The following is a 56691-nucleotide window of genomic DNA, read 5'->3' as shown; positions in this document are numbered from 1 at the left end:
CTTGCTCTAGGATTAACTCGGCCGCGTTGGCGACAACGTCTTCGATAGTGGTATCAATGCTCACCAATAGAGTGCGAGGCTCGCCATCGGGGCGTTCAAGTGTTTCAAACTGGCTATTGACCATGTTCTCTTTCATGAAGTGGCCTTGACGCTGGCGCATGCGCTCAAGAATGAGTGACTTGTCGCCATCGAGGAACAAGAAGGTGACATTGTTGTTGCCGTCGCGGATTTGATCGCGGTAGCTCTTTTTCAGCGCTGAGCAGACGATAATGCCGTGCTCATTTTTGCTTTCAAGGCTATACGCCGCATCACGAATACGCTCCAGCCACGGCTTGCGGTCGTCATCGTTCAGTGGCTGGCCAGAGGCCATTTTCTGAATGTTGGCGCGTGGATGGAGATCGTCACCATCAATGAATTTACGCCCCAGTTTTTCTGCCAACAGCTCACCAATTGTGGTCTTTCCGCTTGCGCAGACACCCATCACAATGACACTACTACCCGCCATAACTTGTCCTCATAACTAAACTTGCGCGTGATCTCAAATTTGAAATTCACTTTGAAATATGGGTTTATCTTATTCATGTTATCGGTAACATGTTACCGGTAACGTAAATAAATGTGAACCACAACACAAACAATAATTCGAAAGGTGAACTTATGGAGCAATTAGCCCACACCCCTGATCCTACTTATCTTTTAACCATAGCTGCGTTGGCGATTGCCGCGTTGTTAGTGCTGATCATCAAACTCAAAGTGCATGCCTTTGCCTCACTGACCATTGTCAGTTTAGGTACCGCCATTGCCACAGGCGTGACCTCGGACAAAGTGGTGCCCACCATGATGGGGGGCTTTGGCGGCACGCTCGCTTCTGTCGCGTTGTTGGTTGGCCTTGGTGCCATGATTGGGAAAATTTTGGAAGTGACTGGCGGGGCCAAAGTGCTGGCCGACACGCTGATTGGTCGCTTTGGTAAAGATCGCGCTCCGTTCGCATTGGGTATTGCGTCACTGCTGTTTGGTTTCCCTATCTTTTTTGATGCAGGCCTAGTGGTGATGATGCCCATCATCTTTAGCGTGGCAAAACGCTTTGGTGGATCGCCAATCAAATACGCCTTACCGTCTGCGGGTGCGTTTGCGGTGATGCACGCCTTTGTTCCTCCACATCCAGGCCCAGTGGCGGCGGCGGAATTTTTAGGTGCTAACATCGGTTTGCTGCTGGTTGTGGGTATCCTAGTTGCGATTCCAACTTGGTATCTTGGCGCGTACCTATTTGGTTTGTACGCAGGTAAGAAATTCGACATTCCACTTTCTAAAGCATTTTTTAACAGCGATGCGATTGTCGATGAAAGCAAATTGCCAAAATTTGCCACGGTAATGACCATCTTAGTGCTGCCCGTATTACTGATCTGCTTGGATACCGGCTTAAACACGCTGGCAGTGGCGGGGGTGATTGATGGTAAAACACCGTTGGTGGAATTCCTTCGCATGCTAGGTAAAACGCCTGTCGCGCTTCTTATTACCTTGATCGTGTGTTTGGCAGTGTTTGCCAAAGATTACGGCATGGCTAAACTTGAAAAATTGTGTGGCGACTCACTGGCACCAATCTGTGGCGTTATCCTTGTCACCGGTGCGGGTGGCATGTTTGGTGGCGTATTGCGTGCCAGCGGCATTGGTCATGCTTTGGCTGATGTATTAACTGACACAGGCATGCCAGTGATTGTGGCAGCGTTTGTGATTTCAACCTGTTTGCGTGTGGCGCAAGGTTCTGCCACCGTGGCACTGACGACCACCGCTGCGCTGATTGCCCCGGTTGTGGCGGCAACCACAGGTTTGAGTGAGTTAGACCTCTGTTTTATCGTGATTGCTATTGCGGGCGGTGCAACGGTACTTTCTCACTTTAACGATTCTGGTTTCTGGCTGGTCTCTCGTCTGCTTGAGATGGATGAGAAAACCACGCTGAAAACTTGGACGGTAATGGAAACCTTGCTTGGTGGTATTGCTTTCCTTATCGTCGCTGTATTGAGCTTTATTCTTTAGAGGTTATCTATGACAACACTTGAACAACGATTAAGAGAGATCAAAATCGTCCCAGTTATCGCTATCAACGATGTAGCACACGCCTTGCCATTGGCAAAAGTGTTGGTAGAAAACGGTTTACCCTGTGCGGAAGTGACATTCCGCACGGAAGCGGCGGCGGAATCCATTCGCATCATGCGCGAAGCCTACCCTGATTTGTTGATTGGTGCGGGTACGGTATTAACCACAGAACAAGTGGACATCGCCATCGAAGCGGGCGTGGATTTCATTGTCAGCCCAGGCTTTAACCCAACCACAGTGAAATACTGTCAGCAACGCGGCGTGACCATTGTACCGGGTGTGAACAACCCAAGCCTTGTGGAACAAGCGATGGAAATGGGTTTGCGCACCCTGAAGTTCTTCCCTGCTGAGCCATCAGGCGGCGTCAACATGCTTAAAGCGCTGACGGCGGTTTACCCAGTGGAATTCATGCCAACAGGTGGTGTGAGCCCATCTAACGTGGAAGAGTACCTGGCGCTGAAATCGGTTGTCGCGTGTGGCGGCACTTGGATGGTACCAACCGCCATGATGGACAGCGGTGATTGGGAAGGTATTGCGGAACTGGTTCGTGCGGTGAAGTAAAACACGATTTTTGCACAGCAATAAGGCTATAAATTAAATTGATAGCCTTATTGTTTGATTTTTAAGTGGTTATCCGTTCAAGCTTTATATTTGTTATTGTTAATAAAGCACTATTTACATAAGTATCATGACTGTTTTTATATTTTTTGAAACCTGCATCTTCGAGTTGAGCGGGTATAGAAAGCCAATCTGTTTCTATCCTAACTAATGCTTCTTTTCCATTGGAACAAGTGCCAACAGAGAGCTATACCGTTGCTCCTAGAAGTTTTGGTTCTAATCGAGGTGCTAGGAAGCATGCTGGCTGTGACTTGTACGCTAAAGAGGGTAGTCGAGTCTTTGCAATGGCGGATGGTGAGATTATGAAGTTCTATGAGTTTTATGAGTTTTATGAGTTTTATGGTGGCACCTATGCGTTGGAAGTTAAGCACGGAAAGGCTGTAGTGCGTTATGGTGAGATATCTGGTCGATTGGCTGATGGAGTATCTATTGGAGCCAAGATTCAACAAGGACAACATATTGCCTATGTTGGGAAAGTGGTTTTAAAAAGCGGGTGGACAGGTGAAATGCTGCATTTAGAGATCTATGATGGAAGTGCTACCGGTATTTTAAGAGCTCCTTTATCAGAAAGCCCTTACCAAAGAAGGAAAGATCTCATAAACCCAACGGATATTTTGAATATGGCTCAAAAAAGGTTACCAAGCTAATGAAGTTAGTATTTTTTCTGTGTGGTTTTGCGTTGTGTTTTAGCCAAGCATCTTTTTCTAAAGATAACTTTCAGAGAAATGAATACAACTTGGGTGGGATATTAGACGTAACTAAAATTGATGCAAATAATGATTCGATCGAGGATTTTATTTTAGCAGCAAACCAAATCACGGTTGAGAACAGTGATCAGACGTATGTCATTGCTTCAAATCTAGATGAGATACAATGCAAAGCTCATGTTAACTCTGACCCAAAAGAAACTAAGTTGCTGATTTTACATGGCCAGTCAAGAGAAGTGCATCATCTTTCCCAGGCTCATTTGATCCTGCCATGTGTGGGCGATTTTCATGGCGCAAAATATGGCATGTCATTTATTTCTCAACAGGCGTTATCGAAAAGCTTAGGGTATGATTTGGTTTCTGACCCCAACCAGATGCTCGTGGTAATACCAACAGAAGCTGGAATCGATACATACTTATATTGGACAGGGGAACGCTATCAGCTCTTTTATCCCCCAGAAGAACCCTAAAAGAAGGCCATCGTTTGATGGCCTTCTTTTATACTAGTTAACCCTTCGTTTTACCCGACAGTGTCAGCAGCACAGTGGCACTTGCTCACATCGATCGAACTGCTTTCGTCTGGTCTGTGTGTCACCGATGTGGCGTATTGGCTGGAGTTTGCCTCACACAGTGCCTTTATCGCCTTTTTCAAAAGCAGACTGGCTACCCGTCGTTGCACTTTATGAAAATGGATCTCCGTGTTTCATTTTAGCCGTCCCAATAAAAAATGGCCGCCGAAAAGGCCGCCATCTTACTTTGATTGTAACTGTACTTCGCGCCTTAGCGCATGGTAACGAACTCTTCAGAGCCGGTTGGGTGGATAGCCACAACTGAGTCGAAATCGGCTTTGGTTGCGCCCATCTTCATCGCGACACCGAAACCTTGAATCATTTCGTCCACGGCGAAACCGATGCCGTGCAGACCAACCACTTTCTCATCTTCACCCGCACATACGAGCTTCATTTTGCATGGCTGACGGTGTTGAGTCACCGCGGTGTACATCGCAGTAAAGCCTGAGGTGTACACTTTCACGTTCTCTTTGCCATATTTCGCGATTGCTTCTGGCTCAGAAAGACCAATGGTGCCGATAGGTGGGTGGCTGAACACCACGGTTGGGACCAAGTCATAGTCCATCTTCGCGTTAGGCTTGTTGTTGAACAGACGCTCAGAAAGCTGACGACCCGCTTTCACCGCAACGGGTGTAAGCTCGATACCGCCTTCCATAATGTCGCCAACACAGTAGATGCCAGCAACGTTGGTGGCTTGGAACTCATCGACTTTGATGTAGCCGCGCTCGTTGGTTGCTACGCCGGTTGCGCTCAGGTTGATGGCGTCAGTCGCTGGGTGACGACCGATTGCCCAGATAAGCTGATCAACGTTTTGGCTTTCACCGTTTTCTAGATGAAGCGTTAGGCTGCCATCGGCTTCTTTGATCACTTCTTTTGGTACCGAGTGGGTGTGTAGTGTTGGGCCTTCTGCCGCCATCACTTCCACTAAGGTGTCGATGATCATTGGATCAAAGCTGCGCAGTGGCGACTCTTTACGACAAAACAGATGGGTTTCTGTGCCAAGCGCGTTGAGTACGCCAGCGATTTCAACCGCAATGTAACCCGCGCCGACGACAGCAACACGTTTTGGTTGCTCAGCAAGGTCGAAGAAGCCGTTTGAATCGATGCCGTATTCTGCGCCTGGGACGTTTGGAATGGTCGGGCGGCCACCCACAGCGATCAGGATGTGATCGGCGGTGTAGTGCTCACCGTTTACTTCCACGGTTTTCTCATCGACAAACTTAGCAAAGCCTTTAATCACGTTGACTTTGTTGTTGCCTAGCACGCGATCGTAAGATTGGTGAATGCGGCCAATGTACGCTTGGCGGCTCTCAACCAGTTTGCTCCATTCGAAGCCTTTCATTTCCACATCAAAGCCGTAGTCAGGAGCGTAGAGGCTCATCGCTTCAGCGATCTGCGCGCCATGCCACATCACTTTTTTCGGTACACAACCAACGTTCACACACGTGCCGCCGAGATCTTTTGCTTCGATCAGCGCCACTTTCGCGCCATACATCGCCGCACGGTTTGCTGAAGCGATGCCGCCACTGCCGCCGCCGATACAGATATAGTCAAAATGCGTTGCCATTACTTTCTCCTGTCTGGCAGGGGCGATTTACTCGCGTGCTCCCTGCGTATTTTTCAATCATTTCATTTTTATATGGAGGACAGATTGGTTGAACTCAATCTGTCGTACGGAAATTCTTTGGGTGCTGCGTCTCTATTTTATTCTGGGACGATTACTCAGGCACGATCCACTCTACCTTCCAATGACCGGTTGCCGGCGCAATTGCTTCCTTAAGGAAAGGCAAAATTTCTTGCATCTGGCTTTCTAGTTTCCAAGGTGGGTTAATCACAATCATGCCTGAAGCGGTCATGCCGCGCTCATTGGTATCCGGTGAGACACCCAACTCAATTTGCAGAATCTTGCGAATGCCGAGTCCTTCCAGCCCTTCTAACATGTCATCGATATCGCAGCGGTTGACCACGGGGTACCAAATCGCGTAGATGCCAGTTGCCCAGCGTTTGTGGCTTTGGTAAATCGCTTGCACCACATCACGGTACTCTTTGGCCAACTCGTAAGGTGGGTCAATCAGCACTAGGCCACGGCGTTCTTGCGGTGGCAAGCTGGCTTTGAGACGTTGAAAGCCATCTTCCTTGTAGATGCTGACTTGGCGATCACGGTGAAACTCTTGTTCCAAGAGTGGGTAATCGCTTGGGTGGAGCTCCGTCAGAACCATGCGGTCTTGATCGCGCAATTGAGCACGGGCGACGCGTGGTGAGCCAGGGTAGTAACGCAGCTTATCGCCATTGTTGAGGGCTTTGATCGAACCGATATAGCTGGCGATGTCGGCAGGCAGATCGCTGCGATCCCAAATACGCGCCACACCTTGTTTGTACTCGCTCGTTTTTTCTGACCATTCGTGGGTCAAATCGTAGCGACCAACGCCAGAATGGGTGTCGTGGTAGACGAAGGGTTTGTCTTTTTGTTTTAGCGAGTCCAGAATCAGACTCTGAACAATGTGTTTTACCACGTCGGCATGGTTGCCGGCATGAAAGCTATGACGATAACTCAGCAAAATTCACTCTCGTAACACTCTGAGTAGAGTGTGGTCAGGGATTAATAGGGCGATTATATACCCAACTGACGCTGATGTTCAGGATTCTCTCTGAGTCACAAAAAAGTTAATCGTCTATTCGTATTGAAATGTGAACCTTTAACCCTCATTTAGTATCAAAATGTAAGACCAATTGGCGGTTGTCGGTGGATATCGCGTATTATTATAAGCGTGTCATCGATGGACAGTTGGCCACGATACTGAAGAGTCAAACAAAAGGAATTTATATGTCTAATCCACTCCTTACTTTTACGGATCTGCCTCCGTTTTCTCAAATCAAGCCAGAGCATGTGTTTCCTGCGGTGGAACAGGCGATAGCCGATTGCCGCGCCAAGATTGAGCAGGTGCTTGAAGGCAACAATACCCCTAGCTGGGAAACGGTGATTGCGCCGATCGAGGAAGTGGATGATCGTCTCAGCCGTATTTGGTCACCAGTGAGTCACATGAACTCTGTCGTCAACAGCGACGAGCTGCGCGACGCGTATGAAAGTTGCCTGCCAATGTTGTCGGAATACGGCACTTGGGTGGGCCAGCACAAAGGTCTGTTTGAAGCGTACAAAGCGATCAAAGCCAGCGAAGCGTTTGCCAAGCTGACCATTGCACAACAGAAAACCATTACCGATGCTTTGCGTGATTTTGAGCTATCGGGCATTGGCCTGCCTGCGGATGAGCAAAAGCGCTACGGCGAAATCAGCAAGCGTATGTCAGAGCTAAGCTCTAAGTTTTCCAACAACACGCTAGACGCCACCATGGGCTGGACCAAGCACATCACCGATGAGAAAGAGTTAGCAGGCATGCCGGAATCGGCGTTGGCGGCCGCGAAAGCCGCGGCTGAAGCCAAAGAGCTCGACGGTTATTTGATCACGCTGGACGTGCCGTCTTACCTGCCAGTGATGACTTACTGTGACAACCAAGCGCTGCGCCGTGAAGTGTACGAAGCGTACGTGACTCGCGCGTCGGATCGCGGTCCAAACGCCGGTAAGTGGGACAACACCGAGATCATCAATGAGCAGTTGAAACTGCGTCATGAAATTGCTCGCATGCTTGGCTTTAACACCTACAGCGAAAAGTCGTTGGCGACCAAAATGGCGGAAAACCCAGCGCAAGTGCTGGGCTTCCTCAATGATCTCGCCACCAAAGCCAAACCACAAGGTGAGCGTGAAGTGGCAGAGCTGCGTCAGTTTGCTGAGCAAGAGTTTGGCGTGTCTGAACTCAATGTGTGGGATATCGCTTACTACAGCGAAAAACAAAAGCAGCACCTGTTCCAAATTTCGGATGAAGAACTGCGTCCGTACTTCCCTGAGTCGAAAGCCGTCAGCGGTTTGTTTGAAGTGCTCAAACGTGTGTTTGGCATGAGCGTGAAAGAGCGCGAAGGCATTGACGTTTGGCACAACTCAGTGCGTTTCTTCGATATTTTCGATGCGCAGGGCGCGCTGCGTGGCAGCTTCTACCTTGATCTCTATGCGCGTGAACACAAACGTGGCGGCGCTTGGATGGATGAATGCCGCGTGCGCCGTATTAACGCACAAGGCGAGCTGCAAACCCCAGTGGCGTACCTAACGTGTAACTTCAACCGCCCAATCGGCGACAAACCAGCGCTGTTTACGCACGATGAAGTGGTCACCTTGTTCCACGAATTCGGCCACGGTATTCACCATATGCTGACTCAAGTCACCACGGGTGCGGTGTCTGGTATCAATGGTGTGCCTTGGGATGCGGTGGAACTGCCAAGTCAGTTCCTGGAAAACTGGTGTTGGGAAGAAGACGCGTTGGCGTTTATCTCTGGCCACTACGAAACGGGTGAGCCGCTGCCAAAAACGATGCTAGAGAAAATGTTGGCGGCGAAGAACTTCCAATCGGCAATGGGCATTTTGCGCCAGCTTGAGTTTGGTCTGTTTGATTTCACGCTGCACACCGAGTTTGACCCTGAGATTGGCCCGCGTGTGCTCGAAACCTTGGCGCAAGTGAAGCAGAAAGTTGCGGTACTTCCTGCGGTCGAGTGGGCGCGTTTCTCACACAGCTTTGGCCACATCTTTGCGGGCGGTTACTGTGCGGGTTACTACAGCTACCTATGGGCAGAAGTGCTCTCTTCTGACGCGTTCTCGCGTTTTGAGGAAGAAGGCATTTTTAACGCCGAGACCGGTCAGAGCTTCCTCAACCATATTCTTGAGATGGGCGGCAGCGAAGAGCCAATGGAGCTATTCAAACGCTTCCGTGGCCGTGAACCACAAATCGATGCTTTGCTGCGCCATTCCGGTATTGCGGCTTAACTCGATTAAGTAAACGAAGCATCACAAGGTCAGCCCAACGGCTGGCCTTGTTTTTTTGCGGTACGCTAAGTTTGTTGCGAGCTAAGGATTGACGTTGCGATTGATCGGGTTTTGCAGCGAAATCAGCGTTTCGGTCGATTGTACTTCGTCGATCGCTTGCAGTTTGTCGATCAGCACAAATTGCAGCTCTTCAATCGACTTACACATCAGTTTGACGAAGATGTTGTACGCGCCCGTGGTGTAATACGCCTCCACCACTTCATCCAATGCGTTGAGTTTTTCCAGCGCGGAATGGTAGTCGCGCGCTGCATTGAGGTTGATGCCGATAAAACAGCACACGTCGTAGCCGAGTTTTTTGGTGTTGACCACCACTTCGGTACCTTCAATGATCTCCGCCGCTTTCATCTTTTCGATGCGCACGTGAATGGTGGCCGGGCTGACGTTGAACTGCTTAGCCATCTCTGCATAAGGCGTTTTCGCGTCCGCCATCAGCGTTTTCAATATAGCGCGATCCAAATCATCAATCTTGGCATTGGCAGAATGCATTGTTTGTCCCTTTTATAATCAGCATATGGGTATAATACTAACAAGGGCAGCTTATCTTTCACAATCAAGGTTTTTTGCTCATAGATCGGGTTAGAGGAAGGTGAGCAAGTGCGATTTTGTTTTTCCATGTTGATAATGCTATGCAGCTTTTGGGCAAGTGCCCATGAGAAAAATATTTTAGTGGTGCACTCTTACCACCAAGGTTTCTTTTGGACTGACTCCTTCCAACTTGGCCTTGCACAAACACTCGGTGAGCGCGATATCGCTCTGCGTGTGCTTTACCTCGATACCAAGCGTAATCAAAGCGCCAGCTTTCTCAATCAGCTTTACTTTCTCTACAAAACCAAAGTGGAACAAGAGCGCTTTGACGCCATTGTGGTGAGCGATAACGTAGCACTGCAGTTGATGCAGCGTTTGGCGGAGCCACTGTCGGGCACACCGGTGATTTTTGGTGGCATTAATAATTACACGCCAGAAATGCATGCGGGTTTGAATGCCACTGGCGTGATTGAAGATATTGATCTGCTGTCGAACGTGTCGCTGATTGAGCGTTTGCAGCCCCAAGCGCAGAAAATTTTTGTGGTAACGGACCATTCGATTACGGGGGTCGCGTTGCGCGCGCAGGTGGACAAGTTTTTGTCCCGCTATCCTGAGTATCAGCAAAAAGTGCAACATTTAGTGCCGAATACGGTGGCCGAGCTGATTGAGCGAGTGCAAATGCTCGACTTAAACAGCGCGGTGCTGTTTTGGGCTTATTACCGCGATGCTGATGGTACTTTGAGTGATGATGACGATTGGCAGGAGCTCAATCGCGTCAGCAGAGCACCTATCTACATGGTGCACGATCTTGGTCTTGGTCATGGTGCGGTTGGTGGTGTGATTCAAAGTGGCTACAAGCAAGGTTTTGCTACGGGTAAAGTGTTGAACCAAGTGCTGGACTCACCCGCCGCACCCTTACCGAAAGTGAAGGTGGTGGAGCCTGATATCAAACTGGATTATCAAGCCGTGGCGCGCTGGAAGTTAGGGGTGGAAGGTGAACCCGCTTCCGTGTTGGTCAATAAACCCGAGCCATTTTCGGTGCGTTACGCGCAAGAGATCCGCCTCTACAGCGCGGTATTTGTGATGTTGGTGCTGGTGATTGTGCTGTTAGTTTATTACTTGCGCCGCATTCAACAGAGCGAGACGTTAGCGCGTGAGAGTCAATCGATGCTCGAGTCAATTTTCGACCAGAGTTTGCAATACATCGGTATTTTAGATCGAAACGGCTGCTTGGTTTCCAGCAATGCTCAGCTGCAAGATCTGCTGTTTTTCCAAGGGGTTCCGCTAGATCGCCCTTTATGGCAACACCAACATTGGGAAGACGCATCTGCCTCTCGTTTGGCTGACTATTTTTCTGCGACGGAAGCGCAACTGAGCACCTTTGAAGCGGAGATTTGGAGTCGTAATCTCGGCGCGATGATGCTTGAAGTGTCTCTCAAACCACTGCATAGCGTGGGAGAGCAGCGAGGAGAATACTTGTTTGAAGCGCGAGACATCACCTCACGAAAGTTGATGGAAGAGAAGCTCTACAAACGTGAGTCCAACTTACGCAATTACTATGAGCAGCAGCCCGTGATGATGGTGACGCTGGATAAAAACAATCGCATTCAGCAGGTAAACCGTTTTGCTCAGCAGCTACTGGGCTATCAACCCTTAGAAATGCTCGGCCATCTGCTGCAAGAGTTCTATTGTGATACTCAAGCCATGACCCCAAGGCAAATGCTGCTGCAACCAACACCAGCGCTGCAAGGGGTTTGGCGTCGAGAGATTGAGTATCGTCACCAAGACGGCAGCGCGGTGTGGATACGCGAAAACATTCGTCCATTGACCGAGTCAGGACAAATTTTGATTGTTGGCGAAGACATCTCCCACAACAAACAGCTGGCTCGTCAGTTGGAATACCAAGCCAAATACGATTTGTTGACCGATACCTTTAATCGTAACCAATTTGATATTGAACTCAAACGCGCGCTGCGCGAGGTGGAAAGCCATCGCCGTGTGCATGCGATGCTCTATATCGATTTGGATCAGCTTAAAGTGCTCAACGATACCGCAGGGCATGACGCGGGGGATGGGGCAATTCAATTTTGCGCCAGCATGTTGGAAGAGGTGTTGCCGCATACCGCGATTTTGGCGCGCTTAGGGGGCGATGAGTTTGCTGTCTTACTCAAAGACAGCAATGAACACACCGCCATCGGTGTGGCGAAAACCATCATTGCCACCTTGAGCAGCCAGCCTTTCATCTGGGAAAAAGTGCAGATAAACCTAACCTGCTCGATCGGCATTCGTATGATTGACCATACGGCCGAATCGCCACAAATGGTGCATGCGCAGGCAGACACTGCCTGTCATGCGGCCAAAGAGCAGGGGCGTAATCGCTTCAAATTGTTTAGCTTGGACAGCGAAGAGTTACAACGCCGTCAGCAGGAGATGGAGAGTGTAAACCTAGTCCATGATGCGCTTGCTAACGACCGTCTAGAACTCTTCGCTCAACGCATTATTCCACTTAGAAAAGAGTGCGACAAAATGCACTTTGAGATCCTAACGCGCATTCGTGATAAACAGGGGGAGTATCTCTCGCCTGCGATCTTTATGCCGGCATCCGAGCGCTACAACATTGCCCACCTGATTGATGAACAAGTGGTGACCAAAACCCTCGACTGGCTTGAGGCGCGCCCAGATGCGCTGCACCAGCTCGGTCGATGTTCGATAAACCTTTCGGGTCACTCGATGGGCAATCCAGAGTTTATGGCGTTTTTGCTTGACCGATTGGCCAACAGCGTGATTCCTTGCCATAAAATCTGTCTGGAAATCACCGAAACCGCAGCGATGAAAAACATCAGCTTGGCGATGGACTTCTTCGCTCAAGTGAAAGCGCTGGGCTGCTTGATTGCGCTGGATGATTTTGGTTCTGGGCTGTCATCGTTTGGCTATCTCAAGCAATTGCCTGTCGATGTAGTGAAAATCGACGGCATTTTTGTGCAGGACATGCATCGCAATGAGAGCGATCACATCATGGTGCGAGCCATCAATGAACTGGCGCAGCAAATGGGCAAGCAAACGGTGGCTGAGTTTGTCGAAAACAGTGAAATTGTTGCATTACTGACAGAACTCGGTGTGGATTACGCCCAAGGTTACGTGATTGGTTATCCAACGCCATTGGCAGAGCTGGTGGCACAATGGCAGGACGAGTTTACATCGCGAAGTGGGTCTTGATTGAATGCATCGCCCAGCTTAGGGCCGATGGAATCACTACAGTTCCAGCCTTGCTTGCGGTAAACTCGCCAGCCAGTTCCTCATCCATGACGATTTTTCGGAGCACCCTGTGCAACTACAACTGATTTGTGAAGATGCGGCTTTACAGCCTTATCTCGACGCTATTGCCAGCAAATGGCAACTGACCCACGACGCACACAGCCATTTCGCTCTTGTGCTGACGTTCGAGCGTTTGGAGTTGCGTAAGCTTGATGAACCTAAGCTTGGGGCGATTTATGTTGATTTAGCAGGCGGTGCGGTTGCGCATCGACGCAAGTTTGGTGGCGGCAAAGGTCAGGCGATTGCCAAAGCAGCGGGGCTCAACAAAGGGGCAACACCGACGGTTTTGGATGGCACGGCAGGGCTTGGGCGTGATGCGTTTGTCTTAGCCTCGCTTGGGTGCAAGGTGCAGATGGTGGAGCGCAACCCCGTTGTGGCCGCTTTGCTCGACGATGGCTTAACCAGAGCCAAACAAGATGATGAAATCGGTGCTTGGGTGAGTGAGCGTATGTCACTGCTGCACGCGTCAAGCCACGATGCGCTCGCGGCGTTAGCCAGCGATGCCGAATTTGTTCGTCCCGATGTGGTCTATCTGGACCCCATGTACCCGCATCCTGAAAACAAAAAGAAAACCGCCTTAGTGAAAAAAGAGATGCGCGTGTTTCAATCTTTGGTTGGGGCAGATACCGATGCCGATGCGCTGCTCACGCCTGCGTTAGCATTGGCGACTAAGCGTGTGGTGGTGAAGCGCCCTGACTATGCCGAGTGGCTCAATGGCGTTAAACCCAGCATGGCGATTGAGACCAAAAAGAACCGTTTTGACGTCTATGTCAACGCGTCGATGAGTTAAGCGTATTTCCTTCGATCTCTTCCTTTCTTTTCTATTGCGCAGAAAGACTCACATTTCTGCGCTTGCCAATTTGCCGTACTCGCTGTATATCTAACTAAGAATTATTATTATTCAAATTATCGGTAATGTGCAGGCATATTTGTGTTGGAGTCGTCGCATGACAAAACGCTTTTGTAAGATGGATAGAAGAGAGATCGCCAGTCAATTGGGTGAAATTCACCAGTTGGTTGCGGCGCCCAAATACCTTTGTCGCTCTTGTGCGCGTGCATCTTCATCGAAAAGTTCGCTGTGTAAGCCACAAGCCATTCCAAGCCTAAAATCAAAAACCAAACCCTTGGCGGTGAAGGTTGCCGCGTTGCCCGAGCAAACGTCGATAGCGGAGAATCAACGTCCGCAAACATTGCTGATGGCGGAGTCGGTGAGTGCGTTTGACATTAATTTGCCATCACTGGGTAAAAAACAACTTAAGCAAGCCAAAAAGGCGCTGAAAAAACAGCGCAAATACCATAAGAAACTGGCGAAGTTGGCCAAGAAGAAAGTCAAACAGCTGCAAAAGCGTGAGAAGTTGGAAGGAAAACTCAACAAATACAGCGGCATTTTACGAGTTTTAAGCCACAAACAAGTATTGCAAGGCAGTGCAGAGCAAGTGCACTAAGCGTGCTTAAGTAAGAATAATGACTCAGCCCACCGAAATGGTGGGCTGAGTGCATGTGGGTCATTGAAACGGGTCGCTATGCGAGACAAGGGCTAGGCTTGTGATGCTTTGCGAGCAAAGTCGCGCTCAACTTTGGCTTTGACCCAGGTTTCGTTCAGCCACAGCGAAAACAGAATGACCCCGCCGCCCAATGTTAGGCGCAGCAAATCGACATCGCGATTCCAAATCAAGATGTTGACGATAAGCCCAGCAGGCACCAAAGCGTTGTTCATTACCGCCAAGGCTCCAGCATTTACCAACGTTGCCCCTTTGTTCCAGGCAAAATAGCCCAAGCCAGATGCAATCAGGCCTAAGTAAATCAAAATGCCCCATTGCAGCTCGGTGGTAGGCAGCTTGCTCGGATTACCCATTAAAGCAAACGCCACTAAGGCCACACACAGCGCGCCAAGGTAGAAGTAGCCAAATACCGTGTGTTGTGGCAACTCAAGTTGCTCTTTCTCCATGATGTATTTGTAGCCCACTTGGCCAATGGCAAAACAGAGGTTGGCCCCTTGCACCACCAAAAAGCCCAGCAAGAAGTTCGGATTGATGGTGGCAAACTTGATAAAGACGGCGCCTAATACGGCGATGATGGCCGTCACCAAATACCAAGGAGAGAAACGCCCGTGCAGCAAATCGTAGATCAGCGTGACGTAGATCGGCGTAAAGACGGTGAACAGCAACACTTCAGGGACAGACAGCAGCAGAAACGATTGGTAATAGAAGCAGTACATCAAGCCGAGCTGGAAGCCGCCGACCACCATTAATTTACCGATAAGACGCTTGCTGACCCCTTTGAATTTGAGGAAAGGAACGAACACGACGCTGGCGAGTGCCACGCGCATCAGCACCGAAAACCAAGAATCTACCTGACCGGCGAGGTAAACGCCAATCAAGCTAAATGAAAATGCCCATAACAGGGTGACTGCGGAGAGATAAAACATAGTGATAACGAGTAAATAACAAATGTCCGCAGTCTACCGATTTGCCGAGAAGGGCAAAAGCAAAATCACTCTTTAAGTGGTACAACCAACATATCAACCGGAGAGCAGTTGATCAGTTGACGAGTCGAAGAGAGCAGTTTACTCCAAAAATCTTGGTGATGGCCGCACACGAGCAAATCCACTTGGTACTCACCAATGGTGTCACACAGTTCATTGCTTAAATCGCCGCTGCCGACCAAGGTATGAGTGATCGGGTAGTTGGCGTAATCCGCGAGATTGCCTAATTGAGTGCGAGACGCTTCCATCGCCTGATGCTGTGCTTCGGCCATGTTGATGTCGATAAGGCCGGTGTACAGCTCGGCATAATTCACATCGATATGGATAAAGGATACTTTCGCTTCTAAAGCTTTTGCTAAAGAAACGGCTTTATCGATCAATAGCTTGCTGTCGTCAGAAAGATCAACAGCGACTAATATGTGTTGATAACTCATGGTGTGCTCTCCTTTATCATTTTCCCTCGTGGGTATAGTTAAAACATAGCACTTAGGTGAATAGTTTTTTGCCAAAGGGATCTCAGATCCAATTCCATGTAACAAAGAGTTATCGAAATTTTCGTGGTATAGTAGCTCAAAACGGATACAAACAATCAGGAGTCCTCATGCTGTCTCAGACTATGGTCGAACAATTGAATGCGCAAATTAATCTGGAATTTTTCTCATCCAATCTATACTTACAAATGAGTGCTTGGTGTGAAGATAAAGGATTTGATGGCGCAGCACAGTTTTTAAGAGTGCACGCTGTGGAAGAGATGCAACACATGCAACGCCTGTTCACTTACGTCAGCGAGACGGGTGCATTACCGATTTTAGGCGCGATTGCAGCACCAAAACATGATTTTGCAAGCTTGGGTGAAGTGTTCCGCGAAACATATGAACATGAACAAATGATCACTCAGCAGATTAATAAGCTCGCTCATGGCGCGTTTACTAGCCAGGATTATTCAACGTTTAACTTCCTGCAGTGGTATGTCGCAGAGCAGCACGAAGAAGAAAAATTGTTCAAAGGGATTTTGGACAAAATTGAACTTGTTGGTGAAGATGGTAAAGCTTTGTTCTTCATCGATAAAGATCTGGCACAAATGGCGAAAGAAGGTTCATCTTCAATCATGGATGCTCCAGCTGCTTAACGGAACAGCCAGTTTCCGCTAGCGGGTTAGAAAGACGTTGGTCGTCTTTTTCTCTTGAGCATTGATGAAGATGTAGGGAGGAAAAGATGATTAATGGAGATATTATCCTGTTTGCGCTTATGGTGGTGACGGGGGTTAACCTCGCTCGTTATCTCACAGCTCTTCGTTCACTGATTTACATTATGCGTGAAGCGCATCCGCTGTTATATCAACAAGTGGATGGTAATGGATTTTTTACCACTCATGGCAATGTCACCAAACAGGTGCGACTCTACCACTATCTGAAAAGCAAAGAGTATCACCATCATCACGATGAAGTTTTTACTGGGAAATGCGATCGGGTAAGAGAGTTATTCGTACTGAGTGTAAGCTTGACCGGTGTGACTTTGTTGGCTGCATTTCTTCTGTAGCCAGTGCTTGGAAAATAACCCACTTTGCCGTTAGAATAGCGGCGAAAAAGTAAGGATGTGCCAACTGCACATCCTTTTTTATTGTCAGAGAGATTTTCCAGCATGAGTAACAAGTTTGATGTGGTGGTAATAGGTGCCGGTGCAGCGGGGTTAATGTGTGCGGCCGAGGCGGGCCGTCGTGGCCGCAAAGTGTTGGTGCTTGACCACGCGAAAAAGCCAGGACGCAAAATTCTCATCTCCGGTGGTGGCCGTTGTAATTTCACCAACCATGATGTCTCGGCGAAAAACTACTTGTGCCGCAACCCTCACTTCGTCAAGTCCGCCTTATCTCAGTACAGCAACTGGGACTTCATTTCGATGATCTACAAGTATGGCATCGAGTTTGAAGAGCGTGATCATGGCCAGTTGTTCTGTCTCGATTCTGCCAAAGATATCGTCAATATGTTGCTGAGTGAGTGCGACCAACCGAATATCGCTCAGCGTTATCAAGTGCAGCTCACCGAGATTGAGAAAACAGAGCAAGGCTTTGTTCTGCGTGCTGGTGCAGAGGTATTTGAATGCCAATCTCTCGTTGTCGCAACGGGGGGCTTATCGATGCCAAAACTGGGTGCGACCCCTTATGGCTATAAAATCGCTGAGCAGTTTGGTATTCCGGTGGTACCGACCACCGCAGGTTTAGTGCCATTTACGCTGCACAAGCAAGATAAAGAAGACTTTGCAGAGCTCTCGGGAATTGCCATTCCGGCGGAGATCACCGCAGAAGACGGTACGTTGTTTAAAGAAGCGCTGCTGTTTACCCATCGCGGTTTATCTGGCCCTTCAGTACTGCAAATTTCGTCTTACTGGAAGGCAGGTCAAGCGGTGAGCATTAATCTGGTGCCTGAGGTGGATGTGCTGGAGCTGCTGCAACGCAATTTGGAAAAACACCCAAATCAGACTTTGAAAAACACCCTAGCGAAAGTGCTGCCAAAACGCTTAGTTGAAGTGCTTATTGAGCGTAAAGAGTTAACGGATAAGCCACTTAAGCAATTCAATGCCAAAGAGCTACAAGACGTTGTCGAGCATCTGCAGCAGTGGAAAATTGCGCCCAACGGCACCGAAGGCTACCGCACTGCGGAAGTTACGTTGGGCGGTGTGGACACCGATTACCTGTCCTCAAAAACCATGGAGTGCAAAACCGTTCCAGGGCTGTACTTTATTGGTGAAGTGATGGATGTGACAGGTTGGCTTGGCGGCTACAATTTCCAGTGGTGCTGGTCGAGCGGCTTTGTCGCGGGGCAGTGGGTGTAAGCTCAAGGAAACACCAATAAAAAAAACAGAGGGACGGTTCAACCGTCCCTCTGTTTTTACAGGTTGTTTCTTCCATTAGTGACTTTGTATCAGCGTCAACGCTTTACGCGACACTTCGTGTGCCGCCTTATTGAGGTTTTGCTTCTCAAGCGCATCGGCTAAGAAAGCGTAGTCGGAAACGCTTGAGCGTACTTTCAATGCTGTTTCAAAGTGCGACTGTGCTTGCGGCCATTTGCCTTCTCGGAAATACAACTGCGCCAGTGCGCTGTGCGCTTCGGCATTTTGGCTGTCATTTTTCACGTTCTGCTCTAGCATCACGACCACTGGGTGAACATCACCTAAATTGAGTTGTGGTAGAAGGGCATACAGCTCTGGCGATGGCGATTTTTTCAGTGCTTCTTTGATCACCGTGAGTGCTTCGTGGTCAGCTTTACGGCTAATCAACTGTTTGGCAAAGCAAGCCACCAAATGTGGGTCTTGTTTGACTTTGCGTGGCAGTGTATTCCAGTGTTTGATTAATCCCTCACTGCCTTGCTGCCCAGCAACGTCGGCCAGTAAACCGCACTGAGCTCGTTGGTGCATCTGTTCGGCGTCTTCCGGGGAGAGCAATGCTTGCTTGTTGAGTGTTGGCAAGAGGTCAATCAGAGGTTGCCATAACTTGAGCTCGAGGTAAGTGGTTTTGAGCAAGTTCAGAACAATCGGATTATTGGGGTAGCGACCTTTGAGAGACTGCAAACTATCAAACGCTTGAGCAAACTCACCCTCTCGTACCAACTGTTTTGAGCGGGTTAGTTCTACCGCCAAGTAGGCGTTTTCTTGCTCGGCGGCCAATGCTAAGTAGTGATCGCGCTTGGCTTTGTCTCCTTGGCCATCCGCTGCTTCTGAGGCCACTAAGTAACAAAGCAGTGGCATGTCATGATGGCTTGCCCAGCGTGTCACTTTCTTCTCTGCGCCTTTCCAATCGCCTTCCAGCAACTTGATGATGCCTTCGTTGGTGTAACGACGAGAGCGGCGCATTTTGCGTACGCTAAACCAGTTCCACGTGGTGAAACCGGTATAGAGTACTTTTTTAACTAAGTATTCTAAGCCAAATAAACCGGCCAAAGCCGCTACAATGAAAATCACCAAGGTGGTGACACTCATTTCAATCGTGGTGTTGGCAATCGAGATCAGCACATAACCCTGCTGGCCAGAAAACTGGGTACCGACAAACAGCCCGGCACCAAGCACGACAAAGAGAAAAATCAGACGAATCATTGCTGCGCCTCCGTGCTGGTCATGCTAGTGACTTCACGGCGTAGACGTTCACGAATCACATCCGCCAATTGATTTTGCGTTTGCAGTTTTACAGGGTATTGCACCTGAATTTTTTGCTCGCTGAGCTGTTTCAACGACTGAGTAAACTCTTTCACCGTGTTGTTATCTTGGTTAAAGAACGCTTGCGACCACGCTTCTGCCGTGGTGAGTGAGGTGGTGTAAACTTCCCCTTGTTCTTGATAGACCGCTTTGATGGCGGTTTCGATTTTCGCTTTGATGTTCTCTTTTAGATAGAAATGCTGCTCTGGGGACAACAATGGAATGACGTTGCCATCGCGAGTACGGAAGGTAATAAAGTTCTCTGAGAAGGCTTTGAGTGACGCCATTAAGTTGTTTTGCCAGTTGTTGATGTCGTCAGAGACTTGTTGTTTCTCGACGGTTTTCGCTTCCGGCAGTATGGCGTTTGCCAATGGCAGTTGGTCGACCTGTTGTTGCAGAGCGGTCAAACGCAGCACTAAGCCATCGCGGTCAATCAGCGGGATGGTTTTCAGATCGGTAATGTCTTTGGCCATCGCTTTGCGCAGAGGCACGAGGCTTGGATCGTTGAGTGCTGCGATGCGTTGGTCGGCACTTTCCATCAAGCTGGTTGCGCTCACTACGTCATGCTCAAGGAACAGTTTTCGCCCCGCCAGTTTGACGAGGTAGTCGGCTTCTGCCAATAACCAATCGTTCGGGCGACGGCCTTTTACGTCTGCCATCGCGAGCTGAAGGCTTTCGATGCTTTTCTGCTGCTGAGCTAGCACCACTTCTGCTTTGTGAGTGACTTCGGTCGCTTTGGCGACGGTCTCTTGTTTCACTTGGTTAAGCTCATTGCTCATCGCACTTTGCGTTTGTTGCAACTGATTTTGCAGCGCAGCGATTTGTGCCTGATATTGGCTGTTTTGCTGTTGAAGCTGGAACGCCACACCACCAGTGCCCAACAAGGCAATGATGATGGCAAGGATACTGAGTTTTTGACTTGGTTTTTTCTGCTCATCCTTGGTTGTCGCAGGTGGCGTTTGGGGTGCCACTGTTGGCTCAGGTTGTGAAACGGACGCATTCGTTTCGACTGAGGAAGTCTCGGGAGTGGAGACTTCAGTGGTTACTGGATCAGAAGTTGTTTCTTCAGGCTTATTTGGCTCGTTATTTTTTTTACTTGTCATGAGTTTGTCCTGTGTTACTTAGGCTGGAGAGCAGCCAGTAAATCTTGATTCGAGGCACTTCCAACATTACAGACCCGCGTAAAGCCAAGTTGGGTCGCAATGGCAGCAATACGTTCACTGGGAACCAGCAAGCGTTGTTGATATAACCAAAATTTACCCTCATCACTCATTTGAGTGTGAAGGTAGTCGAGTTGTTCTGCACTGGTGACAATCAGAGTGTCGACGCCCTGATTGCGCCATAAGGTGAGAGAGCTTACCGCATCAAAGGGGATCAATTCTCTCTGGTAGGTCTCACAATACCGGACGTCAGCTCCTCGTTGGCTCAATGCTTGGTGTATCAGTTCTCGTCCGCCGTTGCCGCGCAGAATCAGTACGCGTTTTCCGGCTATCCGATTGAACTCTGGGAGTTGTAGGAGGTGCTCGCTATCACTGACCGTCGGGTAGTTTACGTCTTGGTGGGTAACTTTGCTCAAATAGTGTGCGGTTTTTTGACCAACGGCAAGGTAAAGCGCGTTTTGCGGCCAGTTTTGTTGCTGTGCATTGAGGATGTGTTCGGCGCATTGCACCGCATGTTGACTCACCGCGATGATCACATCGCTTTGCTTCAGGTCGTTGGCGAGGGTGCTGAGTGAACTATTCGCAACAATATCAATAAGAGGGTGCTGGAGTGCAGGGACTCCAGCTTGTTGAAGCAGTTGGCAAAGCGCTTGGCCTTGCTCGGCTGGCCTTGTTACCAGTACCGCCATATCATTCGTGGTCTTGGTAGAGTTTGGTGAGGATTTCTCTTGCGCCTTCATTCAGCAGTTGATTGGCCAATTGCACACCCAACTGCTCGGCTTGAGCGCGAGGGCCACGAATTTCGCCACGGACGATTTCGCTGCCGTCAGGTTCACCCACCAAAGCACGTAGCCAGATCTCGTCACCCTCAAGCAGCGCATAGCTACCGATTGGCACTTGGCAGCCACCTTCTAAGGTGAGGTTCATGGCGCGTTCGCATTTGACGCGATCGGCTGTATCGGCGTGGTTTAGTGGCTCGAGAAGCTTGAGAATACGCTCATCGTTAGTACGACATTCAATGCCCACGGCACCTTGGCCGACGGCTGGGAGCGATTGTTCTGGCTCAATAAAGCTGCGGATGCGCTCTTCTAGCTCAAGACGTTTCAAGCCAGCGGCTGCGAGAATGATCGCGTCGTATTCACCCGCATCGAGTTTGCTTAAACGAGTGCCGACGTTGCCGCGCAGTTCTTTAATGACCAAATCTGGGCGGTAGGCTTTCAATTGACATTGACGACGCAAGCTGCAAGTGCCAACAACCGCACCTTGAGGCAGTTCATCAACATGATGGTAGGTGTTTGAGACAAAGGCATCGCGAGGATCTTCACGCTCACAAATCGTCACCAACCCCAAACCTTCTGGGAAATCCACTGGCACGTCTTTCATCGAGTGAACCGCGAGGTCAGCACGCCCTTCCAGCATCGCCACTTCGAGCTCTTTGACAAAAAGGCCTTTGCCACCCACTTTGGCAAGAGGGGTATCAAGAATCACATCGCCTTTGGTTACCATGGTCACCAGCTCGACTTCCAAGCCCGGATGGGCTTTCTGTAGCGCATCTTTTACGTAGTAGGCTTGCCATAGAGCGAGGGGGCTTTTGCGTGTTGCGATTCGGATTGGCGTTGAGTGTGTCATTGTCTTCCCAATATCTTGAACGTTCTGATTTGGGCTAATCCTACCACTCTCACTGCTAAAGTCTTACTGTTAGTTGGTGTAACTGATGCTAGGGTTAACGAAATGGTACGTGAGACTGAAATAGTGTGATTGGATTCTCATTTGGCGGATGGACTATTATTAGTTATAAAGATTACAAGCGACACTTAGCCGCCGAGTTTGAGGCCGTGTTCTGCCTATCACCAATGCGATTTGTTGTGGTGAAGAATGCAGCGCATTTGTCTTTACCAACACGGATGGAAGTGTTAAATTGATCACGTTTTTTAGCCAGGATGGCTCAAAACTTATGCAGACGTGTCTCAATATTGAAACCAAGGATATCCCTTGCAGGCTTATACCGAAAAATTAATCCAGCGATTAGATACCCTCAACCGGCAACGCATCGAGCGTGCGCTGGCGCTTATGGATTTGCAAAGTCAGCAAGTATTCCACCTCATCCCGGTTTTACTGCACTTTAATCACCCAGCTATCCCCGGCTATTTTGACGCTGATGTTCCCTTTGGGGTGCATGGGCTCAAGCTCAATGATATTCAACAGCAGTTTGTTGATGACACGGAGTTAACCCTAGGTCAGTCCTTACCTCGCGCGCCGCATGCGCAAATTCTTGGTCTCTATACCATGGGCAGTACCTCGTCCATTGGCCAAAGTACCTCCAGTGATCTCGATATTTGGGTCTGCATTCCTACACAAATGGGCCATGACGAAAGAGAGAGCCTCGCCAATAAATGCTTACTGATCACCGATTGGGCGCAGATGCATGGCGTAGAAGCCAACTTTTTCTTGATGGATGAAGATCGGTTCCGCAGCAACCGCTCGGAAGAGATGACGGGTGACAACTGTGGTTCGTCACAGCATATGTTGCTACTGGATGAGTTTTATCGTTCAGCGGTACGTCTTGCTGGGCAGCGCTTGTTGTGGCAAATCGTGCCGCCTGAGATGGAAGAGTGCTACGAGCAATACGTGGCTGAGCTGTGCAATGGTGGCCACATCAATTGCCATGAGTGGATCGATTTTGGTCAACTGAGTCGCATTCCTGCTGAAGAGTACTTTGGTTCGAACTTGTGGCAGCTCTACAAGAGTATCGACTCACCATACAAGTCGGTATTGAAGGCGATTTTGCTCGAAGCGTATTCGTGGGAATACCCACACACGCAACTGCTGAGTATCGACAGTAAGCGCCGTTTCTTTGCTCATGAGCCAGATCTCTATGGGATGGATGCGTACTATCTGATGCTGGAGAAAGTGACTCGCTATCTCGAACGCATTAATGACCACACACGTTTGGATTTGGTGCGTCGCTGCTTCTATCTCAAAACCCATGAAAAACTATCGCGCGAACCGGGTGTCGGTTCCGTGGCGTGGCGCCGCGAAGCGTTGCGCGAGTTGACCAGCCAATGGCAATGGTCGCAGGCAGTGATTGTTGAGTTAGACAACCGACGTAACTGGAAAGTGGAACAGGTCAAAGTGGTGCATCATGCCTTGCTTGATGCCTTGATGCAGAGTTACCGTAACCTGATTCAGTTTGCTCGTCGTAATGACATTACCTCAGCGATCAGCCCGCAGGACATCAGTATTCTTGCACGTAAGCTTTATGCCGCGTTTGAAGTGTTGCCGGGTAAGGTAACGCTGCTCAACCCACAAATTTCGCCAGATTTGCACGAACCCGATTTGAGTTTTATTGAAGTGCGCGAAGGGCGCATCAATAAGTCCGGCTGGTATCTGTATAAACAACCGCTGATTGCGCACCGTATTTTGGGTCAACCTTATCTTGAGCATCATGAATACTTAAGTAAGTTGGTGGCGTGGGCCTTCTTCAACGGTTTGATCACCGAATCCACTCGCTTGCATGCCGTGGTCAAAGAAGCGCAACTGGACATCGACAAGTTCTATCAAATGGTCAGTGATCTGCGTAATACCTTCTCGCTGCGTAAACGCCGTCCGACCATGCAAGCGTTAGCCAGCCCATGTGAAATCAGCCAATTGGCGATGTTCATCAATTTTGAAAACGATCCAACCGCTGAGCTGTCTGGGCGCTCATTAAAAGTCGATCTCAAGAACGCCGACATTTTCAGTTTTGGGACGGAACAGAAATGTTTGATTGGCAGCGTTGATCTGGTTTATCGCAACTCTTGGCATGAAGTGCGGACTCTGCATTTCCGTGGTGAAACCGCGATGTTGGATGCACTGAAAACCGTGTTGGGCAAAATGCACCAAGACGCGATTCCGCCAGAGTCGGTGGATGTGTTCTGCTACAGCAAGAACTTACGTGGCGTGATGCGCAATATGGTCTATCAACTGTTGGCTGAGTGCATTGATTTGCGCCTGAAGCCGGTGGAGCAAGAAAAGCGTCGCCGTTTTAAAGCGATTCGCTTGGCAGCTCAGACTTACGGTTTGTTCTTTGAACGTCGCGGCGTGTCGGTGCAGAGGTTAGAAAACTCGGTCGATTTTTACCGCAGCATCTCGACGAATAAACTCAAGGGCTCACCGCTGCTGATGCTGGACCGTGAGGACGACTATCATCTACCGCCCGTGGTGGATGGTTTTGCCAGCGAAGGCTTGATTCAGTTTTTCTTTGAAGATACGGAAAAAGGCTTCAACATTTATGTGTTGGATGAAGCCAACCAAGTGGAAGTGTATCACCAGTTTAGCGGCTCTAAAGATGAGATGATCGCCAGTGTGAACAGTTTTTACACCGCGGTGAAAGACGACAAGCATGTTGCCTCGAAATGCATTAACTTCAACTTGCCTCAGTATTATCAAATCATTCATCCGCAAGAGGAAGGGCAGGAGTCGTACATTATTCCTTATCGTAACGATGCCTGTACTCAAACGAAGATGTCCAAAGCAGTCAACGTTTAACTGCCTAGTCACAAACTGATGGAATGATCAAAACACGAAGAGCACCGACAGGTGCTCTTCGTGTTTATGCGCTGGTGGCGTGATGATGACCTTTTAAGCCCAATCGATCGATTCACCCGCGTGCTTTTCACACTCTTGTTTGACCATGTGTGCAAACTCAACGCCAGTCTTGGAGCAAATCCACTGACCCGCTTTGTATTGGAAGTGGAAACCGCCGGATTTCGAGGCTAACCAAATTTCTTGCATCGGCTCTTGGCGATTGATGATGATTTGGCTGCGGTCATCAAATTCTAACGTCATCACGTTGCCCGTGGTCTCGTAATCGATGTCTGCGCCTGATTCATCAATCGCTTCTTCAATGAGTTGCAGCTCGTTATCCACTAGTTGATGAAATTCAGTATTGTTCATCCTATCTATCCTATTGCTTTTCCTGAGTGTGGTGCGATTATAGGGGGCATTGAATCAATAATCACGATATGCAAAATGAAAAAAATACTTACTGTGCTGTTAACCTTGTCGGTAGCGCTGTTGGCCGGATGTGGTCAATCGGGCGCTTTGTACATTCCAGATGACGCTCAACAATCTGAGCAACCACAGTAGGCATCGCAACTGATTTAGCAGTCGACCATATTATAAGGGAAGTGAATTTTGGATTATTTCAATTATCAGGACGATGGTCAGCTTTGGGCGGAAGAGGTTTCCTTAACCAGTCTGGCTGAGCAGTACGGCACACCTCTGTATGTGTATTCGCGTGCGACGCTTGAGCGCCATTGGCATGCGTTTGATCGCTCGGTAGAAGGGCATCCTCATCTTGTTTGTTATGCGGTGAAAGCCAACTCGAACCTGGGTGTGCTGAACACCTTAGCGCGATTGGGTTCTGGCTTTGACATCGTATCCGGTGGCGAATTGGAACGTGTGTTGGCCGCTGGCGGTGATCCACGTAAAGTGGTGTTCTCTGGCGTGGGCAAAACCGAAGCGGAAATGCGCCGTGCGCTTGAGCTCAACATCAAGTGCTTTAACGTTGAATCGGAACCTGAACTTGAGCGTTTGAACCGCGTTGCGGGAGAGTTGGGTGTGAAAGCGCCAATCTCACTGCGCATTAATCCCGATGTGGACGCCAAGACCCATCCTTATATCTCGACTGGTTTGCGTGACAACAAGTTTGGTATTGCGTTTGATCGCGCGCCGGCGGTGTATCAATTTGCTCAGAGCTTAGAAAACCTTAACGTCCAAGGTATCGACTGCCATATCGGCTCGCAGCTTACTGCGATTGACCCGTTTATCGATGCAACCGATCGCCTACTGGCTTTGATCGATAACCTAAAAGAACAAGGCATCAACATTCGCCATCTTGATGTGGGTGGTGGCCTTGGCGTGGTCTACCGCAACGAATTGCCGCCTCAGCCTTCTGAATACGCCAAAGCGCTGTTGGGTCGTTTAGAAAATCACCAAGATTTGGAACTGATTTTTGAACCAGGACGTGCGATTGCTGCGAACGCAGGCGTATTGCTGACCAAAGTAGAATTTCTCAAGCACACCGAACACAAAAATTTTGCCATCATTGATGCAGCGATGAACGATTTGATGCGCCCTGCGCTGTACCAAGCGTGGCAAGACATTGTGCCCGTTCAGCCTCGCCAAGGCGAAGCGGTGACGTATGATCTCGTGGGGCCAATTTGTGAAACGGGAGACTTCCTCGGTAAAGACCGTTCACTGGTGCTGGCAGAGAACGATTTGCTAGCGGTTCGCAGTGCGGGCGCTTATGGCTTTGTTATGTCGTCCAACTACAACACGCGCGCACGAGCAGCCGAAGTGATGGTGGATGGCAAAAAACACCATTTAGTTCGTCAGCGCGAAGAACTGCGTAGCTTGTGGGAACTAGAAAACATCCTTCCGGAGTAACGAGCTTTTTATGCATTTCCATTTTTCTAAAATGCACGGTTTGGGTAACGACTTTATGGTGGTCGACTGCATTACTCAAAACGTTTACTTCTCTCAAGAGCTGATCCGCCGTTTGGCGGATCGCCACACTGGCGTTGGTTTTGACCAACTGCTGGTGGTGGAAGCACCTTACGATCCTGAGACGGATTTCCACTATCGTATTTTCAATGCCGATGGCAGTGAAGTGGAACAGTGTGGCAATGGCGCGCGCTGTTTTGCCCGCTTTGTTCGCATGAAAGGGCTGACCAATAAATACAGCATCAGTGTCAGCACCAAGAAAGGCAAAATGATTCTTGATGTGGAAGAAGACGATGAAATCACCGTTAACATGGGTGTGCCAGAGTTTGAACCGAACAAAATCCCTTTCCGCGCCAAGCAAAAAGAGAAAACCTACATTATGCGTGTTGGCGAAAAAACGCTGTTTTGCGGTGCGGTGAGCATGGGCAATCCACATGTCGTGACAGTGGTGGATGACGTTGATACCGCAGAAGTGGAGACGTTAGGGCCATTGCTTGAATCGCATGAGCGTTTCCCTGAGCGCGTCAATGCCGGATTTATGCAAGTGGTCAACCGTGAACAGATTCGCCTGCGCGTGTATGAGCGTGGTGCGGGTGAAACGCAAGCTTGTGGCAGCGGCGCGTGTGGCGCGGTGGCGGTCGGCATCTTACAAGGCTTGTTGGATGAAAATGTCACCGTGAGTTTGCCGGGTGGCGATTTGCACATTCACTGGAAGGGGCCTGGTACGCCACTTTATATGACGGGACCTGCGACCCATGTGTTTGATGGTCAGCTGTCTTGCTAGAACCCACGGATTCTAGCCACCGCAGGTGATGAGTTTTCATCACCTTGCATGAGTTATCGTTGAGGAAATGTTTTGTCTTACCCTGAAGCCGATGCGCTGACCGCCGAAGTCGTGGCGGCGTATCTTCAAGACCACCGTGATTTTTTTGTACATCGTCCGGAGTTGGTCGACCGTTTGAACTTTCCGCACCCGGAGCAAGGGACAGTATCGCTTGTCCACATTCAACTGAACCGTCAACGCCAACGTATTGAAGCATTGGAAGAAGAGATCACGACCTTGATGTCTTTGGCGGCGAACAACGATCGCACCTTTTATGAGTTCATGGACCTGCAAGAGCAAATCCTGCGTTGTCGCGATTTCCAGCAAGTGGTGAAGGCGATAGAGCTCAAAGCGCATGAACTTGGTTTGGTGGCCTATGTGCGTCTATTGAACCAATGTGAAGCGAAGCACCAACTGAGCATGGAAAACTACCAGCGTTTTGCCACCAACCATCTCAATGGTAAATCGGCGTATTTAGGGCGTCTGCGCAACGCCGATCGCGAAGCGCTGTTTGGTGATTTGCCCGTACCAGAAATGGGCTCTTACGTGGTCTTGCCGCTGGTGAAGCAACATCCCCTTGGTTTGCTGGCGTTCTCCAGTGCCGATGGGGGTCATTTCCAACCGGAGATGGATACCTTGTTCCTTCGTCACCTCTCGTTAGTGGTGGCCCATTTAGCTCAAACCCTTGCTTGGCAATTGCAGCATGACGACAGCGTCAAACACACCACTGCCTAGTGGCCTGAGAAAGCCGCTTGATCAGTTCTATGAGTACTTGCGTGCGGAAAAGGGCTTAAGCCTGCACACCCAGCGCAACTACAAGCAACAACTGGAAACCATGGCGGAACACTTGCACAGTATGGGGCTGAAAGCGTGGCCGCAAGTCGACGCAGGTTGGGTGCGCCAACTGGCGGGCAAAGGGATGCGCGAGGGAATGAAGGCGAGCAGCATCGCAACGCGCCTCTCTTCGCTGCGCAGCTTCTTCGACTTTTTGATTCTGCGTGGCATCCTCACGGCCAATCCAGCCAAAGGGGTTTCGGCTCCGCGCAAAAAACGCCCTCTGCCCAAAAACCTCGATGTTGATGAAGTGAATCAACTGCTTGAAGTGAACGAGGATGACCCGTTGGCCATCCGTGATCGCGCCATCATGGAACTGATGTATGGTGCGGGATTGCGCTTGGCTGAACTGGTCGATATCGATGTCCGTGATGTGCATTTGCGCAGTGGCGAAATTCGCGTGATTGGTAAAGGCAATAAAGAACGCAAAGTGCCGTTTGCAGGTATGGCGGTCGAGTGGGTCGGCAAATGGTTAAAAGTGCGTAGTGGTTTGGCGGACCCAAGTGAACCGGCGTTGTTTGTCTCGAAGCTTGGCACGCGTATTTCCCATCGCAGTGTGCAAAAGCGCATGGCGGAATGGGGTCAAAAGCAGGCCGTGGCGAGCCATATTACACCGCACAAACTGCGTCACTCATTTGCCACGCACATTCTCGAATCGAGCAATAACCTGCGTGCTGTGCAAGAATTACTAGGCCACGAAAACATTTCGACCACGCAAATCTATACGCACCTCGATTTCCAACACTTGGCCGATGTGTATGATCAAGCGCACCCAAGGGCGCGTAAAAAATCTTCTCAACGCAAAGAGGAAGATGAATGAAACATTACCGCCCCCTGCAGCCAATCGCGGCAATGACCTTCGACTTAGACGATACTTTATATGATAACCGTCCGGTGATTGAACGCTTGGAGCGCGAGGTGCTGGCGTGGCTCGCCACGCAGCATCCTGCGACGCAAGTGATGAGTCACAGCGATTGGTCTCAATTAAAGCGTGACGTGGCGGCAAGCTCTCCGCAATTGCGCAGTGATGTGACACAACTGCGTCATCAGCAACTGACCGAGGCGTTTTTACGTCTTGGGTACGATGCGGCGGCGGCGCAGCAAGCGGCGGATGAGGGGGTTGCGGTGGCGTTGTATTGGCGCAGCCAGTTGGTGGTGCCATCCGAAACGCATCGTGTCATGAGATTATTGGCGGACAAACGGCCTTTAGTGGCGATCACCAATGGTAACGTGGATGTCGCGGCGATCGGTTTGCAAGGCTACTTTCAAGCTGTCTTAAAAGCCGGCCCTGACGGGGTGGCGAAACCGGCCGGTGATCTGTTCCAGCGTGCGGAGCAGATCTTGCAGTTGCCAGCGCAGTGCATTCTCCATGTTGGCGACCACTTGCTCTCGGATGTGCACGGCGCCAACTTGCATGGTTTTATGTCGTGCTGGATCAATCCAAAGCAGATCAACCTGCGTCAGCAAGCTAAAGCCAAAACTCTTCCTAATTTAGAAATCAATGAATTAAGTCAGTTACTCCTACTTTTGTAAGCCCGCTCTCAATCCTATCAATCTTCCCTGCATAACGCTGGTTTTGCTGGAAAAAGCATCATAAATTAGAATTCTCACAATTGGAACACGCAGGGTTTGCGCCCATTTGACGTCGGGGTTGATACGGATATGCAGACTTTCTCGTTCTGGGTCGAGGATCTTACGCAGTTGCAAGCGATGACCAGCGATTATCGTTGGGACGCGCACAATACCTATTTGGTGCAGATTTTCTCCACTCAGACGGCCTCTATCACACAGGGATATGCTCGGCATCTGCTGGCGCACTTGCCGAATGTGGACATCATTGGCCACAGTACGCAGCACACCATTTATGGCGGTGAAATTTTAACTGGCGGGTGTTTGGTGGTGATTGCGGAATTTTGTCACACCACACTGACCTCGGCAGTGGTGTCCTATTCGGGATCCGCAGATCTGGATGGTTACGATTTACGCCAAGCATTGCAATTAACCCCTACCAGCCGAGCGGTGCTCAGCTTTTCCGTGCAAGTGGAGCGGCAAGATTACCCGCTTTACGGCGCGTTCAATGATGGTATCGCAACGCCAGTATGCGGCGGTTTAGCACAAAGTGCTGCTGACGGATGTTGGGTTCTGCACCAAGACCAGCTCTACACGCAAGCGGTGGTGGCCGTGGCTTTGCACAGTGAACAGCTTAAAGTATGGACCAGTGCGTACTCAGAGTGGAACCCTGTTGGCATGTACCATGCCGTTACGGCCGCCGAAGGGCCGCGTCTCATTTCTCTTGGCAACAAGTCAGCCTACGAGGTTTACAAACGTTATTTGGCCGATGGTCATGAACTCTCGGCGAGCCATCTGCTCAATTTTCCGCTCTACCGAGAGCGAGGCAAACACAAAGAGGTGTGTGCGGTACGTGAGATCCACCATGATGGCAGTATCTCTTTCGATAAAACCTGGTCTATCGGCGATCAGGTGCGTTTTTGCTACAACCACCCTTCGTTAACCCTAGAGCAGCTCAAACATGGTGTGGTGGAGCTGGCGCTGCATCAACCGGAAACGGTGTTTATCTACAACTGTGCGTCTCGACTCGACTTTATCGATGGTTGCCAAGAAGTGGCGCCTTTTAATCAGATCGCGATCAGTCACGGCAGCTACTGCATGGGTGAGCTGTATCACGACGGTCTACAGCAAGAGATTTTACACCACAGTTTGACCTATCTGGCAATGCGTGAAAGTGATGAAGTGACCGAGCTCAAACTGCCAGCGGATGAGATTGATAGCACCATTTCACCACTGTTTTGTTTGATTCGTAATGCGATTGCCGATCTCGATCAGGTGCAGTCCCATATGGAGTATCAACTGGAGCGGCAAACGCTGAAACTGCAAGAAAGTTATCGCCGTGACAGTCGCACTGGGTTACAAAATCGCATCGCCCTGAAAGAGTATTTGTCGGCTATTCGCGATGATGAACATTTGTTGACCTTAAAACTGCTCAACTTCAGCCACATCAATGAAAAGTATGGCTATCAAGTCGGTGATGAGCTGTTGCGAATGTTGTCGGTGAGCTTCTTAACTCGTCTCAGACGGCGCTTGGGCAAACAAGCGGATATGCAGTTGTACAGCATTGGTGTTGGCGAGTGGGCATTTGTCTTTCGCGCTGAAATTTGTGGTGAGACCATCAAGCAGCAGTTTACCCGTTTTGCCGATGTGATTGAGCAGACCAACTTCGAACCTTCGGGCTTGGAACAAGTGGATTACCTGTCGATTTCATTGTGTGGAGGCTTAGCCAGCCGGCGAGATTTCCCGCAAGCCAGTGGTGATGAACTGCTGCTCAAAGCGATTGAGGCGCGGCGCGCTGGGGTGCGCAGCAATACCCATATTTGCAACGCCAAAGACATTCAAGTGAGTGACGAGCGACGCAAAGAGCAACTGGCTTGGCTCAGTTGCGTCAGTCGGGCGATTTTGCAGCAAAATATCGTCACTTATGCGCAGCCTCTGTTTCACGCCGACGGCACCACCCCCTACTCACAAGAATGTTTGGTGCGAATTGTCGAAAACGACGGACGCATTATTTTGCCAGGGCAGTTTTTGCCGATTATTGCCGACACCCACCTCTATACTCGTTTGAGCCGCCATATGATTCAAAGCACCTTGAACTATATGCGAGACAGAAGCGGGATGTTTTCGATTAACCTCTCCCCGCAAGATCTGATGAGCGATAAAACCATGCTGTTATTGGAAACGGCGATTCGTCAGCTCAATGACCCCAGACGTATCGGTTTGGAGGTGTTGGAATCGGAGCAGATCAAAGATTATGGCCGCATGATTGAAGTGTGCAGTCATTTCCGTCAGTTGGGGGCGCGCATTATTGTTGACGACTTTGGTTCGGGTTACTCCAACATCGACGAAATTATTAAGCTTGAGCCAGACATCATCAAACTCGATGGCAGTTTGATCCGTAACATCGACCAAGACAGCAAACAGCGCAAGATCGCCAGTCAGCTGGTGCGCTTGTGTCAGGTGCTGGAAGCGAAAACCGTGGCAGAGTTTGTCCACAATCAGCAGGTGTGTGAAATCGCTCAAGACATGGGGGTCGATTATTTGCAGGGCTATTATCTCGGCCAGCCAAGTCGCTTATTCTGAGGGGACGGGTTAGCCCGAGGCATCTGGGCTAACCTCTGTGTTGTTAAGGCACGCTTTTTAGCGCATGGCCACTGCGATCGGCATGAAACGCCGCCAAATAATCGCGCAGCAGTTCGGTCATTGACGTGGCGTTGTGTGCTTCACCGAGTTGCTTTATTAACTCTGCCGCAATCTCTAAGGTGCACAGATTGCCTTGTTGCTGATTACGTCTTAATTGATAGTTCGACGCGCTGTCGCTGTGTAAAGCGAGCTGTGGCAGTGCTTTTAGCCACTCGCTTTTATTGAGCATCTTTCGTGCTTCCTGCCATGTGGCATCAAGAATGATAAACAGCGGCTGGCGCTGGGTTTGCTGGGCGCGTTCCTCTACTTGAGTAAGGGTAATACTCTGTTCACTGGGATAGAGCACCACAGGCATAAACTGCGCATCGCTGAGCAGATCCAATAACGCTTGCGCAGGCGCAGTGCGCTGCCAAACGAACTGGCGCACGGGCAAACGGCACCAATGCAGTAGTTTGCCGGTATTGGTTTCTCGCTCGACCTCATTTGGGTGCATCAATAGCACCAGTGCGACCTCACTTTGAAGTGACGGAAACTGGTCACACAGGCATTGATAACGCAGCCCACACTGAGGGCAGGCTTGTGGCTTCACAGTTTCACTCCTTCGCGTACTGGGCTGATGCCATCAGAAAACAGTTCTACCTGACTGATTTGCTCACCAAGCGCGACAGGAGCAACACTCGGATTGAGTGGATAACTAATACCATCATATTGCATCAGGTGTGACTGAGCTTTGGCGCCGCCGCCACGGACGTTGAAGATAAGATCTTGCCAGCCGTGGTTGCGTTGATTGCCGAGGTAAATCGGTGTGTTCACCAAGGTAATGCGGCTATTGAAGCGCCAAGTCTCTTGGTGATTTTCAAAAATCAGCAGGGTACAGCCACCCGAGCCGCACCAGTCTAACTGTGCCAGCAGTTCTTCTTTGCCATCCCCATTGAGATCGTACGTTAGCCAGCGGTATTGGTTATTGCTTGGATCGGTTTTGTGCAGACGAAAATACTCACGTATTGCCTGATCAACATCGCGACGAAACTCCGCGCTGGAGGCCACGTTACGGGTGTCCGTAGGAATGGCGGTTTGAGTGGTGACGGGGGCGTCACTCATCATTTCACCTGCGGCGGCGGGATACAAAATCAGCCCGCCTTGAGCAATCGGATAGACCACCTTGCCGACTTTTTCCTTTTCCGCTTTTAGCTGTGAACCCGTGCGGGCGAAAATGCGTTCGGTGACTAATTTTTGCCCCTGATGGTGCGTCATCACCACTTGGATCTGATTGGGATTGAGTTGCTGCCAGTAGCCTTTTTCCACCAGAGGACGCGCTTCATTGGCATAGAGATAACGCGTTTCAGCACTGTGGTCTGCGTTGAGCTGCATGTGCACGCTAAAACCGGAAGATTGGGTTGAGGTCGCCGTGTACAAACCACGCCAACCGAGCGTGGCATCGATGTTCGAGGTGGTGGCACAGCCCGATAACTGGGTATCTTGCCAGTCAAACGTTGCTTCCCAGCCGTAAAGGCTGTTGCTCATGGTGTCTTTACACAAATTTCCACTGAGGAGCAATTGGCCGCCATCAAACTGATACTCGCGTTTACGCGGGCTGAGCTGGCTGCGGCTAATCTCACGCGTTTGATCTTGTTTACTCAGTTGCTTGATGGTCAGCTGATTGGCGGCAAAATCAATACGCCAGTTGGGTTCATTGCCGAATGCTTGCGTTGGACGAGCGGCTTGCTCGCAGCGGGTTGGGTTGCTGGCATCGACTAAATTGAGTTGCTCCACCACAAACAACGCATCGTATTCCGAAGCAAAGCCTTCATCACCGGTGGTTTTTAAGTGGCCAATCACTTCGCCATACATGGACTGATAGGGCAGGCTGGTCAGCGCCATCAATTGCTGACGCTGCTGAGCGCTCAGCTGTAGCCAATATTGCTGCGTACTGCCACAAGGTGTGATGTATTGCGCTTCATGACCGACGACTAAACTGCCTGACAACATAAAGCTCTGTGCGATCACCGACTCGGGTTGGCTGAGATTGGCCGTTGGCAGTGGAGGAGCAGATTGAGTGGCGACGGGGGCGCTGGTTGAGCACGCTTGTAACAGCAACAGTGTCGATAGGGCGACTGGGTTTTTAAACGCCTTCATGTTATATCTTTCTCCATCTCTAAATCTGCTTGGACCGCATTATGGCATATTGGTTGTTTAAAACTGAACCGGACACCTTTTCTATCGACACTTTACGCGTACAAAAGGTTTCATGTTGGGAGGGAGTGCGAAATTATCAGGCAAGAAATATGCTGCGTGATGAGGTTAAAGAGGGCGATTGGGTGATGATTTACCACTCCTCGTGCAAACAGGTTGGCGTGGCAGGGATCGCGAAAGTGGTTCGTGAAGCCTACCCCGATCATTTTCAGTTTGATTTGAACAGCGACTATTTCGACGCGAAATCAACGCCAGAAAACCCGCGTTGGATAATGGTCGATGTGGAGTTTGTGCGCAAAACCGAACGGGTGATCCCTTTGGCGGTGTTGAAAGCCATGCCCGAGTTGGAAAACATGCCATTGGTGAAAAAGGGTAATCGCTTGTCGGTGATGCCAGTGACGGAACAAGAATGGCAGGCCATTTTAACCAAAGAAAAACTGCCGAGCCGCCTTTAGTCTTGCCGATGTGCAGCAAGGTTGTCGCAAATGAGTCGCAGGTAAAAATAAAACGGGGCAGCGTGACGCTGCCCCGTAGTCATTGATTGTGCCGTATTTATAGCAGATGTTTTTGCAGATAGTGCGCCACGGCATCGTCGGCATTGCTGCCAATGATTTCGTTGTCTGGCAGGGCTTTCTTCACTTTTTCGTGAGAGGTTTCCATCACCAACCCTTTGCCCGCCATCGACAACATTTCCACGTCGTTCATCCCGTCGCCAAAGGCCACACAGTTTTCCAGTGTCAGGCCCAGTGATTCTGCGACCGCTTTCAGCGCGTCCCCTTTTGACACTTCTGCGGCCATCACTTCCAAACACCAAGGCGTTGAGAAGGCAATATTGAGTTGTTCGCCAAAGGCTTCACGTAACTGGTTTTCAAAGCCAACCAGATGCTCGTGATCTTGCCCTGGGTGGGTGAAGAAGATTTTTGCGATGCCGTCAGTTGGTGCGTTGTCGATATCGTAAACTTTATAGGTAAAGCCCGTCTCTTCATGGAACTTGCGCATCACTTCGTCTTCACGGTTGAGGCGCCACTCTTCGTTTTGATAAAGATGAACGAAGATCTCAGGGTCTTGTTTGACAATATCAATCACAGGTTGCACAAGCTCAGCCGGAACATTTTTGCTGTACATCAGTTGGTCATGCTGGTCATGAACACGAGCACCGTTTGAGGTGATCATGTAGGCGGGAATGCCCACTTGAGCGCGAATGCCGGCAACATCGACATGGTGACGGCCAGTGGCGAAAATAAAGGTGTAACCTTGCTCATGCAGCGCTTTGAGCGTCTGTTTAGAGAATTCGCTGAGTTGGTGATTCGGTGCCAGCAGCGTGCCATCCAGATCGGAAGCAACGATTTTGGTGATCTCTTTGTTTGGCAAGCTCGCAGTCATACGGCCCTCTTATGTCAGTCGGATATGTTCAGGAAACAGGAAACGTTATCGACACAGGTCATTGTCTGAGTCGGTAGAAAGTGACACAACGTCTATCCAGCTTGGATGCCTGGCTAGACGCTGCTCACTAGGGGGATGGTCGCTAGTGTATGTGAAAAGCGGAGAGAAAAAGAGGGTAAATTAAGCGTGCTTGCTTTCCTCTTTCTGCAAAAAGCGGAACATCGCGCTGAGTGCTTGATTGCGGAAGTGGTCTTTCTCAAACAACAACTCGTGTTGCGCTCCCTCAATTACCACCAACTCACTTTGCTTATTGGTTTTGTGCAGCTTTTTGAAAAACTGCGACTGTGCTTGATTGCTGACGATGCGATCGCCCCCCGCCTGCAACAGTAATACCGGAAGGGTGAGTTGGCGCGTCAGCAAAATGCACTGTTTGGCTGCCATTAAGCCTTGCCACACCCAACGGGTGCTCGGGCCACCGACTTGCAGCTCGGGCTTGTCGCGATACAGCTGTCTAAACCATTGATAACGCGCTTGGCTCTGGCTGAGCGGATTATCTTCAAAGGGCTTCTCATAATAGCTTTTGTGTCCCGGCGCATAAGTAGGCGTTGGGTACACGGCGGTGAGAATCTGGCTGACTGCCATGGCCACAGGGCTGATATACCAAGGGAGATCGATACCAAACATCGGTGCACTGAGCACCAACTTATCAAAACCATGTTGTGGGTGGGTTTGTAAGTAGCGCGTGGCCACAGCACCGCCCATCGAATGAGAAACAATGTGTCGCTGCTGATAAGCGGAGAAATCAAAGTGCGCAATCACGGCTTCCATGTCGAGAATGTAATCATCAAACTCGTAGACGTGACCAATATCAGAGTCTTTCACCAGGCGATCTGATAAACCTTGGCCTCGATGATCGTAGCTGTAGACGTCATAGCCTTGACGGTAGAGATCAAACAGAAGTTCTTGGTACTTCCAAGCAGATTCGATTCTGCCATTCACTACCAGCACCGCCTTTTTGTGTTGCGGGTTGGTCAGCTTACACCAATACAACTGCATCTTATCGCGCGTTTTTAGGAAACCCTCTTGTCGCTGCTGCCATAGGGCAGCGATCGGACCACCTATTGCTTGCTCAAATAAAGCCTCTTGCGTATAAGAGAGAGGTGAGCTGTTATTAACCATTAAATAAATACCTGATCATGCGTTTCTGTTGTCAATGATCAGAGAATTATCGGGGAAATGCAAATGGATACCCATGTTTGGTTGGCGTATGTTGTGACCGCAATCGTTTTCAGTTTGGCACCGGGCTCTGGCACGGTGAACTCGATCAGCAATGGCCTCAGTTATGGCACGCGAAAATCGCTGGCTTCCATTGTGGGGCTGCAAATCGGTTTGGCGGTCCACATTGTTCTGGTTGGGGCGGGCATTGGTGCTTTGGTGGCACAATCGGCGACGGCATTCACGGTGATTAAGTGGGTGGGGGCGGTGTATTTGGTTTGGCTGGGCATTCAAAAATGGCGTGATACGTCAAGCCTTGCGACGGCCTCGCAACAGCATGCCATTTCCAGCACCGCGCTATTGCGTAAAGCGGTGTTGATTAACCTGACCAATCCCAAATCGATCGTCTTTTTGGTGGCGCTGTTTCCGCAATTTATCGACCCAAGCCAAGATCAGGTGACCCAGTTGGCGGTGTTAGGCATGACCACCGTGGTGATTGATGCGTTTGTTATGCTTGGCTACACCACCTTGGCGTCTCAATTGGGGCGTTTTATCCGTTCAGAGAAAGTGATGGGCAAAATAAACAAAGTATTTGGTTCAATGTTTATGGGTTGTGGGGCATTATTAGCAGCTGCAAAATCATAACTACCAGTGATAAATTCACTGGTTAGTCACTGAGCATAAGAATAAAGCACTAAATGAATACCACATACGTCGCACGGCAGCCGATCTTTAATCGGAAGAAACATACCTTAGGTTATGAACTTTTGTTTCGTGACGGAGAGAGCAACGCCTATCCGGTACACATCGAATCAAACCGTGCGACCTATCGCTTGATTGTGGAAAACTTTCTGTCCGTAGGCACCAATCCGGCCATCGCCTCTTCACGCTGTTTTATCAACTTTCCGTATCAAACCTTGATTCGCCGTTTGCCACTCAGTCTGCCGAAAAACAAAGTGGTGATTGAGGTGCTGGAAACGTGTCAGCCAACGGATGAGCTGCTTGACGCGATTCGTGATTTGTATCGCGAAGGCTATGTTATCGCGCTGGATGACTTCACCTTGACCCCGGAATGGCATCGTTTTTTGCCCTATGTGCACATCGTGAAATTGGATGTGATGGATTTGGGGATGGAGAAGGCGTGTGAGTTGGTCAAAGAGCACTTGGCACGGCGCGTGAAATACCATTTCTTGGCAGAAAAAGTGGAAACGGCGGAAGAGTTTGAACTGGCGAAAGAGGCGGGATTTAAATTCTTTCAAGGTTACTTTTTTAGTAAGCCAGAAGTGGTGCAAACGCGTTATGTCAGCCCTGAGCAGACTGTGGCGTTGGAGTTGTTTCGTGAAGTGTGCAAGAGCGAGCCAGATTTTGGCCGCATTGAGCAGATCATTTCGCAAGATGTAGCGTTATCTTACAAGCTGTTGCGTTTCGTCAATACTCAGTCGACCCGTCTTGAAGTCACCATCAGTTCGTTTCGCCAAGCACTGATTTACCTTGGGCAAGACAAACTGAAAATGTTCGTCTCTCTGGTGGTGGCGTCTTATGTCTCAACCAACAAGCCACGTGAGCTGTATAACCTCTCGCTACAACGCGCGCAATTTTGTGAGCTGATGTCTCGTCGTCACCCTTTCAGTAAGCATAACGAACAAGGCTTTATGATCGGTTTGCTGTCGATTCTCGATGCGATGATGGATCTGTCGGTGGAGTCTTTGGTCAACCACCTGCCATTGAGCGAAATTGCGAAACAGGCATTACTGTGTCGTGGCGGCGCTTATGGGGCATTGATTGCACTCGAGGAGTGTTTCGAACAGGCAGACTGGCGTGGCATTGAGCAGTGGTGTGAACAACTGGGCTTGTCGATAGAAGAAGTGCGTTACGAATTGGTCGAAGCGCAGCGTTGGTCGCAGGAGTTTGCTTTGATCTAAACTGACGCCACGCAATATGAATTTTTGATGACAACTGAGCCGACGCGTTGACGTCGGCTTTGTTTTTTCTCAATATATATGCATATCCATATATGAGAATGTAAACATGCTACCACACCAGTTTTTTAAACTGCTTTCTGATGAAACTCGCGTTCGTTGCCTGATGCTGGTGGCACGAGAAGGAAAAATTTGTGTTGGCGAGTTGACGTATGCGCTGCAAGAAAGTCAGCCGAAAGTCTCTCGTCATTTGGCACAGCTGCGAGCCAGCGGGCTATTGGTGGATGAAAGACAGGGTCAATGGGTCTTCTATCGTCTCTCCGAACAGTTGCCGGGTTGGATGAAAAAAATGGTCGATGACCTGATTGCTTCCAACTGTTTAAAGCAAGTTTATCAACAAGATATTGCGCGTCTGCATCAACAAGATCGTGTGGCGTGCTGTTAAATTGAAATTGAATTATTAGGGAATAGACCATGACGATCAAAGTGGGAATTAACGGATTTGGCCGTATTGGCCGCTTGGCAATGCGCGCGGCCTTTGATTGGCCAGAGTTGGAGTTTGTTTTAATTAATGATGTGGCGGGGGATGCCACCACGTTGGGCCATTTGTTGGAGTTCGATTCAGTGCAGGGGCGCTGGCACCATGAGGTGACGGTGCAAGGTCAGCAATTGCACATCAATGGCCACGTGATTGAAACCACTCAACAGCGTGAAATCAGTGCGGTGGATTGGTCGGGCTGTGATGTGGTGATTGAGGCGACAGGTGTGCATCGCAAAAGCAGCTTCCTTAATCAATACCTCGAGCAAGGCGTGAAACGCGTGGTGGTCAGCGCTCCAGTGAAAGAAGAGGGCATTGCCAATATTGTAGTGGGCGTGAACGACGAGATCTTTAACCCAGAGCAGCATCGCATTGTGACCGCAGCCTCGTGCACCACCAACTGCATTGCACCAGTGGTGAAAGTGATTCACGAGAAACTCGGTATCGAACAAGCATCGTTTACCACCATTCATGATCTCACCAACACGCAAACCATTCTTGATGCGCCGCACAAAGATTTGCGTCGTGCCCGTGCCTGCGGCATGAGCTTGATCCCGACGACCACAGGCAGTGCCACGGCGATTGTGGAAATTTTCCCAGAGCTGAAAGATCGCATTAACGGTCACGCGGTGCGCGTTCCTCTAGCGAATGCTTCACTGACCGATATTATTTTTGATGTGAAGCGTGATACCACGGCTGAGGAGGTCAACGCATTACTCAAAGAAGCCTCGCAAGGGGAGTTAAACGGCATTCTTGGTTTTGAAGAGCGCCCATTGGTGTCGATTGATTATCGCGGCGATCAACGCTCAACCATCGTCGATGCCCTTTCTACCATGGTGGTGGGCACGCGCATGGTGAAGATTTACGCTTGGTATGACAACGAAATGGGCTACGCGACCCGTACCGCAGAACTGGTGCGTAAAGTAGGAGCGGCATAATGGAAACGTCAATCATCAACCACCCGGTTTGGCAATTGGACCTGCCGTCTGGCGCATTGGTCTTAACGCCTTGCCCTGGCACCAAAGGGGTCGATTTACGCTCGTCATTGCAACAGTTGGCGGACAGCGGCGTACAAGCCGTTGTCACGGCGCTGGGCGATGCGGAACTGGCGAGTAAAGAAGTCGCAGAGCTTGGCCCGTTGGTCGTCGAGCTCGGCATGTGTTGGTATCAAATCGAAATCGAAGATGACTGCGCGCCAGATGAGACCTTTGCCGCGCATTGGCAGCAAGCCAGTCCAGAGCTGCAAGCCATTCTTCGTGATGGTGGCAAAGTGGCGCTGCACTGCATGGGTGGCTCTGGTCGCACCGGATTGTTCGCCGCCCATTTGCTGCTAGAGCAAGGTTGGGCATTGGGCGACATTATTCGTGAAGTACAAGCCTTGAGGCCCGGCGCCTTCACGCGAGAGGTGCAGTTGAGCTACATCGAATCTGTGGCAAACGCACAGTGAGCAGCCATTAGGGCTTTTGGATCATCATGATCCAAAAGCCTGTTAACCTGTACACAGAGGGCTAATAATGATCGCTCAACTGAGCAAAAGTGTCCGCCAATACATGCTGGTCACGTTTAACTATTGGAACTTTACCTTAACCGATGGGGCACTGCGCATGCTGGTGGTGCTCTATTTCCACGACCTTGGTTACTCGGCGCTGGCGATTGCCTCGCTGTTTTTGTTTTACGAGTTTTTTGGCGTGGTGACCAACTTGATTGGTGGATGGTTGGGGGCAAGGCTCGGTCTCAATAAGACCATGAACATCGGCTTGGCCATGCAAATCATCGCGTTGCTGATGTTGGCTGTCCCCGCCGCTTGGCTGACGATTCCTTGGGTGATGGCCGCGCAAGCACTCTCTGGCATTGCCAAAGATTTGAATAAGATGAGTGCCAAAAGCGCCATCAAAACCTTAGTGCCGGACGAGCAGCAAGGCGCATTGTTCAAGTGGGTAGCCATTCTGACGGGGTCGAAGAATGCCTTAAAAGGGGCGGGCTTTTTCCTCGGTGGTCTCTTATTGGCCGTTTTCGGTTTTCAATACGCAGTACTCGCCATGGCGGGGGGACTTACCTTAGTGTTGATTGGCAGTTTGGTTAGCCTAGAGTCGGAAATGGGCAAAGCGAAAAACAAGCCGAAGTTTAATGAGATTTTCTCCAAATCGGCGCCTGTCAACATTCTCTCCGCTGCTCGCCTTTTTCTCTTTGGTGCGCGAGATGTCTGGTTTGTGGTGGCACTGCCCGTTTATCTTGGTAGCGTGTTTGGTTGGGATCACCTTTGGGTTGGTGGCTTCCTTGCCTTATGGGTAATGGGGTATGGCGTTGTGCAAGGTATCGCGCCGCGCATTACAGGGAAGGCGCAAGGTCGAGTGCCTGATGGTCGTAGTGCTTTTTACTGGGTCGCGCTATTGGCATTGCTGACAGGAGCCATTGCCTATGCGGTGCAACAAGCGTGGCATCCTCAGCAAGTGATCGTGATTGGCCTGTTGCTATTTGGGGCGGTGTTTGCGATTAACTCTTCCCTTCACTCGTATCTGATTGTCAGTTATGCCAAAGGCGATGGCGTCTCATTGGATGTGGGTTTTTACTATATGGCTAATGCCATGGGACGTTTGATCGGCACACTATTGTCGGGGTGGATCTATCAAGAATTCGGTTTGGCTGCTTGCTTGTGGGTTTCTTGCTTCTTCTTGGCTTTGACGACGTTAATTTCAATCAAGCTCCCTCGCTTTGCAGCGAAAATCGCTTGATCGCAGTGTGTGAATTCTAACCAAAAGCTGACGCATGATTTCATGTATCAGCTTTTTTTATTGCTATAGTCAAAGCCATGAAAAGCAAGAGGATAGAGAATGCGCGAAAGAGTTCAGTTTTTTGATTTGCTACGATGTGTCGCGGCGGTGGCCGTGATCGCCATTCATGTGCTTGCGCCTTATCGTCATGAGTTAGGGGTGATTCCTTTTGATCAATGGGTGACGGCCGTTGGCATCAATGGCATTTCTCGTTGGGCGGTACCGGTTTTTATTCTTATCACTGGCGCCCTGATGCTCAGTGACACTCGGCCATTTGATCTGCCTTATTATGCTCGTCGTCGTTTAGGTAAGGTGCTGATCCCTTTTCTCTTTTGGTCGTTGTTCTATGCGCTCCTCTCTGGTTTGAGTGCGAGCGGTTTTGATAGCAGCAAAGTGACAGAAGTGCTCAGCAACAGCCCAGAGCATGCCACCTATTACCATCTTGGTTTCTTCTATTATTTTATTCCACTCTATTTTGTGATTCCGATGTTCCAGTGGCTTGTTCGCCAGCAACGTCAGGACATCCTCTATCTTTTTACCGCGTTGTGGTTGTTCACCACTGTGTTGTATCTGGCGGGCATCGATGGCCCTTGGAGCTACGAGCTATGGCTGTACAGTGGCTACCTTCCTCTTGGCTATCTGCTCTTTAGCAAAATCCCGAATCAACGCTCAGTGGTCGTTGGGTCGGTGCTGCTGGGGGGAATGGCATTGGCTGTCACGGTGACTATGGTGGTGAGTAATAGCCTTGCTGCAGGGGAATACACCGTCGGGCGTTGGCTGTCGTATAAAACCATTAATGTGGTATTGGCCGCGTCGATGGTGTTTGTGCTGTGTCGCTCTGTGGGCGAGCGGTTGTCGGCTCAATGGCAAAAGTGGGTGGCGTTGATCAGCCGCCACAGTTTAGGCATCTATTTATTGCATCCTATTTTTCTATGGCCAATGAAAGAGTTGGGCTGGTATCAGGGTCATCCTGCGTGGATGATTCCGTTATGGGTCGTGCTGAGTGGGGCGGGTGCCTTAGCGTTGAGTTATCTATTTTCGCTCTCCGCTAAGACACGTTGGTTGTTGCCTTAGCGCTTCAGGGCAAAGTGAAGAAATTTGTCGCCCTTGTAGGTGAGTTCCCCTTTATCGCCGGGGTTAAGAGCGTGGAAATAGTGCACACCGACCTGAAACTCGCGTTTGGGTCCGAGTGTGCCACGTTGTACGTAGATCCAATACTCTTGATCGTCTTCGCCAGGTTGCGCGTCGGCAATAGCGATGACCTGTTTATCAAGCACAGTGACCTGTACTTTTTGTTCTGGGGCGTTATTGCCTTGAATATGAATACGATAGAAACGAACGAAGAGCCAGCCACCAATAGCAATCAATGCGAGTACGGCAAAAACAAAGGAAATAGGCATGATGACCTCCAATCTGAATGAGTGTCTCATTTTACAGAACCTAGTTGCCAAACAAGGGGTTGCCAGTAGCGAATCGTGATCTAGAGATAAGAGACGATAAAATTTTCGGCGCATATCACATTCTATATGCGTATGAGAGCACAATTTTGAGCCTATGCGGATAACTTGGCTCGAAATGTGAATCAAACTGTAGAAGAATAGAATGAAACAAACACTCGAACGAAAGGAGGGCACGATGTCAGAAATCGAACAAGTGGTCACTCGTACCCGCAGATTAGAGACTTTGTTGCGCACTCAATATCATGCTGAAGGTAAAGGGTTGCATCAGCTTGTGACGAGCTGTGAAGAACGCCTGCCACATGACGTGATTGGTAAGCTCCGTTTTATTGCGACGATACGCAATAAAGTCGTGCATGAAGATCATTATCAGTTGGACGACAAACAGAGTTTTTTGGCGGCATGTGATGAGTGTGAAAAAGAACTGACACCAAGAAGTGGCCGTTTTATCTGGCGTGTGGCGATTTTACTGATGCTTTCCATGACATTGGGGGCGATGGCTTTTTACTACGCGAACTGGGATGTACTTAGCCAACATTTAAAATAATGGCCGACTGGAGAAAAATGCACTGAGGCAATCCACGGAGCACGCAGTGAGATGTGAACTGAACGTTTGGTCTTGCCATGTCTAACCAGTGTATGAAAGACAATAAAAAACGGGATGCTTTCGCATCCCGTTTTTTATTTAGATTCTGAAACTTAGTACATCATTGGTAGTGTCATTAAACCAACGATAACTGCGATCATTACCAGTCCTTGCTTTTGAGAAGAAGACATCACAACACTACCTCCATAAACGGTTGATGAACTCTATGTGTGCAATATAGCATCGATTTTAAGGCTTGATCAATAGATCTTTTTAAATCTCTTTAAAAAAATAACTTAACTATGAATAATTGACCCTGATGTGGCAATGAAACAGTGTTTTTTGACTGCTTTCTTTATGCTCTTATTTGTGTTTTTCTTATGGTTTGTGTTTTAACTTAATGTTTTATATTGGTTTTTTATTAATGTGATATTGCTCAAATAGTGTTTAGTGCTCTTTGTCTGGTGTTGGTGGTTCTTGGTGCTATTTTGGCTTAATAGTCATGTTTTTTGATGGTCTTGTTTGAAATTTAAGAAAGTCAATAGAGGCTATGTAGGGGATTTATCATTGGATGAGAAAACAATGATGTGATTAGTGGTCTATTCTGGTTGTACCAGCTTGAGTTCGGATTTTCTTTTGTTTTATGGTTTAAGTTGTTGATTTTGTTTTTATTACCAATGTTTTAATCTGTTTTTTTATTTTGTTTTTTCACTCTATTGTTATTCATTCACTCTGATAATGTCCGACTTATTTTGCTTTGAGTTGGTTTAACGTTTGCTTTCTGTGTTTTGTCACACTTTTATCGAGAAGCTCTGAATTTAAAACGCGTTGCTGTGAGTCGATACTGTAAACTTGCAGTTTTGCTCTAAGCTCTGGCTTGCTTCACAATAAGCAGTGATTCGCAATCAAGATCCAACTTTCGCCTTTTACTGCTTTACATAATCCTCTTGCTACCTAGACTAGCCGCGTAACAAAGAGAAGGGTAATACAGATGTGGAGTTGGCTAGCGATAGGCTTATCTGGAATGACATCCGTTTTGGGTGCTCGTCAAGCGAGTCCATTTCAGTCACTGTTTTTTAAAGTGTTCACTCTGGTGTTGTTATTGATCTTGGTGCTGACCCAAGGGCCAGATTCTGCGCACAGCTATTGGATTGCCGCAGGCTTGTTAGTGTCGATTTTTGCCGACACGCTCCATTCTTTGAAATCAAAAAAAACGCTCTATTTTTCAGGTTTTCTCCTCGCGCAGCTTTGTTACAGCAAATCTTTCTGGTTACAGCTCAATGGTGACATCGTTTGGTGGCTCCTTGCCTTACTGTTGGCAGCGAGTATCGTGGCGTTTTTCTTACTCCTTCCTCAATTGGATTCCTTGGTTTTTCCCGTCGTGATTATGGGCATTATGTTGGTGCAGTTGGCTTGGGCTGCTGGAGAAGTGTGGCTCCAAGCAAGCAACTTCTCCAATGCGATCGGTTTTGCTGGAACGTTAGTCATGATTTATTCTGCTCTGGCGTATGCGATTCACGGCTATCGAAAACCGATGAAGCGTGCCTATGTTTGGGTGTCGGGCAGTTATTTTGTCGCACATGCTTTGATCGTGGCTTCTATCATCTATTGAGCTGTTTTAGGTCAAAACACGATTTTTATAAAAGGTTAAGCTGGGGGTCACTTGACGTGTTACAGGACGCTTAATCCATGAATGATATCCATGCTCACAATCTTCTTCATCTCCTTAAAGAACAGCCGATGGACCGTGCAGAATTGCTCGCGCATTTCGGTGGCGAAACCCGTTTTCATACGTGCAAGTTGCAAGGGCTCGACTTGGACTCACTGCTGAGCTTTTTGTTGGAACGAGAAAAAATCAGTGAGCAGCAAGGAAAATTCTGTGTGAATCTGGCGCGAATCTGCAATCACTAAAGACGCATTCCTTTAGGAGCGAGTCGTTTGGTTACTCGCTTCTCTCCCTAGTAACGAGCTCATTTTATGCCAGGGCTCGCCCGACTCTGCCTCCCAACGCCATTTGGTATATACTCTCGCCATTGTTGTATTTTGAGAGCACCTATGGACATTCTTGCTGCAGCCACCATGCTGTTCCTTATCATGGACCCGTTGGGGAATCTTCCCATTGTTTTATCTATCTTGAAGCACATTGATGCTAAGCGACGTCGCAAGGTATTGATTCGTGAGTTACTGTTTGCCCTCCTCATTTTGATGTTATTCCTGTTTGCGGGGCAGAGCATTATGAAGTTCCTTCAGGTGGAACCGGAAACTCTCAGTATCTCGGGTGGCATTATCTTGTTTATTATCGCAATCAAGATGATCTTCCCTAGTGCAGGCAGCATTACCGGTTTGGCGGCCGGTGAAGAGCCCTTTATTGTGCCAATGGCGATACCTATGATTGCCGGGCCTTCTGTGATCGCAGCGTTGCTGCTGCTTTCTTCACAGCATCCAAATAACTTAACTGATTTGTCGATTGCCGTGCTTATCGCGTGGTTTGCGACCTTCATCATTTTAATGTTCTATAGCTTTTTCCACCGTATTCTGGGTGAGCGCGGCTTAAAGGCGGTTGAACGTTTGATGGGATTGTTGCTGGTGATGATTTCGACCCAGATGTTCCTCAATGGCGTTAAAAGTTATATGGGCGTGGTGAGTTAAATGAGGATGGTCCGCTAACCTGAATGATGGGATAAAACAATGCCGCTCTTGGGAGCGGCATTGTTATTTCTGACGGGAAAGAATCACATCATATATTTGCGTCGAATATCGAGCAGGGCAAAAATACCAAATATCAGGATGGAATTCTTTTCCCAGCGCGTCATGGTAATTTTGTCACCAAAGGCGCCGACGAAGATCAGCATTTGCAGTCCATGCATGATGAACAAAAATGCCGTCATGATATAGAGCACGATGGCGGCGTTACCTGGAAATGGTGACACAATATTAACCAACAGGATTAACCACACAAATGAGATGGCGGCTTTCGCTAAAAATAACAGTGCTTTCATTCCAAGATCCTTTGCTAACTATTGGCGTTCATAGAGGCGATAGCTGACCTGCCCAGCGGTTTTTTCTCGATGCAAATGCCAAGAAGCTGGCAGCGCTTCAACCTGTAACTCTTTTTCTGTCTCAATATAAATCATGGCGTCCTCTGCCAGCCAGCCATTTTGCTCCAGCAAAGTCACGGCTTCGGCGAGGAGTCCTTGGCGAAATGGTGGATCAATAAACACCACGTGATGCGGCGTGCCTTGCTGCTTAAGGAATTGCAGTGCATCGCCTTGAATCACTTTGATGTTATTTGCCTTTAGCGCTGTGACATTTTGTTGCAATTGCGCAAACGCCTTGGGGTTTAACTCCAACATGGTGACTTGCTCTGCCTGACGTGATGCCGCTTCAAAACCTAAGCCGCCAGAGCCGGCAAACAGATCCAAACAGCGAGCGCGAGGGATATCCTGTGCGAGCCAGTTAAACAGCGTTTCTTTGACTCGATCGGTGGTCGGGCGTAAGCCTTCGGCGTCATGCACGGGCAGCTTTCGCCCTCGCCAAAGGCCACTAATGATGCGTACACAGCCAGTTGTTGGCTTATTTTGTGATGTGTTTTGCTGGCGACGTCTTACCATAGATTTTTTGACCGCTAATAAAGTGTTACTATAGCCAATCGCCCAGGCCTAAAGCCTGGATATTGCCCAGAATTTGATAGTGACAAAGTGTACCATTATTCCGCTGAGAAAAACGGATCACATGCGTATACCAGTCGCGATTGTGTCTTTGTCTGTGTACCAGCAAAGATTCAACCCAGTATAAGAAACCAGGATATCTCCCGATGACGGAAAAGAAAAAGCGCGGATTACTATCGTGGCTTGGCTTTGGTGACGATGACCAAGTAAAACAACCAGAGCCTGCACAATCAGAAGAGGTGATCAGCGAGTCTGACGAAAAAACCGTAGAGAGCGTTGAACCGATTGTCAGCCAAGAAGTGGTTGAAGAGGTTGCGGTAGAGCCAATCAGCGAATCAGAAGCTGAAGAGCCCGTTGAAGTGACACCTGTGGTGGTTGAAGCGCCGCGTGTGCAAGAACAAGAAAAACCAACAGAAAGCTTTTTTGCGCGCCTAAAACGCAGCTTGAGTCGTACGAAAGCCAATATCGGCGCTGGTTTCTTTGGCCTATTTAAAGGCAAGAAAATCGATGATGAGCTGTTTGAAGAGCTGGAAGAACAGCTACTCGTTGCGGATGTGGGTATGGATACCACGTTGAAAATCATCGAAAACTTAACAGAAAAAGCGTCTCGCCGTGACTTAAAAGATGGTGAGGCTCTGTATGGTTTGCTCAAAGAAGAGATGGCGGAGATCCTCACTAAGGTTGAGCAACCATTGCAAGTGGACAGCAGCAAAACCCCTTACGTTATCCTGATGGTTGGGGTAAATGGCGTGGGTAAGACCACCACCATTGGTAAGTTGGCGAAACAGTTCCAAAATCAAGGTAAGAAAGTGATGTTGGCGGCGGGCGATACCTTCCGTGCGGCGGCTGTTGAGCAGTTGCAAGTGTGGGGCGAGCGTAACAATGTCCCAGTGATCGCACAGCATACTGGCGCAGACAGTGCATCGGTGATTTATGATGCGATTGAAGCCGCCAAAGCGCGTGGCGTTGATGTGGTGATCGCCGATACTGCGGGTCGCTTGCAAAACAAGAGCAACTTGATGGAAGAGCTGCGCAAAATTGTTCGAGTGATGAAGAAAATCGACGACTCCGCGCCGCATGAAATCATGTTGACCTTGGATGCAGGCACTGGTCAAAACGCCATTAGCCAAGCGAAACTGTTTAGCGATGTCGCGCCGATCACCGGGATCACCTTGACCAAACTGGATGGCACAGCGAAAGGCGGCGTGATCTTTGCTATTGCCGATCAGTTTAACATTCCTATTCGTTACATCGGTGTGGGGGAAGGGATTGAGGATCTACGCCCGTTTGAAACCCAAGAATTTATCGACGCGCTATTTAGTCGAGAAGAGTAAGCATTAGAGAGGAATAACCGGTGATCCGATTTCAGCAGGTAAGTAAAGCCTATCGTGGCGGCCGTCAGGCCCTGCAAAAAGTCGACTTTCATTTACGTCGTGGCGAAATGGCATTTTTAGGTGGACACTCAGGTGCCGGTAAAAGTACCTTGCTGAAATTGATCTGTGCCATTGAGCGGCCTACTGATGGGCGCATTAGCTTCAATGGCCATGACATCACACGCATTCCGAATAAAGACGTGCCATTTTTGCGTCGCAATATCGGCATTGTTTTCCAAGATCACCGCTTACTGATGGATCGCAGTGTTTACGACAATGTGGCACTGCCGATGCGCATTGAATCCATCTCAGAGAATGAGATAAAACGCCGAGTCTCGGCGGCTCTCGACAAAACCGGGCTGCTTGATAAAGCCCGCTGTTTGCCTAGCCAACTGTCTGGTGGTGAACAGCAACGTGTCGGCATCGCTCGCGCCGTGGTCAATCGCCCAACCTTGTTGTTGGCCGATGAACCAACAGGCAACTTGGACCCTGAGTTGTCCAACCGAGTGCTGCGTTTGTTTGAAGAGTTCAATCGTGCTGGCGTGACTATTTTATTGGCGACACACGACATCAACTTGGTCAACTCTCGTCCTCAGTATCGTCATTTCGAACTTAACCAAGGTTTTCTCAGTGAGGTAGAAGATTATGGCCGCGAATAAACGCCTTAAAAAGCCAGCGAGCAAATCGACCTCGAATCGCCCTAAGACAGACGGTTTTGTTTCGATTCATATCAAGCAAGCCAAAGCTTCCTTCAAGGCGATCTGGCATCGTCCGCTGGGGAATATTTTGACCTTAGCGGTCATCTCCATGGCATTAGCCATGCCTGCCTGTTTGTATTTGCTTGGTAAAAACATTGCCGTTGCCACGTCGCATGTCACGTCGCCTGCACAAGTGAGCGCCTACTTGCGTGAAGGCGTACCAGAAGCTCGAGTCATGGTGCTCAAAGATGAATTGGAAACGCAGCAAGATGTTGAATTAGTGGAGTACATTTCTCCGCAGCAAGGCTTGGAGCATCTCAGCCAATATTCCGGTTTTGACCAAGCGTTAAGCTTACTGGAAGATTATGCCCTGCCAGGTGTCTTGGTGATCACCCCTGCGGTGGAAGAGAACAACGCCATCAAAGCGTTGGCACAACAACTGCGCCAAGAAGAAGACATTACGGATGTGCGTCTAGACGAAGATTGGTTAACACGGTTAGATGCAATAAAAACGGTCGCGACAATTATTGTCATGACCTTGACACTGTTAATGTTGGGTGCTGTATTTTTAATCGTTGGCAACACCTTGCGCTTTAATGTGCTCGCCAATAAAGAAGAAATTCAAACCATGAAACTCATTGGTGCGACAGACAACTTTATTCTGCGCCCCTACTTATATTCAGGAATGTGGTTTGGTTTACTTGGCGCGGTATCGGCGTGGTGTTTTACCGCGTTGATTACAGTGTTGTTGAATGGCGCCGTTGCGGATCTCGCGGCTTTATATGACAGCCAATTTCGTCTTATTGGCCTAAGCTGGGATGAATCCTTGTTGCTTGTGATGACAGGGACCTTCTTAGGTTGCGTGGCGGCAAAAGTATCGGCGCAGCGCCATTTAAAAGAAATTGAACCTGTTTAAGTGATGCGGGTCTTATAGTAGGCAATCGTCGCAAAGAATCAAATTTGATTGACTTGTATAGACGATTTGTTTATGGATAATTGCTAACCCTGCTTGAAACTGATTCATCTTCAGTTCAAGATAATGGCGCTAATTTGCAATGTATAACTCCAGATCAGAGATTGATGAGGAATTGAATGACAACTCAAGCGTATCCGATGGCACTAGTAACGCAAGATAGCCTTGATGGCTACATTCGCTCGGTGAACAGCTACCCAATGCTGACCGCAGACGAAGAACGTGATCTAGCTGAACGTCTACACTACAAAGGCGAAATTGAAGCGGCAAAAGGGCTGATTCTCTCTCACCTGAGATTCGTTGTTCACGTTGCCCGCGGTTATTCTGGCTATGGTTTGCCAATGGCTGACTTAGTGCAAGAAGGCAATATTGGTCTCATGAAGGCGGTAAAACGTTTCAACCCAGAAGTTGGGGTGAGGCTGGTTTCTTTCGCGGTTCACTGGATCAAAGCGGAAATTCACGAATACGTACTACGTAATTGGCGTATTGTGAAGATCGCGACCACTAAAGCGCAGCGTAAGTTGTTCTTCAATCTACGTAAGTCGAAAAAACGTCTTGGTTGGTTTAACAATGGTGAAGTCGAAACCGTGGCTCGTGAGTTGGGTGTAGAACCGGCAGAAGTGCGAGAAATGGAATCGCGTTTGGCGGCGGTCGATTCGACTTTTGATTTGCCGAATGAGGAAGACGATTCTACCTCGGTATCAACCGCTCCAGTCCTTTATCTGGAAGACAAATCTTCAGATGTGGCGGATAACCTAGAAGCGCAAAACTGGGAAGCTCACACCAATAACCGTCTTGCGATGGCATTGGCTAGCCTTGATGAGCGTAGCCAACATATTGTTCGCTCACGTTGGTTGGACGATGATAAAGCCACGCTGCAAGATCTCGCGGAAATGTATGGAGTTTCTGCGGAGCGAATCCGTCAGCTTGAAAAGAACGCGATGAAGAAACTGAAGATGGCTGTTGGCGAGATTTAGTTCTCTTACCAAACCACTTAGAATCAGCAAAAGCCGAGATCAATGATCTCGGCTTTTTTGTTGCCTGTGACAACATCATGGTGAGTATTTTTGATCGAAATCGAGTTACGAAAATGATCACGAAATGATGCTTAGCCTGTGAATAACTCTGTGAAGTAATTATTTATCAACTGTTCGAAAGCTGGATGAAATCAGGGCTTGAAGGGGGATTTCTTTTGGGGATAGTTATAAAACTACACACAGAAAGATCAAGATCCTTACTACATGTAGTGGATCAATTTTTACTCAGACACTTTATCAACGCAATCCACAGATTTATCCACAAGTGATGAAGAAATAGACGTCATTCAAAGACCAGAAGAACTGTGTGTCTAAGTTTGGCTCTGGATAGGTTACAATCCCAGCAGAACAAAATAACGAAAATGAGAAAGCATATGGAACAGTTCAAGCATATTGATGTACAAGGCGCGCACGCGCTCATCAGCCGTGGAGAAGCACGTTTGGTGGATATTCGTGACCCACAATCTTTTGCTGTGGCTCATGCCCAATCGGCCTTTCATCTAACCAATGATTCGATTGTAAACTTCATGCAGCAGGTGGAGTTTGAACAGCCTGTTTTGGTGATGTGTTACCACGGCATCAGCAGTCAAGGGGCGGCTCAGTACCTAGTCAATCAAGGTTTTGAAGAGGTGTACAGTGTTGATGGTGGTTTTGAAGCTTGGCATCGCGCCAGTTTGCCCGTTGAAGCAAGCTGATCCCGTTAGAAGAGAAGGGTTTTTGCCTAACGGCCTTTGATGTGGAAGAATGAGGTCAGATTTTTCGTCTAACTGAGGTTTCTCTATGCAGCGTCTTATTGTGTTGAATAATCCAAGGATGGCGCAGGCTTTTATCGACTACATGGCGTCTCGACAAATTGATTTGCGAATGATGCCTGAGGGTGAAGGGCAGTTTGCCTTATGGCTGATGGACGATCAGCATTGGGTTGAAACCGAAGCAGAGCTCAAACAGTTTTTAGCGAATCCTGGTGACAGTAAATACAGCGCTGCATCTTGGGACATGGCAGAAACGCGCAAGACTCAGTTCAGTTACCGAAGTCCCAGTTTACTGGCGATGGTGAAAGCAAAAGCAGGTCCTGTCACCATGGCGGTGATGGTCGCCTGTGTGGCGGTTTACGTGTTCATGATGTTGGGCTGGGAAAGCCCGCTTTTAAGCGCGATGCATTTTCCTGCGGAAGCCGCGCAACAATGGCAACTATGGCGTTGGGTGAGCCATGCTCTGCTGCACTTCTCGGTGACCCACATTGTGTTTAACTTACTGTGGTGGTGGCAGTTTGGTGGCGACATTGAACAGAGATTGGGTAGCGGTAAACTACTGCAAATCTTTGTCATTTCGGCCGCACTCTCTGGCGCTGGTCAGTTTTGGGTTGAAGGGGCCAATTTTGGTGGCTTATCTGGCGTGGTTTATGCCTTGCTCGGTTACGCTTGGATTTTAGGTTATCGCGTGCCTCATCTCGGCTTGTCGGTCCCTAGGCCCGTGGTCGCTTTTATGCTGGTATGGCTCATTCTTGGTTACGTTCAACCTTTTATGGCGATTGCCAATACTGCCCATCTCGTGGGTTTGTTGTCTGGGATGGGGCTGGCTTATCTCGATTCCACCAAGCAAAAACATCAAAAAGCGGCCTAGGCCGCTTTTTGCTTTATAACGTCAACAGAATCAGCCGAGCTGAACATGCTACTGATAGAGGTATTTGGTAAACAGCAGGTCAGCAATGACGGTTTTGCCCGTTTCTGGCAATAAGATCTCATTGAGTTTTTCGACCAAATGCTTACGCAAATCTTCACGCCCAGCCAGTGATTTCACCGTGTCTTCACTTTGCTGACCGAGCAACTCGACTACTGCGTCTCTGATCAGCGGCTGATGGTGTTCGACCAACGCCAAATCCGCATTGCTCATGACCATGATGTCGATGCGCACTTGGATGTAACCCAGTTTCTTGCCTTTGGTATAAAAGTTGGTGGTGAGGTCTGGCTCAAGGGTGAAATACGCAAGTTGAGGGCCAGTCTGTTCTTCTTCCGCATGCAAAGGTAAAGAAAAGAGCAAGCTGAAGGCGATAATTATTTGGGCTATATAACGTTTGTACATATTTCTGACTTTTCTTTCTTCTGATCACGATACTCGAAACGCTTTTGTCTTGTTACAATAGGCGGTCCAAATGTCACTATAAGTTATTACAATCTTTACGGTGGCTCATTACCGTAAAGTGACGCTTTATTGTACGCACAACGCGACTAAAAGCTACTAATTGAATACTAGTATGAATCAGCCAAACTCGCTCTATCTTGCTTTGTTAATAGAAGCAAAATGGCAAAATCCTGAAGATTTTCACTTTTCTAGTGACTTTGCTAAGCACTGGTTACTGGAGCAAGGCTCCTTGTCTCGCCGTTTGGCGCGTCATTGCCAACATCTGACCGTTGAGTTGATGCGCAATGAAAAAAGTGGTGTAGGCCAATTAACAATGCAAGAGACTCAGGGATTATCCCCTGAGATTTGCTTGATCCGAGAGGTGGTGCTATCCGGTGATCAAACACCGTGGGTGCTGGGAAGAACGTTGATCCCTGAAACCACCTTAGCTGATCAGCCCTACGACTTAGCCACGCTGGGTGATATTCCTTTGGGGCTCACCGTGTTTAGTGCAGAGCAAGTTGAACGTGATGCATTGCAAGTGGCTTGGATTGAAACGCCGCAAGGGCGTTTACTCGCCAGACGTTCTCGTTTATGGATGAACCACAAACCGATGTTAGTGGCAGAACTGTTTTTACCTGATGCACCGATTTACTCCAGGGAGAGTGTGTAAATGTCAGTAGAAAAGGCCAAGGCGTATTGGCAACTGATGAGGATGGACCGACCAATTGGCACGTTACTGTTGCTTTGGCCAACCTTGTGGGCGTTGATTATTGCTGCGGAAGGGACGCCCGATTGGCATGTTTTGCTGGTTTTTGTGTTGGGCGTGGTGTTGATGCGCAGTGCTGGTTGCGTGATCAATGACTTTGCCGATCGTAAAGTGGATGGTCATGTTAAGCGCACTCAGCAGCGACCTCTGCCTTCAGGTCGCGTGACGGCGAAAGAAGCGATCATTCTGTTTTTGCTGTTAGGGATCAGCTCGTTTTTGTTGGTATTGACCATGAACCCACTCACCATCCAGCTCTCATTTGCCGGTATCGTGTTGGCGTTCATTTACCCTTTTATGAAGCGCTATACCCATCTTCCGCAATTGTTTCTTGGCTTGGCGTTTAGCTGGGCAATCCCGATGGCGTGGGCCGCACAGGCCAATGAGTTGCCTTGGGTGGTGTGGTTTGTGTTTGCGATTAATGCGTTGTGGACCATTGCGTACGATACCCAATATGCGATGGTCGATCGCGATGATGACATCCACATTGGTGTTAAATCGACGGCGATTTTGTTTGGCCGTCACGACAAGTTAATCATCGGCATGTTGCAATTGCTAACGCTAGTGATGCTGGTTTGGCTTGGCTTGCATTACCAATTGGGGCAAAGTTTTTATTGGAGTGTGCTGGCCGCTGGTGCGCTGTTTGTATATCAGCAGCATTTGATCCGTCATCGTCAGCGAGAGTTGTGTTTCCAAGCGTTTCTCAATAATAACTATGTCGGGATGGTGCTGGCGCTCGGGTTATTTGTCGCGTTTTGGTAAACCGCGCTGAGTTCACTTAGCACTCGTTGCACAGAAAAAGAAAAAACAAAGGCATCCACTGGATGCCTTTCAGATTGATGACGAACCCCGCTTTTTAAGTGGGGTTCTTTTTTGGAAGCGACCGTAGGTCGCGATCGTGATATTTTTTGTTATATCGTGCGCAGAAGTTTCCATTCATTACATGGGGATACAGAAGCAAGTATCTGCCTTATTTCTGCCATATTTAAGCCCATTTTTCGTAGATAGTTCACCACCAACGCAATCTTCTTGATGTTTTGGGCTGCCGCTGCC

General features: G+C 49.0%; 58 protein-coding genes (1 of these 58 only partly in view). 39 read left to right on the top strand and 19 right to left on the bottom strand.

Translation table 11 applies throughout. The annotated features are described in order from the left end of the window. On the bottom strand, window positions 1-505 hold the 5' portion of the coding sequence (locus tag CIK04_RS09625) for a gluconokinase (RefSeq protein WP_017420425.1). It extends 17 nt beyond the left edge of the window; 505 of the gene's 522 nt are visible here — the first part of the coding sequence; it begins with the start codon at window positions 503-505; its stop codon lies off the left edge, out of view. Between the two features lie 152 nt (window positions 506-657). On the opposite strand from CIK04_RS09625, the gene CIK04_RS09620 reads away from it, so the two are divergent. From CIK04_RS09620 to CIK04_RS09605, 4 genes are all read left to right on the top strand, one after another. Then, window positions 658-2034, top strand: a complete 1377-nt coding sequence (locus CIK04_RS09620) for a GntP family permease (protein WP_045628699.1) — start codon at window positions 658-660, stop codon at window positions 2032-2034. A gap of 9 nt (window positions 2035-2043) precedes the next feature. Further along, window positions 2044-2655, top strand: a complete 612-nt coding sequence (locus CIK04_RS09615) for a bifunctional 4-hydroxy-2-oxoglutarate aldolase/2-dehydro-3-deoxy-phosphogluconate aldolase (RefSeq protein WP_038941506.1) — start codon at window positions 2044-2046, stop codon at window positions 2653-2655. Window positions 2656-2885: 230 nt separating this feature from the next. After that, complete coding sequence (locus CIK04_RS09610) at window positions 2886-3359, top strand: M23 family metallopeptidase (RefSeq protein ID WP_269799031.1); 474 nt, start codon at window positions 2886-2888, stop codon at window positions 3357-3359. Then, on the top strand, window positions 3359-3889 hold the full coding sequence (locus CIK04_RS09605; protein ID WP_097353132.1) for a hypothetical protein: 531 nt from the start codon (window positions 3359-3361) through the stop codon (window positions 3887-3889). The genes CIK04_RS09610 and CIK04_RS09605 overlap by 1 nt, the downstream gene beginning before the upstream one ends. 310 nt (window positions 3890-4199) lie before the next feature. Here the strand turns inward: CIK04_RS09605 and gorA are convergent, their stop codons facing one another. Both gorA and CIK04_RS09595 read right to left on the bottom strand, forming a co-directional pair. Then, window positions 4200-5555 (bottom strand): glutathione-disulfide reductase, encoded by a 1356-nt coding sequence (gorA, locus tag CIK04_RS09600; protein WP_097353131.1) that lies wholly within the window; start codon window positions 5553-5555, stop codon window positions 4200-4202. A gap of 151 nt (window positions 5556-5706) precedes the next feature. After that, window positions 5707-6546, bottom strand: a complete 840-nt coding sequence (locus CIK04_RS09595; RefSeq protein ID WP_097353130.1) for a 23S rRNA (adenine(2030)-N(6))-methyltransferase RlmJ — start codon at window positions 6544-6546, stop codon at window positions 5707-5709. 266 nt (window positions 6547-6812) lie between these two features. On the opposite strand from CIK04_RS09595, the gene prlC reads away from it, so the two are divergent. Beyond that, window positions 6813-8855, top strand: a complete 2043-nt coding sequence (gene prlC / locus CIK04_RS09590) for an oligopeptidase A (protein WP_097353129.1) — start codon at window positions 6813-6815, stop codon at window positions 8853-8855. 81 nt (window positions 8856-8936) lie between these two features. On the opposite strand, the gene asnC is transcribed toward prlC, so the two are convergent. Continuing rightward, window positions 8937-9401, bottom strand: coding sequence for a transcriptional regulator AsnC (gene asnC / locus CIK04_RS09585; protein ID WP_011079126.1), 465 nt, complete (start codon window positions 9399-9401; stop codon window positions 8937-8939). Between the two features lie 126 nt (window positions 9402-9527). Between asnC and CIK04_RS09580 the strand changes: the two genes are divergently transcribed. The 3 genes from CIK04_RS09580 to CIK04_RS09570 all read left to right on the top strand — a co-directional run bounded on the left by CIK04_RS09580 (window position 9528) and on the right by CIK04_RS09570 (window position 14200). Next, complete coding sequence (locus CIK04_RS09580; protein WP_176463309.1) at window positions 9528-12656, top strand: EAL domain-containing protein; 3129 nt, start codon at window positions 9528-9530, stop codon at window positions 12654-12656. A gap of 109 nt (window positions 12657-12765) precedes the next feature. After that, a complete protein-coding gene (locus CIK04_RS09575; protein ID WP_045609666.1) occupies window positions 12766-13545 on the top strand; it encodes a class I SAM-dependent methyltransferase in 780 nt (259 codons plus the stop codon). 157 nt (window positions 13546-13702) lie between these two features. After that, the gene (locus tag CIK04_RS09570) at window positions 13703-14200 is read left to right on the top strand and encodes a hypothetical protein (protein WP_097353127.1); all 498 of its coding nucleotides are present in this window, start codon (window positions 13703-13705) and stop codon (window positions 14198-14200) included. Window positions 14201-14292: 92 nt separating this feature from the next. Here the strand turns inward: CIK04_RS09570 and CIK04_RS09565 are convergent, their stop codons facing one another. Together CIK04_RS09565 and uspA are read right to left on the bottom strand one after the other, a co-directional pair. Further along, window positions 14293-15183, bottom strand: coding sequence for a carboxylate/amino acid/amine transporter (locus CIK04_RS09565; RefSeq protein WP_097353126.1), 891 nt, complete (start codon window positions 15181-15183; stop codon window positions 14293-14295). Window positions 15184-15248: 65 nt separating this feature from the next. Further along, a complete protein-coding gene (gene uspA, locus CIK04_RS09560) occupies window positions 15249-15674 on the bottom strand; it encodes a universal stress protein UspA (protein WP_026050289.1) in 426 nt (141 codons plus the stop codon). 167 nt (window positions 15675-15841) lie between these two features. On the opposite strand from uspA, the gene ftnA reads away from it, so the two are divergent. From ftnA to CIK04_RS09545, 3 genes are all read left to right on the top strand, one after another. Then, complete coding sequence (gene ftnA, locus CIK04_RS09555) at window positions 15842-16369, top strand: non-heme ferritin (protein WP_017420414.1); 528 nt, start codon at window positions 15842-15844, stop codon at window positions 16367-16369. 86 nt (window positions 16370-16455) lie between these two features. Next, complete coding sequence (uspB, locus tag CIK04_RS09550) at window positions 16456-16779, top strand: universal stress protein UspB (RefSeq protein ID WP_011079133.1); 324 nt, start codon at window positions 16456-16458, stop codon at window positions 16777-16779. 102 nt (window positions 16780-16881) lie between these two features. Further along, a complete protein-coding gene (locus CIK04_RS09545; RefSeq protein WP_038968969.1) occupies window positions 16882-18069 on the top strand; it encodes an NAD(P)/FAD-dependent oxidoreductase in 1188 nt (395 codons plus the stop codon). 75 nt (window positions 18070-18144) lie between these two features. Here the strand turns inward: CIK04_RS09545 and CIK04_RS09540 are convergent, their stop codons facing one another. The 4 genes from CIK04_RS09540 to hemC are packed head-to-tail and all read right to left on the bottom strand — an operon-like array spanning window position 18145 to window position 22214. After that, complete coding sequence (locus CIK04_RS09540; RefSeq protein WP_045614421.1) at window positions 18145-19326, bottom strand: heme biosynthesis protein HemY; 1182 nt, start codon at window positions 19324-19326, stop codon at window positions 18145-18147. After that, window positions 19323-20528, bottom strand: a complete 1206-nt coding sequence (locus CIK04_RS09535; RefSeq protein ID WP_017789658.1) for a uroporphyrinogen-III C-methyltransferase — start codon at window positions 20526-20528, stop codon at window positions 19323-19325. Before CIK04_RS09535 ends, CIK04_RS09540 begins: the two co-directional genes overlap by 4 nt. A gap of 14 nt (window positions 20529-20542) precedes the next feature. Continuing rightward, window positions 20543-21274 (bottom strand): uroporphyrinogen-III synthase, encoded by a 732-nt coding sequence (locus CIK04_RS09530; protein ID WP_097353125.1) that lies wholly within the window; start codon window positions 21272-21274, stop codon window positions 20543-20545. 1 nt (window position 21275) lies between these two features. Then, the gene (hemC, locus tag CIK04_RS09525) at window positions 21276-22214 is read right to left on the bottom strand and encodes a hydroxymethylbilane synthase (RefSeq protein ID WP_017420409.1); all 939 of its coding nucleotides are present in this window, start codon (window positions 22212-22214) and stop codon (window positions 21276-21278) included. Between the two features lie 363 nt (window positions 22215-22577). On the opposite strand from hemC, the gene CIK04_RS09520 reads away from it, so the two are divergent. After that, on the top strand, window positions 22578-25112 hold the full coding sequence (locus CIK04_RS09520; protein ID WP_017420408.1) for a class I adenylate cyclase: 2535 nt from the start codon (window positions 22578-22580) through the stop codon (window positions 25110-25112). A 93-nt stretch (window positions 25113-25205) separates the two neighbouring features. Here CIK04_RS09520 and cyaY read toward each other — a convergent pair whose 3' ends face one another. Next, window positions 25206-25520, bottom strand: coding sequence for an iron donor protein CyaY (gene cyaY / locus CIK04_RS09515; RefSeq protein WP_011079140.1), 315 nt, complete (start codon window positions 25518-25520; stop codon window positions 25206-25208). Here cyaY and CIK04_RS09510 point away from each other — a divergent pair. From CIK04_RS09510 to CIK04_RS09480, 7 genes are all read left to right on the top strand, one after another. Continuing rightward, window positions 25500-25712: a lipoprotein gene (locus CIK04_RS09510; RefSeq protein WP_170861680.1), complete on the top strand. Its 213-nt coding sequence runs from the start codon at window positions 25500-25502 to the stop codon at window positions 25710-25712. The two genes, cyaY and CIK04_RS09510, sit on opposite strands and share 21 nt — an antisense overlap. Before the next feature lie 48 nt (window positions 25713-25760). After that, entirely contained in the window at window positions 25761-27014 is a 1254-nt protein-coding gene (gene lysA, locus CIK04_RS09505; protein ID WP_017420406.1) for a diaminopimelate decarboxylase, read from the top strand. A 10-nt stretch (window positions 27015-27024) separates the two neighbouring features. Continuing rightward, window positions 27025-27855, top strand: coding sequence for a diaminopimelate epimerase (gene dapF, locus CIK04_RS09500; RefSeq protein WP_017420405.1), 831 nt, complete (start codon window positions 27025-27027; stop codon window positions 27853-27855). A 72-nt stretch (window positions 27856-27927) separates the two neighbouring features. Next, window positions 27928-28629, top strand: coding sequence for a DUF484 family protein (locus CIK04_RS09495; RefSeq protein WP_039448869.1), 702 nt, complete (start codon window positions 27928-27930; stop codon window positions 28627-28629). Further along, complete coding sequence (gene xerC / locus CIK04_RS09490; RefSeq protein WP_026050291.1) at window positions 28598-29548, top strand: tyrosine recombinase XerC; 951 nt, start codon at window positions 28598-28600, stop codon at window positions 29546-29548. Before CIK04_RS09495 ends, xerC begins: the two co-directional genes overlap by 32 nt. Continuing rightward, a complete protein-coding gene (gene yigB / locus CIK04_RS09485) occupies window positions 29545-30261 on the top strand; it encodes a 5-amino-6-(5-phospho-D-ribitylamino)uracil phosphatase YigB (RefSeq protein WP_097353124.1) in 717 nt (238 codons plus the stop codon). Before xerC ends, yigB begins: the two co-directional genes overlap by 4 nt. Window positions 30262-30390: 129 nt before the next feature. Next, the gene (locus tag CIK04_RS09480) at window positions 30391-32880 is read left to right on the top strand and encodes an EAL domain-containing protein (protein ID WP_072610220.1); all 2490 of its coding nucleotides are present in this window, start codon (window positions 30391-30393) and stop codon (window positions 32878-32880) included. Between the two features lie 43 nt (window positions 32881-32923). On the opposite strand, the gene CIK04_RS09475 is transcribed toward CIK04_RS09480, so the two are convergent. Both CIK04_RS09475 and CIK04_RS09470 read right to left on the bottom strand, forming a co-directional pair. Beyond that, a complete protein-coding gene (locus CIK04_RS09475; protein ID WP_017420400.1) occupies window positions 32924-33529 on the bottom strand; it encodes a tRNA-uridine aminocarboxypropyltransferase in 606 nt (201 codons plus the stop codon). Beyond that, window positions 33526-35076 carry a COG3650 family protein gene (locus CIK04_RS09470; protein WP_097353123.1) on the bottom strand — a complete coding sequence of 517 codons (1551 nt, stop codon included), beginning with the start codon at window positions 35074-35076 and terminating at the stop codon, window positions 33526-33528. The genes CIK04_RS09475 and CIK04_RS09470 overlap by 4 nt, the downstream gene beginning before the upstream one ends. Window positions 35077-35117: 41 nt before the next feature. Between CIK04_RS09470 and CIK04_RS09465 the strand changes: the two genes are divergently transcribed. Then, the gene (locus CIK04_RS09465) at window positions 35118-35588 is read left to right on the top strand and encodes an EVE domain-containing protein (RefSeq protein ID WP_097353122.1); all 471 of its coding nucleotides are present in this window, start codon (window positions 35118-35120) and stop codon (window positions 35586-35588) included. A gap of 97 nt (window positions 35589-35685) precedes the next feature. On the opposite strand, the gene CIK04_RS09460 is transcribed toward CIK04_RS09465, so the two are convergent. Then, window positions 35686-36516: a Cof-type HAD-IIB family hydrolase gene (locus tag CIK04_RS09460; RefSeq protein ID WP_097353121.1), complete on the bottom strand. Its 831-nt coding sequence runs from the start codon at window positions 36514-36516 to the stop codon at window positions 35686-35688. A 180-nt stretch (window positions 36517-36696) separates the two neighbouring features. Further along, a complete protein-coding gene (locus tag CIK04_RS09455; RefSeq protein WP_097353120.1) occupies window positions 36697-37695 on the bottom strand; it encodes an alpha/beta fold hydrolase in 999 nt (332 codons plus the stop codon). A 63-nt stretch (window positions 37696-37758) separates the two neighbouring features. Here CIK04_RS09455 and rhtB point away from each other — a divergent pair, with 63 nt between their 5' ends. From rhtB to CIK04_RS09420, 7 genes are all read left to right on the top strand, one after another. Then, complete coding sequence (gene rhtB / locus CIK04_RS09450) at window positions 37759-38376, top strand: homoserine/homoserine lactone efflux protein (protein WP_026050294.1); 618 nt, start codon at window positions 37759-37761, stop codon at window positions 38374-38376. A 53-nt stretch (window positions 38377-38429) separates the two neighbouring features. Next, window positions 38430-39653 carry an EAL and HDOD domain-containing protein gene (locus CIK04_RS09445; RefSeq protein ID WP_017420394.1) on the top strand — a complete coding sequence of 408 codons (1224 nt, stop codon included), beginning with the start codon at window positions 38430-38432 and terminating at the stop codon, window positions 39651-39653. A gap of 106 nt (window positions 39654-39759) precedes the next feature. Next, window positions 39760-40095 carry a metalloregulator ArsR/SmtB family transcription factor gene (locus CIK04_RS09440; protein WP_011079154.1) on the top strand — a complete coding sequence of 112 codons (336 nt, stop codon included), beginning with the start codon at window positions 39760-39762 and terminating at the stop codon, window positions 40093-40095. A gap of 29 nt (window positions 40096-40124) precedes the next feature. Next, the gene (locus tag CIK04_RS09435) at window positions 40125-41126 is read left to right on the top strand and encodes an ArsJ-associated glyceraldehyde-3-phosphate dehydrogenase (protein WP_097353119.1); all 1002 of its coding nucleotides are present in this window, start codon (window positions 40125-40127) and stop codon (window positions 41124-41126) included. A 14-nt stretch (window positions 41127-41140) separates the two neighbouring features. Further along, window positions 41141-41635 carry a dual specificity protein phosphatase family protein gene (locus CIK04_RS09430; protein ID WP_097353139.1) on the top strand — a complete coding sequence of 165 codons (495 nt, stop codon included), beginning with the start codon at window positions 41141-41143 and terminating at the stop codon, window positions 41633-41635. Window positions 41636-41702: 67 nt separating this feature from the next. Next, the gene (gene arsJ / locus CIK04_RS09425) at window positions 41703-42920 is read left to right on the top strand and encodes an organoarsenical effux MFS transporter ArsJ (RefSeq protein WP_039549820.1); all 1218 of its coding nucleotides are present in this window, start codon (window positions 41703-41705) and stop codon (window positions 42918-42920) included. 99 nt (window positions 42921-43019) lie between these two features. Beyond that, on the top strand, window positions 43020-44033 hold the full coding sequence (locus tag CIK04_RS09420) for an acyltransferase (protein WP_097353118.1): 1014 nt from the start codon (window positions 43020-43022) through the stop codon (window positions 44031-44033). On the opposite strand, the gene CIK04_RS09415 is transcribed toward CIK04_RS09420, so the two are convergent. Continuing rightward, window positions 44030-44359: a DUF2500 domain-containing protein gene (locus tag CIK04_RS09415; RefSeq protein ID WP_017420388.1), complete on the bottom strand. Its 330-nt coding sequence runs from the start codon at window positions 44357-44359 to the stop codon at window positions 44030-44032. The two genes, CIK04_RS09420 and CIK04_RS09415, sit on opposite strands and share 4 nt — an antisense overlap. Window positions 44360-44594: 235 nt before the next feature. Here CIK04_RS09415 and CIK04_RS09410 point away from each other — a divergent pair, with 235 nt between their 5' ends. The 4 genes from CIK04_RS09410 (at window position 44595) to CIK04_RS09390 (ending at window position 47651) form a co-directional block, all read left to right on the top strand. Then, entirely contained in the window at window positions 44595-44963 is a 369-nt protein-coding gene (locus CIK04_RS09410; RefSeq protein ID WP_026050296.1) for a hypothetical protein, read from the top strand. Between the two features lie 1030 nt (window positions 44964-45993). Next, window positions 45994-46614 (top strand): lysoplasmalogenase, encoded by a 621-nt coding sequence (locus CIK04_RS09400; protein ID WP_013570939.1) that lies wholly within the window; start codon window positions 45994-45996, stop codon window positions 46612-46614. Window positions 46615-46691: 77 nt separating this feature from the next. Then, on the top strand, window positions 46692-46913 hold the full coding sequence (locus CIK04_RS09395) for a YecH family metal-binding protein (protein WP_017420385.1): 222 nt from the start codon (window positions 46692-46694) through the stop codon (window positions 46911-46913). Between the two features lie 144 nt (window positions 46914-47057). Beyond that, window positions 47058-47651, top strand: coding sequence for a YhgN family NAAT transporter (locus CIK04_RS09390; protein ID WP_026050297.1), 594 nt, complete (start codon window positions 47058-47060; stop codon window positions 47649-47651). Window positions 47652-47734: 83 nt separating this feature from the next. Here CIK04_RS09390 and CIK04_RS09385 read toward each other — a convergent pair whose 3' ends face one another. Next, window positions 47735-48001, bottom strand: a complete 267-nt coding sequence (locus CIK04_RS09385) for a DUF1145 domain-containing protein (protein WP_017420383.1) — start codon at window positions 47999-48001, stop codon at window positions 47735-47737. A gap of 18 nt (window positions 48002-48019) precedes the next feature. Then, a complete protein-coding gene (gene rsmD, locus CIK04_RS09380; RefSeq protein ID WP_011079165.1) occupies window positions 48020-48613 on the bottom strand; it encodes a 16S rRNA (guanine(966)-N(2))-methyltransferase RsmD in 594 nt (197 codons plus the stop codon). Window positions 48614-48816: 203 nt separating this feature from the next. On the opposite strand from rsmD, the gene ftsY reads away from it, so the two are divergent. The 6 genes from ftsY (at window position 48817) to glpG (ending at window position 54374) form a co-directional block, all read left to right on the top strand. Continuing rightward, window positions 48817-50004, top strand: a complete 1188-nt coding sequence (ftsY, locus tag CIK04_RS09375; RefSeq protein ID WP_026050298.1) for a signal recognition particle-docking protein FtsY — start codon at window positions 48817-48819, stop codon at window positions 50002-50004. A gap of 20 nt (window positions 50005-50024) precedes the next feature. Further along, a complete protein-coding gene (gene ftsE, locus CIK04_RS09370) occupies window positions 50025-50702 on the top strand; it encodes a cell division ATP-binding protein FtsE (protein ID WP_011079167.1) in 678 nt (225 codons plus the stop codon). Next, on the top strand, window positions 50689-51657 hold the full coding sequence (gene ftsX / locus CIK04_RS09365; protein ID WP_011079168.1) for a permease-like cell division protein FtsX: 969 nt from the start codon (window positions 50689-50691) through the stop codon (window positions 51655-51657). Before ftsE ends, ftsX begins: the two co-directional genes overlap by 14 nt. Window positions 51658-51833: 176 nt before the next feature. Beyond that, window positions 51834-52691 carry an RNA polymerase sigma factor RpoH gene (gene rpoH, locus CIK04_RS09360; protein ID WP_017420381.1) on the top strand — a complete coding sequence of 286 codons (858 nt, stop codon included), beginning with the start codon at window positions 51834-51836 and terminating at the stop codon, window positions 52689-52691. A 434-nt stretch (window positions 52692-53125) separates the two neighbouring features. Next, window positions 53126-53446 (top strand): thiosulfate sulfurtransferase GlpE, encoded by a 321-nt coding sequence (gene glpE / locus CIK04_RS09355; RefSeq protein WP_011079170.1) that lies wholly within the window; start codon window positions 53126-53128, stop codon window positions 53444-53446. 85 nt (window positions 53447-53531) lie between these two features. Beyond that, the gene (gene glpG, locus CIK04_RS09350; protein ID WP_038964428.1) at window positions 53532-54374 is read left to right on the top strand and encodes a rhomboid family intramembrane serine protease GlpG; all 843 of its coding nucleotides are present in this window, start codon (window positions 53532-53534) and stop codon (window positions 54372-54374) included. 48 nt (window positions 54375-54422) lie between these two features. Here the strand turns inward: glpG and CIK04_RS09345 are convergent, their stop codons facing one another. Then, window positions 54423-54833 carry a flagellar basal body-associated protein FliL gene (locus CIK04_RS09345; RefSeq protein ID WP_011079172.1) on the bottom strand — a complete coding sequence of 137 codons (411 nt, stop codon included), beginning with the start codon at window positions 54831-54833 and terminating at the stop codon, window positions 54423-54425. Between the two features lie 172 nt (window positions 54834-55005). Here CIK04_RS09345 and CIK04_RS09340 point away from each other — a divergent pair, with 172 nt between their 5' ends. Together CIK04_RS09340 and ubiA are read left to right on the top strand one after the other, a co-directional pair. Continuing rightward, entirely contained in the window at window positions 55006-55545 is a 540-nt protein-coding gene (locus tag CIK04_RS09340; protein WP_170861679.1) for a chorismate lyase, read from the top strand. Beyond that, window positions 55546-56400 (top strand): 4-hydroxybenzoate octaprenyltransferase, encoded by an 855-nt coding sequence (gene ubiA, locus CIK04_RS09335; protein WP_017420378.1) that lies wholly within the window; start codon window positions 55546-55548, stop codon window positions 56398-56400. The last annotated feature ends 291 nt before the right edge of the window (window positions 56401-56691 follow it).

The sequence above is a fragment of the Vibrio sp. 03_296 genome (assembly GCF_002265885.1).
The sequence above is the reverse complement of the archived record's forward strand: the minus strand, read 5'-3'. Positions and strand labels throughout refer to the sequence as shown.

Excerpts from the sequence above, each read along its gene's own strand:
- CIK04_RS09620 (WP_045628699.1), top strand. The coding sequence starts at position 658 with ATGGAGCAATTAGCCCACACCCCTGATCCTACTTATCTTTTAACCATA.
- CIK04_RS09615 (WP_038941506.1), top strand. The coding sequence starts at position 2,044 with ATGACAACACTTGAACAACGATTAAGAGAGATCAAAATCGTCCCAGTT.
- CIK04_RS09605 (WP_097353132.1), top strand. The coding sequence starts at position 3,359 with ATGAAGTTAGTATTTTTTCTGTGTGGTTTTGCGTTGTGTTTTAGCCAA.
- gorA (WP_097353131.1), bottom strand. The coding sequence starts at position 5,555 with ATGGCAACGCATTTTGACTATATCTGTATCGGCGGCGGCAGTGGCGGC.
- prlC (WP_097353129.1), top strand. The coding sequence starts at position 6,813 with ATGTCTAATCCACTCCTTACTTTTACGGATCTGCCTCCGTTTTCTCAA.
- asnC (WP_011079126.1), bottom strand. The coding sequence starts at position 9,401 with ATGCATTCTGCCAATGCCAAGATTGATGATTTGGATCGCGCTATATTG.
- CIK04_RS09580 (WP_176463309.1), top strand. The coding sequence starts at position 9,528 with ATGTTGATAATGCTATGCAGCTTTTGGGCAAGTGCCCATGAGAAAAAT.
- CIK04_RS09570 (WP_097353127.1), top strand. The coding sequence starts at position 13,703 with ATGACAAAACGCTTTTGTAAGATGGATAGAAGAGAGATCGCCAGTCAA.
- CIK04_RS09565 (WP_097353126.1), bottom strand. The coding sequence starts at position 15,183 with ATGTTTTATCTCTCCGCAGTCACCCTGTTATGGGCATTTTCATTTAGC.
- uspA (WP_026050289.1), bottom strand. The coding sequence starts at position 15,674 with ATGAGTTATCAACACATATTAGTCGCTGTTGATCTTTCTGACGACAGC.
- ftnA (WP_017420414.1), top strand. The coding sequence starts at position 15,842 with ATGCTGTCTCAGACTATGGTCGAACAATTGAATGCGCAAATTAATCTG.
- uspB (WP_011079133.1), top strand. The coding sequence starts at position 16,456 with ATGATTAATGGAGATATTATCCTGTTTGCGCTTATGGTGGTGACGGGG.
- CIK04_RS09545 (WP_038968969.1), top strand. The coding sequence starts at position 16,882 with ATGAGTAACAAGTTTGATGTGGTGGTAATAGGTGCCGGTGCAGCGGGG.
- CIK04_RS09540 (WP_045614421.1), bottom strand. The coding sequence starts at position 19,326 with ATGATTCGTCTGATTTTTCTCTTTGTCGTGCTTGGTGCCGGGCTGTTT.
- CIK04_RS09535 (WP_017789658.1), bottom strand. The coding sequence starts at position 20,528 with ATGACAAGTAAAAAAAATAACGAGCCAAATAAGCCTGAAGAAACAACT.
- CIK04_RS09530 (WP_097353125.1), bottom strand. The coding sequence starts at position 21,274 with ATGGCGGTACTGGTAACAAGGCCAGCCGAGCAAGGCCAAGCGCTTTGC.
- hemC (WP_017420409.1), bottom strand. The coding sequence starts at position 22,214 with ATGACACACTCAACGCCAATCCGAATCGCAACACGCAAAAGCCCCCTC.
- CIK04_RS09510 (WP_170861680.1), top strand. The coding sequence starts at position 25,500 with ATGAAATTCAGTATTGTTCATCCTATCTATCCTATTGCTTTTCCTGAG.
- cyaY (WP_011079140.1), bottom strand. The coding sequence starts at position 25,520 with ATGAACAATACTGAATTTCATCAACTAGTGGATAACGAGCTGCAACTC.
- dapF (WP_017420405.1), top strand. The coding sequence starts at position 27,025 with ATGCATTTCCATTTTTCTAAAATGCACGGTTTGGGTAACGACTTTATG.
- xerC (WP_026050291.1), top strand. The coding sequence starts at position 28,598 with ATGACGACAGCGTCAAACACACCACTGCCTAGTGGCCTGAGAAAGCCG.
- yigB (WP_097353124.1), top strand. The coding sequence starts at position 29,545 with ATGAAACATTACCGCCCCCTGCAGCCAATCGCGGCAATGACCTTCGAC.
- CIK04_RS09480 (WP_072610220.1), top strand. The coding sequence starts at position 30,391 with ATGCAGACTTTCTCGTTCTGGGTCGAGGATCTTACGCAGTTGCAAGCG.
- CIK04_RS09470 (WP_097353123.1), bottom strand. The coding sequence starts at position 35,076 with ATGAAGGCGTTTAAAAACCCAGTCGCCCTATCGACACTGTTGCTGTTA.
- CIK04_RS09465 (WP_097353122.1), top strand. The coding sequence starts at position 35,118 with ATGGCATATTGGTTGTTTAAAACTGAACCGGACACCTTTTCTATCGAC.
- CIK04_RS09460 (WP_097353121.1), bottom strand. The coding sequence starts at position 36,516 with ATGACTGCGAGCTTGCCAAACAAAGAGATCACCAAAATCGTTGCTTCC.
- CIK04_RS09455 (WP_097353120.1), bottom strand. The coding sequence starts at position 37,695 with ATGGTTAATAACAGCTCACCTCTCTCTTATACGCAAGAGGCTTTATTT.
- rhtB (WP_026050294.1), top strand. The coding sequence starts at position 37,759 with ATGGATACCCATGTTTGGTTGGCGTATGTTGTGACCGCAATCGTTTTC.
- CIK04_RS09445 (WP_017420394.1), top strand. The coding sequence starts at position 38,430 with ATGAATACCACATACGTCGCACGGCAGCCGATCTTTAATCGGAAGAAA.
- CIK04_RS09440 (WP_011079154.1), top strand. The coding sequence starts at position 39,760 with ATGCTACCACACCAGTTTTTTAAACTGCTTTCTGATGAAACTCGCGTT.
- CIK04_RS09435 (WP_097353119.1), top strand. The coding sequence starts at position 40,125 with ATGACGATCAAAGTGGGAATTAACGGATTTGGCCGTATTGGCCGCTTG.
- arsJ (WP_039549820.1), top strand. The coding sequence starts at position 41,703 with ATGATCGCTCAACTGAGCAAAAGTGTCCGCCAATACATGCTGGTCACG.
- CIK04_RS09420 (WP_097353118.1), top strand. The coding sequence starts at position 43,020 with ATGCGCGAAAGAGTTCAGTTTTTTGATTTGCTACGATGTGTCGCGGCG.
- CIK04_RS09415 (WP_017420388.1), bottom strand. The coding sequence starts at position 44,359 with ATGCCTATTTCCTTTGTTTTTGCCGTACTCGCATTGATTGCTATTGGT.
- CIK04_RS09410 (WP_026050296.1), top strand. The coding sequence starts at position 44,595 with ATGTCAGAAATCGAACAAGTGGTCACTCGTACCCGCAGATTAGAGACT.
- CIK04_RS09400 (WP_013570939.1), top strand. The coding sequence starts at position 45,994 with ATGTGGAGTTGGCTAGCGATAGGCTTATCTGGAATGACATCCGTTTTG.
- CIK04_RS09395 (WP_017420385.1), top strand. The coding sequence starts at position 46,692 with ATGAATGATATCCATGCTCACAATCTTCTTCATCTCCTTAAAGAACAG.
- CIK04_RS09390 (WP_026050297.1), top strand. The coding sequence starts at position 47,058 with ATGGACATTCTTGCTGCAGCCACCATGCTGTTCCTTATCATGGACCCG.
- CIK04_RS09385 (WP_017420383.1), bottom strand. The coding sequence starts at position 48,001 with ATGAAAGCACTGTTATTTTTAGCGAAAGCCGCCATCTCATTTGTGTGG.
- rsmD (WP_011079165.1), bottom strand. The coding sequence starts at position 48,613 with ATGGTAAGACGTCGCCAGCAAAACACATCACAAAATAAGCCAACAACT.
- ftsY (WP_026050298.1), top strand. The coding sequence starts at position 48,817 with ATGACGGAAAAGAAAAAGCGCGGATTACTATCGTGGCTTGGCTTTGGT.
- ftsX (WP_011079168.1), top strand. The coding sequence starts at position 50,689 with ATGGCCGCGAATAAACGCCTTAAAAAGCCAGCGAGCAAATCGACCTCG.
- rpoH (WP_017420381.1), top strand. The coding sequence starts at position 51,834 with ATGACAACTCAAGCGTATCCGATGGCACTAGTAACGCAAGATAGCCTT.
- glpE (WP_011079170.1), top strand. The coding sequence starts at position 53,126 with ATGGAACAGTTCAAGCATATTGATGTACAAGGCGCGCACGCGCTCATC.
- glpG (WP_038964428.1), top strand. The coding sequence starts at position 53,532 with ATGCAGCGTCTTATTGTGTTGAATAATCCAAGGATGGCGCAGGCTTTT.
- CIK04_RS09345 (WP_011079172.1), bottom strand. The coding sequence starts at position 54,833 with ATGTACAAACGTTATATAGCCCAAATAATTATCGCCTTCAGCTTGCTC.
- CIK04_RS09340 (WP_170861679.1), top strand. The coding sequence starts at position 55,006 with ATGAATCAGCCAAACTCGCTCTATCTTGCTTTGTTAATAGAAGCAAAA.
- ubiA (WP_017420378.1), top strand. The coding sequence starts at position 55,546 with ATGTCAGTAGAAAAGGCCAAGGCGTATTGGCAACTGATGAGGATGGAC.